Origin of the sequence: Nocardia sp. NPDC050412, assembly GCF_044458825.1 — a bacterium.
Classification (GTDB): Bacteria; Actinomycetota; Actinomycetes; order Mycobacteriales; family Mycobacteriaceae; genus Nocardia.
This window is the reverse complement of sequence record NZ_JBITIJ010000001.1, coordinates 739155-796825: the sequence shown is the minus strand read 5'-3', so window position 1 is coordinate 796825 and position 57671 is coordinate 739155. Positions and strand designations below refer to the sequence as shown.

Below are 57671 nucleotides of genomic sequence, written 5' to 3'. Positions count from 1 at the left end.
TTTCGTCTATCGCGGTTCGCAGCGAGTCGGTGGATACGCTCTTCAGCAGCGTCTGTGTTTGGTCGAGCACTCGCGCGGTGGGTATCGGCACACTGGTCTTCGACCGCGGGATGGCGCTGCCGTCCCGGAGGTAAGGGCCTTTGTCGTCGGAAGGAATCAGATCCACATACTGTTCACCGATCGCCGACATGCTCTTGATGGCTGCTCCCGCCGAGGCCGGGATTCGGTAGTCGTTGCGCAGTTGCATGCGCACACGCACGAGATCGCCCTCGAGATCTATTCCGGCGACGCGGCCGACCTCCACCCCGCGATAGGTGACCGCACCGGATTCGTACACCCCGCTCCCGTTCTCGAAATCCGCTGTCACCGTGTATGTTCCGAGTCCGGTGAGCCGCTGGATGCCCACGTAGTTGACCAGGCCGTAGAGCAGACTCACCACGGCGAGCAGCGTGAAAGCCATGAGCTGGCCCTTGACGAGACGGGTCTTCATCGCGGTCCCCCATTCGGGTCGGCTGCCGGCGCCATCCCATCGGCAGACGCCGGCAGGGTCGGTGCGATGAGCGGATTCACGGCGCGATTGGACATGGGGACCAGGCGGTTGAACGGAATACTGCCGAGGACCTTGTTCTGGATGCCTTCAACGGTGAGGTCGAGGGTGAGGAACAGGTTGAGGTAGTCGCCCTTGATGGCCCGCTCGGCCACCGTGACCGGGAACGGGAAGCTGAGGGCGAGCAGCAGTGCCCCGCTGAGATCGGAACCGGCAGCGGCGAGCTGGGTCAGTGTGGGCTGCAAGTTGTGCAGGTCGGCGCTGAGGTTGTCGCGGCTGTCGTGCAGCACCGCCGCGGCTTGCGCGCCGAATTTCCCGGTACTGTCGAGCATGGTCGTGAGCTGTGCCTTCTGCTCGTCGAGCACGGCCAACGCCGGTTGGATCTGCTCGATGCCGGTGCCGAGTGTGTCCGTCTGCGCGGCAAGCTCTTTCGCCAGCGCGTCGAGGCTGTCGATGGCGCGCACGATATTGTCGCGCTGAGTGTCCAGCCCGTTGGCGAAGGTCGCGAGCCGTTCGAAGGATCGGTTGATCGCCTCCTCCCGGCCGCCGAATGCCTGGTTCAGTTCGGCCAGGATGGTCCGGATCTGTTCCAGCCCACTGCCATTGAGCACCAGCGACAGGGCCGCGAGTACGTTCTCGGTCGCCGGGTACTCCGAGGTCGCCGCCAGCGGAATCACGTCGCCGTCACGCAGCAACCGGTCCGACTTACTCTGCGACGGCGAGATCAGCTCGAGGTATTGGGCGCCGAGCACACTGGTCTGCGCCAGCCGGGCGGTGGTGTTCGCGGGTAGCCGAACGCTCTTGTCGATCTCGAGGGTGATCTCGGCGTGGTAGTCACGGACGGTGATCGCGGTGATGGTGCCGACGGTGACGTCGTCGGCCTTGACGAAGGAATTGGCGATCAGGTTCTGGGTATCGCGCAGTTGAACTTGAATGGTGTATGAGCCGTGATGAATCGTATTGCCCGGCAACGGGATCGAATTGGCGCCGTCGAAACGGCAGCCGGCGGTCAGCAGTGCCGCGATCAGCAGCACTCCACCGGCGCTCAGTCGTGCAGAAGCTTTCATCAGCGGGCTCCGGGGACTAGGAGATCGGACAGTCCGGGGATGACCGGCTGCGCGGACGGGCCGGGGGTGGGGACGGGTGATGAGCCCGCGCCCGTGGCGGCGCGTACGGCGGCGCCGAAGAGATCACCGAATTGCGCACTGGCGCGCGAACATTCGGCCGGTGGGGCGTCGACTGTGGTGAGCAGCGCGCAGATCAGCGACATCGGATCCGGGAAGTCCGGGATATTGGCGTTGGCGGTGGCCGATTTCGAGGACGGGTCGTAGATGTTGTAGAGGTCGTCGATGGTGGTCGGCGCGGCATGGAGGATCTGGGCGAGGTCGTCCTCACGGTCGATCAGCAGCGAGGTGATCCGGGTCAGTGAGGTGACATCGGATTTCAGTGCGTCGCGATTCTCGGCGACGAGGGTACGGATCTCGGGCAGCATCGCCTGAACCGCGTGCAGCGCCGCGTTGAGTTGAGTCCGGTTGTCGTTCAACAGATTCGACACTCCGGCCAGCTGGTCGACGAAAGTACGGACCTGTCCGTCGTTCGCGGCGAGCGCCGAGATCACGGTTTGCAGGTTCCGCACGGTAGCGAACAGGTCGGGGCCGCCATCGGCGAGCGTTTGCATCGCCTTGGACAGGTTGACCAGTGTGTCGTTCAGCGTTGCGCCATTGCCTCGTAGCGCGCTCGCGGTGGCGTCGGTGAATCGGGCCAGCGGGCCGATCGGGTCGCCGGATTCCGGTCCGAGCTGGGTGGCCAGGTCGGTGACCTGCTTCTTGATCTCGTCGAACGGTACCGGGACGGCGGTGCGTTCGAGTGGAATCACCGCGCCGTCTTGAAGTTCGGGCTCCGAACCGCGTTTCGGAATGAGCTGGATGTAGCGGCCCGATACCAGGGTGGGGGCCACGATCACGGCGTGGGTGTCGGCGCTCACCGGGTGTGCCGAGTCGAAATGCAGGGTGACACGGACGCGATCACCCGCGGGCGTGATGTCGTCGACCGCGCCGATCGGCACACCGCGCAGCGTGACGCGGTCTCCGGTATACAGACCGGCCGAGTTGCCGAAGTACGCGGTGACGCGGACGGTCGCGTTCCGAGTGAGCCCGAAGGTGACACCGGTACTGATCAGCGCCGCGACGAGCAGCGCGGCGAGAATCCGTCCGGGCGTGAGGATGCGGGACCAGCCCGCGCGCAGTGTGGTCATCATCGGCCTCCTCCCGGGCTGCCGGGCTGCTGTCCATTGAGGTTCGCGGGCGTGATGTTGTGCAGGAGCACACCGAAGAACGGTCCGCTGCCGACGACCTCACCCATTTGGGTCACGTACGGCCGCAAACCGGAGATCGCGGAGTTGATGTTGTCGTAGTTGGAGTTCAGCAGCGCAAGGACTCGATCGAGGTTGGCCAGCATGGGCGCGAGTGCCTGCTTGTTGTCCTGAGCCAGCCCATGCAGTTCGGTGCTGACATCGCGAACATCGACCAGCAGTGCGCGGATCGTGGCGGCACGGTCGTTGAGTGCCGCGAACAGTGAACCGCCATCGGTGACCAGAGTCGTGAGGTTCTGATTGCGTTGGGCGAGAATCCCGGTCACGCTGCCGGTGTGGTCGAGGAGATCGCGCAATGCGCCGTCGCGGGACGCGATCGTTTGCGATAGCCGCGACACCCCGTCCAGTGCGGGGCGCAGGTTCGCGGGCAACGCGGCGAGCACCTTCGAGACACTGTCCACGGCATCGGCCAGCTGGGCCTTGTCGGTGTCGGCCAACTTCGACGTGAGCTGATTCAGCGATTCGGTGAGGTCGTAGCCGGAGGTTGTGTGGTCCAACGGAATTCGATCACCGATGGTGCCGTCGCCGTCCGGCCGCAACTCGACATAGCGGCGGCCGAGCGCCGTTTCGACCTTGATCGCGGCGGTCGTGCGAGTACCCAGACGCTGATCATGGGTGTCCACGCGCAGGGCGATATCGACGTGGTCGCCGCCCAGCGTGATGCGGTCGACCGTACCTACCTTGATGCCCGAAATCTGCACGGCGTCACCGGCGTTCAGGCCGCCGGCATCGGCGAACTCGGCCACCATCGTCTGATGTCCCGGCAGCCCGGGGATGCGCTGGTAATTGAACGCGCCGACGAGCAGGGCAACGGCAATGCCAGTGCCCACCAAGCCCATTCGTACGGGGTTACGTTCGGAGAAGGGTTTCATTGCGGCGTCACTTGCACCTTTCGGCCGGGACGGTGAACGTCGGCGAGTCCTGGTAGCCGGAGCCACCGATCGCCGGGTACCGGATCGTGAGACCACAGAGAAAGAAATTGACGAAACTGCCGTAACTGCTGGCCCGCCCCGCCAGGCGATAGGTGATGGGCAGCTTCGCGAGCAACAGCGACAGCGAGTCGGAATTGGCATCGAGGTTGCCCGCCAGCTGTTGCAGCTGTGCGACGTCACCGGCGATGGCGGGGCGGTCGTCGCGCAGTAGTCCGGCGATTTCGGCGGTGCCCGAGTCGATGCCGGTCAGACCTGCGGTTATGGTGTCCCGATCCGCGTTGAGACCGCTGACGACCTGTTGCAAGTCGACGACCAGTGTGTCGAATTGCTTGCCGCGCTGATCGATTACCGCAAGCGCCGCGCCGAGATTGTCGATCGTCGATCCGATGACCTGGTCGCGATCGGCCAGCGTATTGGCCAGTGAGCCGATCTGCTCCACGAACGCGGCGATATTCTGCTCCTGGCCGTTGAGCACCGCGATCAACGATCCCGACAGCCTGTTGGCCTGGTCCGGGTCCAATCCCTGTAGGAGCGGCTTGAAACCATTGACGAGACTGTCGATGTCGAGCGCCGGAGCAGTCTGGGTAACGGGAATGGGATCCTGCTCGGAACGCACGCCTGAACCGTCGGGTTCGACGGTCAACTCCAGGTAGCGATCGCCGACCAGATTCTTGTATCTGATCGCGGCACGCGAACTGATATGGACTTCGATGTCCCGGTCGACGGTGAAGGCCACCTGCACGAGCCGATCGTGAGCGAATTCGACGGATTTCACCTTGCCGACCGGCACTCCGGCGAGCTTGACGTCATCGCCGGATTTCATGCCCGAGGCCGAGGTGAACAGCGCACGGTAGGTGTGGGTCGGCACGAAACGCAATTCGCCGACGACCACGACGAGCATGGCCGAGATGACCGTAGTGATCACCAGGAAGATAATCAGCTTGAGTCCGGCGTGGCGGGCGATCATCGTGTCAGTCCATATATCAGTGCGGCGAACGGGTTACCCAGCAGATCCTCCGGACCGCGAATCGGCCCGTATACCGTTGTGCCGGTGTCGAAGTCGATATGGCCCGCAGCTGGGCTCTCCTTCGTGTAGGGGTATCCATAACAGGAGGGAGCGCCGTTGGCACCGTTCACGGGCAGATCCTTGTCATAGCGGTAGGGCGCGTCACCCAGCAAGAGGCTGCTCAGGATGTTCAAACCGGGCCGCCCACCGCCGAGCGCGTTCTCGAGGAACCCGCGATCGTGATCGAGAGCCGACAGCAAGCAGGTGAACGACGGAGACTGTTCCGCGAGCACCCCGGTGGTCGGTTCCAGTGCGTCGGCGGCACCGATCAACGGCGCGGACGAAGCGCTCGTGAATGCGGCTCCGGTATTGCCGAATTGGGTGAACGAGAGCAGGAAGGCGCTCAGGCTCGCCTGCTTCTCGACGAGGGTGGTGCTGGTCGTCGACAGATTCTTCAGCGTGGCCATGACATCCGGTGTGACCGCTGCCAAGGTGTCGAGATTGTCGGCCAGCAGTGGCACGTCGCGCCGCAATGTCGGTATCGCCTCGTTGAACTGCCCGAGGTAGCGATCGGTGGACACCAGTAGGTCGCCGAACCGCGCGCCGTGCCCGTCCAGGGCGGTGCCGAGCGCGGCCAGTGTCGCGTTAACCTTTTGCGGCTCAACGGTTTTCAGTAGGGCGAGCAGTGTGTCGAACACGTCGTTCACTTCGACGCTGACCTTCGACCCATCGATCGTCGAGCCCGCACCGAGTGTCGTCGCCGCCGGTTGATCCGGCCAGACCAGGGTGACGAATTTGCGCCCGAACAGGGTGGTCGGGGCGATCTCGGCGCCGACGTTCGCCGGAATCCGCCGCGCCTGGCCGGGATTCAGGTCCAAGGTCAGCTTCGCCCGATCGTTGTCGACTTCGACGGCGCTGACCCGCCCGATGACCACGCCGCGCACCTTCACATCGGATCCGGGCCCCATCAGCAGCCCGGCCCGGTCGGCGAGCAGGTAGACGCGAGTGCTGGCGACGAATTCGCCACTGCAGGAGGCGATTGCGCCGGTCCAGGCAAGTACGAAGGCGGCGATGGCGCTGATGCCGAGCAGCAGGGCGCGGCGCCGGGAGACTTCCAGGGTCATCCGGACACCCGAACGGTCGAGTGGACGCCGCCGTAGACGGCGACTCCGATGATCAGGTCGATGATCATGATCGCGATCAACGAGGTGCGCACCGCCCGGCCCACCGCCACCCCGACACCCGCGGGGCCGCCCGCGGCGTGATAGCCGTGATAGCAGTGCACCGACATGATGACCACCGAGAACACGATGACTTTCAACAGCGACCACAGCACGTCGGTCGGCACGAGGAAGAGATTGAAGTAGTGGTCGTAGGTGCCCGGTGACTGTCCGGACAGCACGATGCTGACAAATTGGGTCGAGGCGTAGCCCATGAACAGCGCGATGCCATAGAGCGGGATAATCGCGAGCAGCCCGGCCAGGATGCGGGTCGTCACCAGATACGGAACCGAGGGAATCGACATCACCTCGAGTGCGTCGATCTCCTCGCTCACCCGCATCGCACCCAACTGCGCGGTGAACCCAGCGCCCACGGTCGCGGTCAACGCGACACCGGCCACCACCGGAATGGCCTCACGCGTATTGAAGAATGCGGAAATGAATCCGGACATCGCTTCGACGCCGACGCGCCCGAGCGAGGTGGCTCCCTGCTGGCCGACCTCGTAACCGGCGGCGGCGGTGAGGAATCCGATGACAACAACGGTGCCGCCGATCACCGCGAGCGCACCGGATCCCAGACTGACCTCGGCGATCAAGCGGACCACCTCACCGCGATAGCGGCGCAGTGTGCGTGGAATCCAACCGATTCCGTGCAAGTGAAACGACAGTTGGTGGCCGAGGCCGCCGACGGCGTCGCCGGGGCGCGCAGCGGCGGCGGTTACGCTGCGCCCCCACGACTTCCGTCGTAGCAGCTCGGCCGCGGACGGCTGTTGGCTGGTGATGGTCATATCGGTCCGTTCATTGCAGCCACAGGGTGGTGATGATGGAGTTGGCCAGGAATAACAAGACGAAGCTGAAAACGACGGTCTGATTGACGGCGTCCCCGACCCCTTTCGGGCCGCCCTTCGCATGTAGACCCAGATGGCATGCGACCAGCGCGGCCAACAGCCCGAATATCCCGGCTTTGAGCTCGCTGACCAGCAGATCCGGTATCCCGGTCAAAAGCGGAATCGCGGTAATGAACTGGCCGGGTGTCGCGCCCTGGAGATAGACCGCGTAGAGGTAGCCACCGGCCAGGCCGACTGCGGTGACCAGTCCGTTCAAGAACAGCGCGACGACCGTGGAGGCGAGCACCCGAGGCACGACGAGCCGATGTATCGGGTCGATGCCCAGCACCCGCATCGCGTCGATCTCCTCGCGGATGGTCCGTGCGCCCAAGTCCGCACAGATCGCCGTCGCGCCTGCACCGGCCACCACCAAAACGGTTGCTACCGGACCGATCTCGCGAATCACGGCGATTCCGGCGCCAGCGCCGGACAGGTCGATGGCTCCGATCTCGTTGAGCAGCACATTGATCTGAAAGATCACCATGACGCAGAACGGGATCGCGATCAGCAAGGTCGGCATAATCGATACACTGGCGATGAACCAGGCCTGATGAACGAACTCCCGAAATTGGAAGGGCCGCCGGGGCAGCGTCCGCAGGGTATCCAGCGTGGTGCCGAAAAACTCTCCCACCGCACGTGGGACGACCTCCGCGGCGGACCGTGTTCTGTCCCAGCGGGCAGGCGAGGAGATCTCGCCGGATTCCACCATCGTTGAACCTTTCAGAAATCTGAAACCGATTAACCGGCCCGCGATCACACCGCGCTGAAGTCGCTGTCCATATCCGCCCGCCGCGAACCGCAGCGGCCGGGTCGCCGCACCGGACAACTCACCGAACCGATGACCCAGAAAACCGCTGATTCAGCGGCCTCCTAGAAGATCTTTCGTAGGATCTGCAGCGCCCGTTTGCCGTACGGGGATAGATCAGCTGCAGATCCGGCGTCGAGGTCGCCCTCCTCGAATTCGGTGGGCCGGATTTTCAACATCGAAGATCTATTTCTGTCCGCACGGCACGGACGGTCTCAGCGGCCCGGTCGGTGATCGCAGCGGCGGATCGAAGCGACGTCCTCACCGGTGAATCTCCTTGTCGGAACATGCAGTCCAGTTCGATGGCCGGGCCGGGCTGTCGTCCAGTACCGGCCCTGGTCGGCCCTGCAGCTTCCTACCGGAATTGCTAGTGGTGGCGGCACCGAACGCTGCATCCGGCCAGTCGGCCCGACCATCGGTGTCTCCGTTGGTGATGCCGACGATGGGCAGCCGGAGGGCGGCCGGCGCGGCCGGCGGCACTACCGGGTGCGCGGGCGCGATCGGCGCGACCCGCTGGTACGCCGCACCCGGTGCGGGGCGCGGATCGGCGTGACCGCGGTTGGGCCATAACGACATCGCACGTTCAGCCAGTGCGGTAATGGTGAGCGAGGGGTTCACGCCCAGATTCGCCGAGATGGTCGATCCGTCGACGACGTGCAGGCCGGGATAACCGAACAGCCGGTGGTAGGGGTCGACGACGCCGGTCTCTGCGCTGTCGCCGATAGCGCAGCCGCCGATGAAGTGCCCGGTCATCGGAATGTTGAAGACGCTGCTGCTGGTGGCCGCCGCGGGGACACCGTCGATCTTCTCGGCCAGCCGCCGCGCGACCTCGTGGCCGGCCGGGATCCAGGCCGGATTCGGTTGTCCCTCACCCTGTTTGGTGGTCATGCGTCGGCCGAACAGGCCGCGCCGGGTGTAGGAGGTGAGCGAGTTGTCCGCCGACTGCATCACCAGCAGGCCGATCGTCTGTTCCGACCAGCGACGCGGATTGTGGATCCGGACCAGATCCCGGCGGCTCCGGCCGAGTTCACGCAGCCAGTCCAGTCCGCGCGGGCCGTCGCCGCTGACCATCACGGTGGTCAACAGTGATATGACGTTGCTGCCCTTGCCGTATCGCAACGGTTCCACGTGCGTGTCCGGATCCGGGTGGACGGAGGAGGTGATCGCGATGCCCTTGGAGAAGTCGCGGGACTTGTCTCGGCTGCGAACCGCCAGCAGCTCCTCGGAATTGGTCCGGGTCAAATACCCGAGCCGGGCGGACAGGTCGGGGAGCGAGCCCCGGTCGCGCAGCCGGTGCAGCAGCTGCTGCGTGCCCAGCGCAGCGGCGGCGAACACGACCTGCTCGGCGGTGAATCGCTGCCGCCGCTTGCGCATCCACCGGCCGGTGCGGGCCGTGGTGACCTGGTAACCGCCGTCCGGCAGTGGGCGGACATCGGTCACTGTCGTCAGCGGATGCACGGTGGCGCCGGCCTGCTCGGCCAGATAGAGGTAGTTCTTCACCAGTGTGTTCTTGGCGTTGTGCCGGCAGCCGGTCATACATTCGCCGCAGTGGGTGCAGGCGCGCCGGTCCGGCCCGGCGCCGCCGAAGAACGGGTCGGGAACATCCTCGCCCGGCCGGCGCCCGGGCCCGCCGAAGAACACACCCACCGGTGTGCGCTGGTAGGTGTCGGCGATTCCCATGTCCTGCGCGACCTCCGCGATGACGCGGTCCGCAGGCGTGATCGCCGGATTGACAGTGACACCCAGCATGCGCTTCGCCTGGTCGTAATGCGCGGCCAGCTCGGCCTTCCAGTCGGTAATACGCGCCCACTGGCCGTCGGCAAAGAAGGTATCCGGCGGCTCGTACAGGGTGTTTGCGTATACCAGGGAGCCGCCGCCCACCCCGGCTCCGGCCAGCACAAAAGTGTCCTTGAGTAGCGTCATCCGCTGAATTCCGTAGCATCCCAGCGCCGGTGCCCATAGGTAGCGCCGGATACGCCACGAGGTTTGCGGGAACTCGTCGTCGGCGAACCGGCGGCCGGCCTCGAAAACACCGACGCGGTAACCTTTCTCGGTCAGGCGCAGCGCGCTCACGCTGCCACCGAAGCCCGAGCCGACGACTATGACGTCGTAATCGAAAGTCATGGGCACTTTACCTTTCAGGATCGCGTTCAGGCGAGGCGAGGTCATCCGGAAGTCGGAGGGATTCGAACCGCTGGTCTCGCGACGGTAGGCGGTCACGGTTCTTTCACTTGTAGCCTGTCCCGCCCACACCCAGCGATTTCTACCGCTGTGGGTATCAGGAGCGGGGACAGGATCAGCCCGAACAGCGGCACGAGGATTGTCGGTTTGGGTTCCGGTCATCGGCGGGAGTCTTCGGAATCTCAGAGATCCCTTCGCAGGGCGAATTTTCGGGGGCAAGTAGCTAGAAGATCTTTCGTAGGATTTGCAGCGCCCGTTTGCTGTACGGGGGATAGATCAGCTGCAGATCCGGGTGGAAGGTCTTGCGCAACACCGATTTCCGGTGACTGAGTGCTTCGAACCCCCAGCGGCCGTGGTAGGCGCCCATGCCACTGGCGCCGACACCTCCGAACGGAAGCTGCGGCACCAGGCAGTGCATGGCAACATGGTTGATCACCGCACCGCCGGACGGGATCTCGTCCACCAGGCGCTCGCCCACCGCCGCCGATTTCGTGAAGTAGTACCCGGCAAGCGGTTTCGGCCGGGAGTTCACGAACGAGATCGCATCGTCGAGGCTTTCGTACGACAGCACCGGCAGGATAGGTCCGAAGATCTCCTCCTGCATGACCGCATCGTCGGGATCCGGGTCGACGATCACGGTCGGCTCGATCGACAACGACGCCTCGGTGACCCGCCCGCCCAGCGCGATCGTGCCGCGCGTCCGCGCGAGATAGGTAGCCAGTCGGGCGAATTGGCGCTCGTTGACGATCCGGCGGCCGACTGCGCCCCCCTCCCCCTCGAATTGCTCGATCGCCGCTACGATCTCGTCCACCAGCCGATCCCGGATACGGTGATCGGCCAGCACGTAGTCCGGCGCGATGCAGGTCTGTCCCGAGTTCACGCACTTGACCCAGGCGATCCGGCGGGCCGCGATAGCGAGGTCGGCGTCGGCGGTCACGATTACCGGGCTTTTACCGCCGAGCTCCAAGGTCACCGGAGTCAGCGTCGCCGCGGCCGCGGCCATGATCTTCCTTCCGATTTGGTCGCCGCCGGTGAACAGTACGTGGTCGAAACCCTGCGCCAGCAGCTCCTGGGTGACCGGGGCGTCGCCCTCGACCACGACGACCGCCTCGGAGTCCAGGTATTCCGGAACCAGCCGAGCCAGTAGGGCCGAGGTGGCCGGCGCCAACTCGGACGGCTTGAGCACCGCGCAGTTCCCCGCGGCGAGCGCGGCCACCAGCGGCGAAAGAGTCAGGTACACCGGGTAATTCCACGGGCCGATGACCAGAACGACGCCGAGCGGCTCGTACTGCACCCAGGCCGAACCCGGATACTGCACCAGCGACAGCGGCTGCCGCCGCCGACGCATCCACCGGCGCAGGTGTTTCAGGGCGAACACGGCCTCACCCCTGGTGGACGATATATCGCCCAACCAGGCTTCGGCCCGGCTGCGTCCAAGATCACTAGCCAGCGCGGCTACGATCTGATCCTCCTGCTCATCAAGCAGCCGGATCACGTTCCGCAACTGCTCCGCACGCCAAGTGCGGTCTCGGGTCCGGCCCGAGGCGAACTCGCGGCGAACCCGTGCCATCGCATCGGGGATGTCGGGCAAATTGGAGACCGCTGTTGCGGTAGTCGGTATAGACATCTTCGTTACCTCTGAGGAGTTCCGTCACGCCTTCGGCGACGGAATCAGGCCGTGTTCGAGAAGTAGTTCCGTGCCCGCGACGCTGGCACGAAAGTGTTTGTCGTGCAGGGTGCGTCGTTGACCGGAATGAGTGAGGTCCCTCAGCTGTCGTAGTCGACTGCGACCGTTGGGGTGGTGGGATGAGATTGACAGGTCAGTACGAAGCCGGCGTCGACCTCGGCTGGGGTAAGCGCAAAATTTTGCTCCATCGATACCGCTCCTGTTGTGATTCTGGCTTTGCACGTGCCACACGCGCCGCCAAGACAGGCATACGGCGCATCGATATTGTTTTTCAGCGCGGATTCGAGGACGGTCTCGCCCGCGGCGAGTTCCACGGTGTGATGCGCGCCGGACAGAGTGATGGTCACTTCGGACTCGCGGAAGGCATCGACGTGTGTGGATCGGTTCGTGCCGCGGAACAGTTCGAGGTGTATCCGCTCGGTCGGCACTCCTTCGGATGCGAGGTCCTCGCGCATTGTCGTGACGAGATCGTTCGGGCCGCACAGGTACCACCGGTCGATCGAAGTGACGTCGGTGGCGAGCAACTGTTGAACCATCGCCAGGTCGATACGGCCACGAACAGCGGCGGGGTGGTGCGCCTCGCCTGAGCGGATGTGGAATATGCGTAACCGGTCTGCATATCGAGATTCGAGCTCATCGAGTTCGGAGGCGAACATGGTCGACTCTGCGGTTCTGTTGCCGTAGAAGAGGATGAAGCGACTCTCGGTCTCGATCTCCATCGTGGTGCGCATGATGGACAGGATGGGCGTGATGCCGCTCCCTGCCGCCACCGCGACATAGTCGCGCCGAGCGAGTGGATCAAGGGGTGCGCCGAAGCTACCCGTGGGCGTCATCAGCTCCAGGACGTCACCGACTCGCAGCGTTTCGACCGCGAAGGTCGAGAACATCCCGCCCGCGATGTGCCGTACTCCGATCGCCAGTTCTCCCGATGTGGCCGAGGTGCAGATCGAGTAGTTTCGCCGCAGCTCCCGCCCACCGATGCGGTGTCGAACGGTCAGGTGTTGGCCCGCCTGGAATTGGAACTGGTCGCGCAGGTGATCGGGAACGTCGAAAGTGACTTTGACGCTGTCCGGAGTCAGGGGCTCGACGCTTGTGACGGGGATCGGGTGGGCGCTGGCATGGCGTGCCGCGGAGGAACGCGGCATTCGGACCGGGAGCAGTGCGGCTAGTTTGCCGTTGAGGCGTTTCCACTCGCGGTACTGCGTGGCGTCGAGCTGCTGCCCGAAGACGGTGCCTATTGCCGAGTCGCGCTCGAGGTAGGCGGCCTCATTGCGTCGCCAGACCGCGACGTAGCGGTAGAAGGGAATGGAGGGATGCAAGTGGTGGACCAGGTGGTAGTTCTGCGACAAGAGCAGGGGAGTCAGGATCCACTCCGAGCCGACGCGGTTTCGGGTCGCGCGATAGCGGTTCTCGCGCTGAGTGTCTTCCAGGTCGTGGTGGGGTAGCCAGTCGAACCACCACGCGAGCACGAACATCGCCACCCGCCCGGGAATCAGGCAGATCACCGCGAGCGTCCACAGCTGTCCGGCGAAAGCCGCCGCCACGATCACCGTCACCGAAAAGGTCATCAACGCCGCCGTTTCCAGGACCTCGGCGCGTGGGCGCCGGCGCAGGTGACGCACCAAGAAACCGATATACGGCAGGTCCATTGCCGGGAAACGGATCGGCAGCTGCCACCAGGGCGCCGCGCTGACGAAGTGATCGGGATCGAACTCACCGTCATTGGTATTGCGGTGGTGCTCGATATGGATGAACGCGAACGACTTGAATGAGATCAGCGGCGAGACGAAGAACATTGCCACGCGACCGAAGGCGACGTTGACCCAGCGATGGGAGCTGATCGAGTAATGCGAGGCGTCGTGCAACACGGTGAACAGGACGAAGATTGCCGCGGAGCTCGCGGCGATGGTGGCGATCGCAGGCAAAGCGTCGGTGAGCGCGGCCCAGGTCGAGGCGCCGAAGAGCGCAAGCGCACATGTGAAGATGCCGACTATCGGCCAGGACAGCGTAGGAACTTGCTCGCCCGGATCAGGCAAAGCGTGCTGCGAGGCGGCTGCTGGGGGTTGGGGGTGTCGAGTCGTAGTCGACATCTGACTCCTCCTTCGCGCTTCGGGATGAGATGCCTCACAACGTACAAACGGCTGGTATTGGTCAACAAGGCCATCTCAGCCCTCTCCGGTGTGCTGCGAGCACATCCCGACGCACTCGGGCTTCCGTCAGTACGGCTATGACTCCCGCAAAACCGAGGCCCCCAGCACGTCGCAGACGAGGAGGGCGGCGTGCAGTTCGGCGATCTTGACAGTTGCGGGCCGGCCCCTGCGCTCTTCGGCACGACGCACCCTCTGCAGGACCGTGTTCCGGTGGATTCCCAAGGTGCGTGCCGCGATCACCAGACTCCCTTGCGCGTCGAGCACAGCCAGGAGTGCGGCGCGCTCGCCGCGCTCTTTCGCGTCGTCGCGTGCGAGAGCGCCGAGCTGAGCGGCGACGAAGGCTCGCGCCGCATCCAGGTCACGCGAGATGGCATCCACCAACGCGACATCGCTGAACTGAGTAATCGATGGCGCCACGCGACCGGACAGTTCGATGACCCGGCGAGTGCGTAGAGCCTCCAGGTGGGAGGTACGGAAGCCGGCAGCCCCCGGATAGGGCGAGCCCACCGCGATGTGAACGTTTTTACTTTCGCCGGGAAACTCCGTCGCCATGCCCGTGAGCGAAGTCCTCACCTCCCCCGTGATCGATGCCCATCCCCACACCGCGAGTGGACCGTCCGCCATGACGAGCGAGTGACCCGCCCCAAGGAACCTTCCAACCTGCCGAGCGAATCCCTCGAGGTCGACGCCACGGTCGTCGACCCAGCACACGAAGGCGATCTGCCGACCGGTGAGCCGGTGGCCGAGCACACGTTCGGCCCGGGCGATGTCGACACGTTCCCCAGCGAGCAAGGCGCGCACGACATCGGCGCGCTCGGCCCTTGCCTGGTTCTGGCGTCGGTCGAGCTCGGCGACGTACTCGTCAGCCACAAGAGTGGAGATGCGGTCGATGTATCGAAACCCGTACCGCTCGAGATCGACAAACGTCCGCAACGCGATGGCGGGGTCGTCGATCCGTTCAGTGAGCGATTCGGAAAGCTTCTCGGTGAAGTACTCATGTCCCAACCGATAGAACCGCAGCATCACATCGACGCTGTGCCCCCGTGATGCCATTGCTCGCGCGTGTTCGAGCGCCGTTACCGGCGCCTCCGCCGCCGCTACATCGATCCCATGGCGAACCATCGAAAGTACCGCTTCGAGATTCGACGAGCACGATCCCAAGGTCAGGCCGCGAAGCTCAGCATCCCCAGCGACCTCCGGTATCCGCTCGACTATGTACCTCTGCATGTCGTCGGCCAGGCTGGACACATTCGCCAGCAAATACGCAGCAATACCCCTTCCAGCCTCCACACCGTGAGCCGGCTCCAGCGCCTCCATATCTGCACACTAACCTCGACCGAACTGCTACAGCCGACCGTTCACGATCGACCCAGCAACGGAGTTGTTGCGTGGCTGAGACGCGAGGACCTGTCTGCTGGTCCGGCCGGAACCCCTCATCAATAAGGTTTCATGGGTGAGGGAGAATCAGCACGCGGGTTGCGCAGTCAGGCAACCGCATGCTTACAGTAACCCCAGTCCCATTCTCCCCACCACTGTCCCGAAGCCGAAACGCGATACGCCAGTTGGACAGTCACCACCCACTATCGGCAACAAGCGGGCACGTCAGCAGCGAGCAACCGCTGACCGACAACGCCGAGGACGGCCACGAGTGGACCGCCGAAGAACCGGCCTACCTCGACAAGATCCAAGAACAACTGGCTGCGCCCCTTACGGAACGACAACTCGCCATACTTCGCCGCTGCTGGCACGGAAGCTACACATCAGACCAATGAGCGCCTGTGCCGACTGTGCCCGCTCCGCCACAACGATGATCCTCCATGCCCCTCCGGACCATCACCTCGACACCATTGTCCACCGCAGCTCACCCAACGAGCCTCCCGCTACCCCGCGGCAGCATGATATTGCTCGCGATGCTCGATCCAAGGCCGTTGGCGCTCTTCCTCACTCATCGCCAACAACTCACGCAACTTCCCCCACGCCACCTCATCGACCGGGGTATAGATCTGCATCCACGCATGCGGAAGCGAGGGCAGAGACATGCTCGTCAAGAACATCTCCAACTCCCCCACCGCCAAATTACGGATCTGCTTCGTCCGACTCGCCGGAACCGCCACATCATTACGAGCCCACAACGACGCGAAAGCCTCACTCTCAGCACACAACTCAGAGATGAAACCCTCCCACCCCGGATCACCGAGATTCTTCGCATACGAACCCCGCAGGTAACCGACCATGCGCCGCAAGTCATCCCAATTATGGTGATAGGTGTTGCAACACTCCGGGGTCAGAAACACCCGACGGGCCACATTACGCTCGCCCTTGACGAAACCCGGGCACAGCGCCTCATACGACTTATTGTGCGCCAGCACGTCATAACGCGGGCTGAGCACCACACCTGGCAAAGGTTCCAGATGATCGAGAATCACCTGAAGTTCTTCTGGCAGAGCGGTGCCCGCGTGCGCGGTCGGCACCGTCGGCACATCCGCAAGTCGATAAAGATGCGCCTTCTCCGCCGCATCCAACGACAACGTCCGCGCAACCGAATTCAACACCTGAACACTGACATTGATCTCGCGACCTTGTTCTAGCCAGGTGTACCAAGTGATGCCTATTCCGGCGAGTTGTGCGACTTCCTCGCGGCGCAGGCCAGGGGTTCGGCGGCGGGGGCCGGGTGGCAGGCCGACGTCGTCGGGGGTGATCCGGGCGCGGCGCGACTTCAGGAAGGCGCCCAATTCGGCGCGGCGCGCCTTGCGTATCGCACGAACGTCGACAACATCAGCCATAGAGTGATCATCCCGGATCCCGCTAGCGGTATCCAGGTGCTGCCAGTAATAGTTTCAGTGTGAGCGCATGTCGCGCAGGGCGTCCCGTGCTCGGTCGAATACGGCCAGCGGCGGGCTCGTGACGAGGTTCGCCAAGCCGCTCTCGCCGGCATGCGGATGCGGCCGGGTCGGGGCGAGCCGCTCGGCGGTGCGCACCATTCCCGCCCAGCGTTCGAGCTGGTTCACCGAGAACTGCTTGAGCAGGAAGGGGAATTCCTCGATCTCCTCGTGTGCGGCATGTTCGGTGACCTTATCGGCGAACGCGGCGAGCTTGGCATCGAAATCGGGATGGTCGATGCCCATGTCGTACAGTTCGGCCAGTGCGCGCTTCACCGCGTTTTCCTCGGCCAATCTGGGCCCGATAATGTCGTCGGCGCCGAAGGCCGCGCGCCGCGCCACCGCGTGCACGACCTCCTCCTCGGCGGTTTCGTGTACCGCGAGTAGGCGCACCAGCTCGGTGAACAGTTCCCGCTTATCGTCCTGGCCCGATTTCAGCTTCTCGAGCAGGCGCCGGATCTGCTCGTGCTGGGCAGTCAGCAGATCGATCACGTTCTGATCCAGCTTTCCCATCGTGCACCTCATTTCTGCGGCGGGGTATTACACATCTTCCTCCGAAGGCCGGCCAGCGCGCCACGGGCAAACTCACCACCGAGCCGTTTGCTACCTGCGCCGCTGGGTAGGTCGGCCATATGGATCATGCCGTAGCTCCTTTACTCGATGCCCTTGCTGAATACCGTGAGCTGGGACGATACGGTTTTACCCCGCCCGGCCACCGACAGGGCCGCGGCGCTGACGAGCGCGTGCGGCGCATCCTCGGCGCCGATACCTTCGGTTCGGATGTCCTTGGCAACAGCGGGCTCGACGACCGCAAGGCAAGTGGTGGCTATCTGGCGCGGGCCGAGGAGTTGATGGCCGACGCGGTCGGCGCCGATTACGCGTTCTTCTCGACCTGTGGCAGTTCACTGTCGGTCAAGGCGGCGATGATGGCGGTCGCGGGCGGCTCACCGGGCCTGTTGGTGGCGCGCGACAGCCACAAGTCGATCGTCGCCGGTTTGATCTTCTCGGGTGTGCAACCGCGCTGGGTCACCCCGCGCTGGGATGCCGAGCAGCACCTGTCCCATCCGCCGTCACCCGAGCAGATCCGCGAAACCTGGGAGCGCTATCCGGATGCGGCGGGGGCGTTGATCGTCAGCCCGAGTCCGTACGGGACCTGCGCCGATATCCGGGGTATCGCCGAGGTGTGCCATGAGCGCGGCAAACCGCTCATCGTCGATGAGGCGTGGGGTGCACATCTGCCGTTCCATGAGGAATTGCCAACGTGGGCAATGGATGCCGGTGCGGATGTCTGTGTGGTCAGCGTGCACAAGATGGGCAGTGGATTCGAGCAGGGTTCGGTCTTCCATATGCAGGGCGACCTCGTCGAGCGCGAGCGCCTCTCGGCATGCGCAGATCTGTTGATGACCACCAGCCCGAATGTCATGGTGTATGCGGCGTTGGACGGTTGGCGACGCCAGATGGTCGAGCACGGTCACGAATTGCTCGGCGCCGCACTGAAATTGGCCCGGCAGTTGCGTGCGGATATCGAGGATATTCCGGGATTGCACGTACTGGAAGACGAACTGCTCGGCGCCGAAGCCTCGCACGACCTGGACCGCATGCAGGTCCTCATCGATGTCAGCGAACTCGGATTGTCCGGCTATCAGTGCGCCGACTGGCTGCGCGAGAACGCGCGCATCGACGTCGGACTCAGCGATCATCGCCGCATCATGGCGACACTGTCGATGGCCGATGACGAGTCCACCACCAGGCGGTTGCTCGACGCGCTGCTGTCGCTGAGCGCGGCGGCATCGGAAATCCGAGCGCCGGAACAGATTCGACTCCCCGCTCCGCAAGAACTCGAACTCGACACCACAATGCTTCCACGCGACGCGTTCTTCGGATCGGTCGATACGATCGAGATGAAGTCGGCCGCCGGACGGATTGTCGCCGAGCAGCTCACGCCGTATCCGCCCGGTATTCCGGTCGCGGTGCCCGGTGAGCGGCTGAACGAGGCGGTGATCGACTACCTGGTCACCGGTGTGCACGCCGGAATGGTGGTGCCGGATGCCGCCGACAGTTCGATGCGGACGGTTCGCGTGGTCGCCGAGTGACGCGCGGCATCAATTCGGCTCTGCCCGGCGCAACAGCGTGAGCGTCGCAGGACGGCTGGTGAAGGTGAAGTCGTCGCCGCGGTAGTCGACCTCGCCATCGGCGGCAAGGGCGACCGGGCCGTCCTCGACGCGCACGGTCAGCCGGTCGGCGTGGCGGTTGACGTAGGTCGCGGAACGGTCGAGGGTGCCGGTGAGGGTCGCCCAGATCAGTCGGGTTCGGGAAAATGGCAGGTCCGCGCGCAGATAGCGGATATCGAGGGTGCCGTGGCGCAATGCGGGGCGCGACATCGGGATCTGGTGAGCGGGGTGGTAGTGGCCGTTGCCGACGAACAGCATCCAGATGGCTGTGCGGGTGCCGTCGATGGTCGTCGGCAGCGGCTGGGCCCGCAGCAGTACCCGCAGCATGGCGATTCCCGCGGCGGGCCATTTGCCGAGCCGCGGCTCCCAGTGTTCACGGAAGCGGACGAAGTCGGGATAGCCGCCGAGACTGGCGGTATTGACGAAGGTTCGTGGCTCGAGTCCGTCGGATCGCACTTCGGCGGTATCGGTTCGGACCGCGTCGCCCGATTCCAACGCCGCCACCGTGTCCTCGAGGCATTCCACCCCGGTATCGCGGGCGAAATGGTTGAGGGTGCCACCGGCGAATACCGCCAGTGGCAGCCGATGCTGGACCGCTGCGGCGGCGACGGCCGAAACCGTTCCGTCGCCACCGAATACGCCGAGTGCGGCGATATTGTCGCGGCCGACTCGTTTGTCGAGCTGGGTGGTGAGATCATCGGTGACCGTCAAAACCTCCGCGGCGGGCAGGCTTTCGTGTAGTAACCGCAGTTGTTCGGAGCCGGCGCCAACACCCGCACCCGGATTGATCACCAGCAGAAGCCCGAATCCGTTGCGCATCGGGGTGATTCGTTCATGCGCGCCCAGTTCGGCGGGTTCATCGTCGCGCTGCGCCCACCAGCGCCGGGTGCCGAGTGCGATCGCAGCGCCCAATGCCCCGCCTGCGATCACATCGGAGGGCCAATGGACACCGATGTGCACGCGCGAATAGCCGACGGCCACTGCTATCGGCGCGATAATGACCGCGGCAGTGGGAGATTCGAGGGCAACGCCGGTTGCGAAGGCCGCCGCGGAGGCGGAGTGACCGGAGGGGAACGAGGAGGACACCGGCGGTTTCACCAGCCGTCGCACGAAGGGCACCGATTCATCCGGTGGTCGGCGGCGCGGAAACAGCGGCTTCGCGATGCCGTTCGCCACCGAGCTGGCCAGCGCGATCGAGACCAGCCCGCGCACGGCCGCCCGTCGCGGTGCTCGACCACTCATCGACATCAGCGCCGCCACCGCCAGCCACAACCGACTGTGGTCGGCGCTCATACTCAGCGTCCGCAGGAACCGATCGGCGGCGGTCGGGCGTACCCGCGCACTGCGCGCCACGAGCCACGCGTCCACGTGGCTCGCGGCCTTCGGTGACTGCCTACGCATCTCCACAGGCTATCCGTCCACACGCGGTCCGCTTCGGCACCCGGGCGATGCGATCCAGAGCTGACCCGTTGACCTGCGATAACACCGCTCAGCCTTGACACCCGGAGCAAAGTAGAGGAATCATCTGATTCCATTGGAATCGACCGATTCCCATGAGCTCGGGCGCGTACTCGTCCGGAGGAGTGCAAGATGGATCAGCCGACGACACCACCCGACCACGTGCCGATCGTTGTGATCGGGGCCGGGTTCGCCGGTATCGGGTTGGCGGTGAAGCTGCGTGAGGCCGGGTTCCGCGACTTCGTCATCCTCGAACGCGGCTCCGATCTCGGCGGTACCTGGAGCGCCAACACCTACCCGGGCTGTGCGTGCGACGTGCCTTCGATGCTGTATTCGTATTCCTTCGCCCCGAACCCGAATTGGTCCCGCCGCTACGGCACCCAGCCGGAGATCCTCGACTATTTGCGCGGCGTCGCAATCGAATACGCTGTGCCACAACACGTTCGATACGACACAGAAGTACTCGACGCGATTTGGGACGAAGGTGCTGGAAGGTGGCGCATCCGCACCGGACAGGGGACATTGACCGCCGATGTGCTGGTCTCGGCGATCGGACCGTTCAGCGAGGCACAGATCCCCAGTCTGCCCGGTATGCCGAATTTCACCGGCACCCAATTCCATTCCCTGCACTGGGATCACGACCACGATCTGACCGGTGAGCGGGTCGCGGTCATCGGCACCGGCGCGTCCGCGGTGCAGTTCATTCCGGAGATCCAGCCCATCGTGGATCGACTGACGGTGTTCCAGCGTTCGGCGCCGTGGATCGTGCCGCGCATGGATTGGGCGACCAGCACCGTCGAGCGCCTGCTCTTGCGCCGGATGCCCATGCTGGGCAAGACGATCCGCGCCGCGTACTTCACCGGCATCGAGGGGTTCGGCCTGGTCGGGTTCGTGGACAAACGGTTCCGTCATCCGTTCGAAGCACTGGGTCGATTGCAGCTGCGTCGGCAGGTTCCCGATCCGCGACTGCGCCGCAAGCTCACGCCCGACTACATGATCGGCTGCAAACGCGCGATCTTCTCCGACGCCTACTACCCCGCGCTGTCCAAGCCCAATGTCGAGGTGGAGACCGCCGGAATCGCCGAGATCCGGCCGCGATCGATCGTCACCGTGGACGGCACCGAACACCAGGTCGACACGATCATCTGGGGCACCGGATTCGGTGTGCCACCACGGATATTCGAGGCCATCCACGACACCGCGGGGCGCACACTCGCACAGCTGTATCGCGAACGTCCACGCAGCTATCTCGGTACCAGCGTCACCGGATTTCCGAACTTCTTCACCACCCTCGGGCCGTTCGGCGCGGCCGGGAACCAGTCGGCGATCTTCATGATCGAGGCCCAGATCCGCTATATCGTGGACGCGGTAAAGAATATGCGCGACAACGGACTTCGCCGCATCGAGGTCCGACCGCAGGTGCAGCGGGACTTCGTCGAGGAGATGGAGCAGCGCAGCCGCGATACGGTGTGGGTCACCGGCGGCTGCCGTAGCTACTACCAGACCGCCGACGGCCATCACAATGCCGGGTTGTATCCGAACTGGAGTTTCGAATATGCCAGGCGCACCAAGCGATTCGATTCCGACGACTACCTGATCGAGGCATCATGAACCTGCTGCGGCTGTTGCCGACCAATGACACCTTCGACATTGCCGACAAGGTCGTGGTGATCACCGGCGCCGGACGCGGCATCGGTGCCGAACTGGCGCAGATCCTGCACCGCCGCCGCGCGCGGGTCGTCATGCTCGACCTGGACGAGGCCAAGGTCGGCATTGTCGCATCGCGATTGGGGTCACGGGCGATCCCGCTGCGCGCCGATGTCGCCGACCGCGACAGTATGATCGCCGCCATGACCACGGTCCGTGATCGTTTCGGCCGCATCGATCTCGTGATCGCCAATGCCGGTATAACCCCGACGCCCGCCACACTGCGCACGATGGATCCCGCCGATTTCGACCGCGTCATCGGCGTCAATCTGACCGGCGTGTTCAACACCGTCCGACCCGCCCTCGACGATATCGTCGCCACCCGCGGCCACGTCGTGGTGGTCTCCTCCTGTGCGGCATTCGCGCCCGGTATGGGCGGGTCCGCGTACATGATCAGCAAGGCCGGTGTGGAACAGTTGGGTCGCGCGCTGCGGGTCGAACTCGCCGCCTCCGGCGCCACCGCCGGGGTCGCCTATTTCGGCATCGTCGACACCGCCATGACCCACCACACGCTCGACGACGACGAATTCGGCCGCGCGGCCGATGCCATGCTGCCCTGGCCGCTCAACCAGCGCATCAGCGCCGCTCAGGCCGCTTTGGCCGTCGCCGACGGCATTGCCCACCGAGCCCCGCGCACCATCGCACCCCGCGTCTGGGAGCCCTATTCCCTGCTGCGTGGTGCGATCAACGTGCTGATGGACCAGTACCTCAGCACCGACGAACAGTTGCGGATCCTGCTCCGCAAGCTGGAACAACGCGAGTCCAGCGACGCATGACATGATCCAACCCGTGAGTTCGTCAGCATCTACCTGGCGCGGCAGCACCATGGCCAGCCGCGCCGCCGAGCGCCGCGAACAACTCGTGCGCGCGGGTTACGCGCTGCTCGGCGGCGAGGGCGCGGGGGCGACCACCATGCGGGCGGTGTGTCGTGAGGCGGGCCTGAGCCTGCGCTATTTCTACGAGAACTTCGCTGATCGCGAAGCCCTGCTGATCGAGATCTACGACCAGACCGCACATGGGCTCGTCGATGCCGTCACAACCCGGCTGGTCGACGCGCCTTTCGACGAAACTGCCCGCGCCCGAGCGGCTTTCGACGCGGCGGCACAGTATTTCGCGGACGATCCACGCCGCGGACGGATCATGTTCCGCGAAACCCTCGCCGATGACACGCTGCGCGCCCACGGCGCCGACGCACTCCCCGCCTTCGTCACGCTCGTCGCCACCCAACTCGCACCGGAGCAGGCCGCGCGTCTGACCTCCGCCCCGGGCCGGATTCCGCTGCCGGTCAGCGCGATATCCGGCGCGCTCGTCGCGCTGTTCCTCGATTGGCTCGACGGCGACGTCGAGGCCAATCGCGACGAGGTCGTCGACTACGCCACCCGGCTCACCATCACCATTCTCGGGCTTACCTGATTACAGCAGTCCACGCAATCGCAGATCGCTGACGTACTTGTCGATGAGCCGGGGCGTCAGATGCGGAATATCGTGGTCGGCACCGACTTTCGCGGCTTGCACGGCAGCGGTGAAACCTTTTGCCGGGATGGCGGCACCATGGACCGGCCGACCGGGTCGGCTATAGGCGTGCAGCAGCGGTAGCAGCGAGGCCTGCCGCTGTTTCTCGGGAAGACCGCGCAGCGCGGTTTCGAATCGGCTCAACCATTCCTGATAGTCATCGATCCGCCGGATCGGGTGGCCGGATTCGATGAGCCATTCCACGAATTCGTCGAGCGAGATGCCGTCGTCGTGTGGATTGAGGACGTCGAAGGTGTGGAAATCGGTGCGCGCCCGGGCGCCGATGGTGGCGATCGCTTCGGCGGTGAAGTCGACGGGCAGGCCGTCGTAGTGGGCGCGTTGGCGCTTGCCGTCGGCATCGGTTTCGTAGAAGGAGTACGGGGCGATGCCGGTGGCCACCAGGCTCAGCAGCAGTCGGGTGAACATGTCCGGAACGTTGAGCTGGCCGTCGAATCGGCTGTGCGCCAGGATCATATCGGAGCGGAAGACCGCGACCGGAAGTCCGCACAGATCGTGCGCTTCGCGCAGCAGGACCTCCCCCGCCCATTTGCTGTTGCCGTAGCCGTTGGCGTAGCTGTCGTCGATGGCACGCGTGGGGCTGATTTCGCGGATATCGCCGTCCTCCACGAAGGACAACGGCTGTACCTGGGCGGCGACGGCCACGGTGGACAGATAGGTGACGGGCTTGATCCGCGAGGTGATGGCCAGGCGGATGAGTTCGGCGGTGCCGACGACATTGGGACCGAACAGCTGGTCGTAGGGCAGAACATGGTTGACCAGCGCGGCCGGGTGCACGATCAGGTCGACGGTGTCGGCCAGCCGATGCCACGTCGCGTCATCCAGGCCGAGATTCGGCTCGCCGATATCACCGGGCAGCACTTCGAGGCGGCGGCCGGCCAGCTCGCGGTAGTGCCGCAGCAGCTCCGGATCACCGCTGTCGAAGGCCTCGTCGAGCCGTTTCCGCGCTGCCGCAGCGTCTTTGCCGCGAATGATGCAGATGAGTGCGCCGTCCGTCTTGTCCAGTCGCTCCAGCCATTCCAGGCACAGGAAGCGGCCGAGATAGCCGTTGGCACCTGTCAGCAACACCGTCTGCGTCTCGGTCGTATGTGGGAGATTCGTTCCTGCGGACAGTGTTTGCGCATCGATGAACTTGTCCAGCGTCAGTTCATCGGCACGCGCGAGGCCGCCGTGCGGGTGAACCGCGGCAAAGGTGGGACGGATCGAGCCGGACCTCTGCGCCGATTCGACATACTCCGCCAACTCGCGCAAACCGTTGGCCGGGCTGACGATAACGCCCACCGGCACCTCGACGGCGAAGATATCGCGGAGCAGATTCGAAAACGACAGCGCGGACAGGGAATCGCCACCCAAATCGGTGAATTGCGCATCCGGGTGCAGATCGGTTGTCGCACAACCGAGCAATGCCCGCGCGGCTCGGCTCACGGTTTCCAGAACCGGCAGGTCGGCGGCTTCGCGGCGCAGTACGTGCAGTTCGTTCGCCTGACCTTCGGCCAGTTCGGCATAGAGCTGCCGCAGCCGCTCGCCGTAGCGCTCGATCAGTTTGGGACGCAATAATTTACCGATACCGGAGAGCAGACCGTTTTCGGTGGTGAAGGGTTCGGTTTCGATGAGGAAATCGCGCGGGATCTCATACGATTCGAGATCTGCCGCCTTTGCGATGCGCTGCAGTGAATCACTCAGTGCCGCTTTGGGATCAGCGCTGCGCAGCGTCTCCTCGGTCGGGACGATCACCGCGAGCAGGTAGGCGCGTTCACTGCTGCCGTAGACGAAGATCTGCTCGAGCAGCGGGCTGCTGGCATATACGGATTCCAGGTGTGCGACCGCGACGAATTCGCCCTGGGAAAGCTTCAGTACATTATTGCGACGGTCGAGGTAGACGAGTTCATCGGGTCCGAGTTCGGCCACGATGTCACCGGTCCGGTAGAAACCGTCCGCATCGAAGATCTCCGCGGTGACCTCGGGACGCTTGTAGTAACCGGGAATCATGGTGGTGGTCTTCAGCAGCAGCTCACCGCGCGGATGCGGCTGGTCGGTACCGAAATATCCCAGCTCCGGCACATCCACCAGCTTGTAGTCGAGCACCGGTGGGCGGTGGATCACATTGTCGACCATGATGGCGCCGCCCGCCTCGGTCGAACCGTAGCCATCGTGCAGATCCATATCGATGACCGATTCCATGAATGTCTTCATCTCGGCGGCCAGCGGCGCACTGCCGACGATGGGCGATAGGAATCGGCCGCCCAGGAAGTCCTCGCGCAGTTCGGTTTTCACCGCACGGTCCAGTTCAGCGCGGTCGATGCCCGGTTCGGCGCGACGTTCCATTTCGCTCTGATAGCGCTGGAAAACCATATCGCACACGCGTGGCACAAAGAACATCTCGGTCGGCCGGACGAGGCCGATATCCTCGAAAAGCGTCGATATATCGCTCTTGGCCGTGAAATACGCGGTGCCGCCGCGAGCCAGCACGCCGTAGAGCGACATGCGTCCGGCCATATGGCTCATCGGCATATAGTTCAGGCCGATCCCGGCGACCTCCGGCTGGGCCAACCACATCGCGGTTACCAACCGGCTGGTGTACATTGCGCCCTTGGGGGTTCCGGTACTGCCGGAGGTGTAGATCAGCAGTTCCAAAGCGTCGTCGTCGGGTACGAACAGGGGCGCGGGCGGCAGGGTACGGCCGCGTTCGAGTACCGACTCCAGCGATTCCACCACTATCGGAGTGTTCGCCAGGCGATCGCAGGCGGATTCGAATGCGCCGCGCTGATTATCGTCCTCGGGGTGGTAATCGAAGACCACAAGGCGTTCCGGCGTCGGGCCCGCCAGCACGCATTCCACTGCGGTAGTGAGGGTTTCGACGGCCGCGGCGAGGATACGTGGTTCGGTCTCGGCAATGATCGCCGACAATTGCCTCGGCGCCGCACCGGCCTGCAACGGCACGGCAATCGCGCCGAGATACAGACAGGCCAGATCGAGCGTGGTGTAGTCGCTGCTGGTGAAGCCTAGCGTGGCAATGAAGTCGCCTGCTTCGATGGGGTTGTCGGGATTGTGATGCCAGGCTGCGGCGATCGCACCGACGCGCGCCCACAACTCGCCGTAAGTGATGGTGCCGAATTCGGGCAGCGGTCGCAGCGTGCATCGCCCGGACTCGTCCGTGGTGAGTTCGAGGACCCGGTGCCCGAGCGCGGGGCGATCGGCGTAGGCCGCCATGACCGTCGCCACGATCTGTGATGGCCGCATTCCGGGTTCTCGGATCGCGGCGAAAGTGTCCGGCATCGGTCGCGCGTTGCGAATGTCCGGATAGGTGGCATACAGGTCGGCGATGCGATTCATGACCTGTTCCATCCGCGTATCAATAATCATGGCCAGCCTCCTTCGGTCGCATGCCGACCGTCGGTTGTTCTGTTCAGATTGAAGACGCCTGTATCCAGTAACACGTTAGCCTGGCTAAATATTCCAGGGCGGTCCATATTCGGCAACGGGCCTGGCCATATCATTGCGCCGCGCGGCGCTTTGCGATGCTGAAACCATGACGATCCCGCTTCCCGATCTTGTCGAGACGCTGCTCGGTGGTCCACTCTCCATTGTTACCGCAGGCGATCCGGTGCTGCGAACGCCCGCCGCACGCTACGCCGGCCAGCTGACGCAGACCCAATTGGATCGCTTGGTGCGGGCTATGCGGGAGACGATGCATGCCGCCCCTGGTGTCGGACTGGCCGCCCCGCAGGTCGGGATACCGCTGCGGCTGGCCGTGCTGGAGGATCCGGCCGAAGTGACCGACGATGTGCGCGCGGTCCGCGGACGGGTCCCGCTACCGTTCCGAGTTCTGGTCAACCCGACCTACGAACCCATCGGCGACGCCCGCGCCGCATTCTTCGAGGGGTGCCTGAGCGTTCCGGGCTGGCAGGCCGTCGTCGCGCGCCACGCCCACGTGCGCCTGCGCGGACAGGACGAGCGCGGCCGCGAACTGGACGAGGAAGTCTCCGGCTGGCCCGCCCGTATCGTCCAACACGAAACCGACCACCTCGACGGCACCCTCTACATCGATCGCGCCATCACCCGCTCCCTTACCTCCACCCAAACCCTCACCGACCGCTGGTCCCAGCCGACCCCCGCCGCCGCAGCCGACGCCCTGGGCTTCGACCTCCCCTGAACTCGGCTCGTCGACGGGGTCATCCCTCGTAGCGCGGCGGGAGTCGCATGAGCTGCACGGGCCGCTCGCCGAGCGAGCGCTGGCGCAGCGGCGGCTGCCCGGCCGAGCTGGAGCGAGCCGTGCCTGCTGATCCAGACCGCCGACGGACCGCACGAGCCGATACCGTGACGTCCAGTCCCGCCACACGAAAACTATTGCGCTGGTAAATCTCCGGGCCGATGAAACGGCGCAGGCCGGTCTCGGTCGTTCGGCTCATCGGGGACCACACGATCGATCTCGGCTGTCACTGGAACCGCCCGCCAGTGCCTCAGACCGCTGCCAATTGCCGACTCGGGTGATGATCACAGCCGCGCAGGCCCCGGCAACCACCATCAACAGCGCCACGACAGCGGCCCGCACCGGCGATAGAAAGTCGGAATCGACTGGCCAGAAAAGCACGGTCCATGTGGCCAGCCACGCCGACCACCACACGCCGACCAACAACCCGCCCGGACGCCCGCGGAGGTCCGGCGCATCCTTCGGTGTCCGCGGATCACTGGCGCGCAGGACGTCGGTCAGGATCGTCGCGGGAAACCACAGGTTGACCACGGGGCAGAACCAGCCGCCGACCACCCACCCGATCGGTAGCCGATGGCGCGCCGCACACAGCGCATCGGCGTTGCTCCTGGCCTGCCGCAGCCACACCAGGAACACGATCCCCGTGCCGAGCAAAGCCACGAACATGATGATCACGGCCGGACCGACGATCATGGACCAGTCATGAAACTCAGTGCGGGCCTGGATATTCGGGTACTCCCCGTGATATCTGTCGAGTGCACGATGGCCCATCGCCTCGGTGTTCACGAAGACGAGCAGTGCAGCTGTGGTGCAGCCGATCAAACCGATCGACCAACGCCCGAGCGCGTCGATCGGCCGGACAGCTCGCAGCGGGCCGCGCACTGCACCGGGGGTGGCCGACGGAGACACCCGGCTCTGATTCTGCTCGAGTGCGGTCTGGAGGCTCGCCGAGTTCCGTGAGTCGTCGCAATCGAGCCACCGCGTCGTGGCGGTGGCGACGGTCAATCCGATCGTGATGACCGGGAAGATGACCCCGACCGTCACCAGCACCGGACTGCCGATCGAGATCAGATCGTCGTTACTCGCGGCGACCGCCTTAACGATCGCGAATTCGATTATCCCGTAAGCAATGTCGGCCACGCATGCGGCGACGACGAACGCACGGCCCAGCCGACTCCTGCGGAGCAGCTGAATGCCGCCGAGGAGCAGCAGCGCGCCGATCACCAGGAAGATCGGGGCTGAGATCAGCATGGTCGTCCGCATCGGGCGATCCGCCTCGCGAAGCAGCTCACTGCCGGTGTCGAGGAACATGTACAGGCCGACCGCAAGCACTGCGCTCAGCAGCCGATGAGCCGCGCCGAGCAAGGCGAGCACACCCGCCGCGATCGCGGTCCCGCCATTTGGTCGGTCTCCGTGATGGAGATTCGGGCTGCTATCGGGTTGCGGCTGAAATATCATCTTTCGTCCGTCCCAAGAGGCGGGGGATTGTCGAAGCCCTGCGGAGGTGTTGCGGGATACGGTTTCATGCATCCCTCAACCTGGTGACGGGGCAAACGGTTGCCCACGTTTCGTGCCCAACTTTTTCGGGCACCGACCTGTTGTAGTTCGGTAAGGACACAGAAAGGCGGTTCGGATGAGCACGACAGACAACGGCGATTGGGTTCGTGACGTTGCGCTCATCTCGCTGCTCGGCGCGGTGCTGCAGGACTGTGCGCGGGAACCGCTGTTATTGCTCGCCAGCGCTCCTGAGACGTCGGTGATTCGGATTGGGCGTGGCGGCGCCGATTCGGCGCGGGCGTTCGACGACTTGCTGATCGAGGCGTACGAATCGACCAAGGACAGGCTGCTGGCCTCGGTCACGAAACAGGTCGGTAGCCGCACCGACGCGGAAGATATCGTCCAGACCGCGTTCATGCGCGTCTACGCCGCGCGCCCCGACATCACCGACGCCGAGGAATTGCGCCGCTACATCTGGACCGCCGCGAAGAACCTGACCCGCGATACCTGGCGGCGGGCCGCCAACGATCGCGACCGCCTCGATCCCGACGGCGAGACGCGGATCGCACAGCTCGCAGACGGCGCCGGACTCGCCTTCGACGATGTGATCGCGTTGCGGCACATGCTGGTTGCCGCGCTCAACGCCGTCCCCGCCCGCGAGCGCGAGGCAGTAGTGGTACGCGCGTTCGAGGGAAACACCTATGCCGAAACAGCCGCGATCATGGGCGTGGGCGACGGGACTGTGAAGGCTTACGTACACGCCGCGCTCAAACGGCTCCGCGCGAACATCGAAGCCGCCTGATACACAATCGAATTCAACGCTCGAGCATCAGCCGCGGGCACATGGCGGCTTGCTGTCGACGCCGCGCGGGAGCTTGTCGCGTTCGGCATCGATGTAGTCACGATTGCTGATCAGGCACAGCCGTTTCTGAATATCGTTGCGGTCGAGATTGATTCGGATCAATCCGACGTCCGACAGACCGATGAGCGTCGTTCCGACGAGCTTCCAAACCGTGATGGATCCAGGCACGGTGAATTTCGTGCTGGTGCCTGCTCGGGTGTCCCAGACCTCGACTTCGGACTTGTTGCCGAGCACGACAAGACCGTCTGGTGACCAGCCGGCGACAACGGAGTCGTGCGGTACCGGCGGCATGTCCATCTTCGCCGTTTCACCAGTGGCGGTATTCCAGCGGAACAGCGCTCCTGAGTCATCCTGAACCAGCACCTCGGTGTTCCCGGGATTCATATGGACATTCGCCACACCTACACCCGGCAGTTCGAACGAGCGAACCAGTGCGCCGCTGTCGAGATTCCACAGCTGCAGCGACTTGCCGGCGATATTGACAACTACCGAGTCTGTCGACGCGTAACCGACGAGGGTCGCCGCTTTTGCGGTAGTCCGCAAATCGTCGAGATTCTGGCTGAGCAAGACCTGACCTCCGATCTGTCGACCGTCGCCGATGTGCCAGCGCGTGATGGCTCCCGCGTGCAGCGCGGCCGCTTCGTCGTCGTTGCGGATGGCGAAGGTGACGAACGATAGATCCGCCGAATTCAAGCCCGATGGCGTCGGGAGTGGTATTCGACCTATCTCGTCGAAGGCCGGCATCAGCACCACGGCAACCCGCGAAGTGCCGGTCCACATCAGGGCGTGCCGCCCATCTGGAGTGAAGGCGAGCATCGCGTGTGGCCAGACACGAAGCGTGAAACCAGGCAGGCTGAAGAGGAGACGCATCGACTGCATGTCGATGACTTCGAAGGTTTCGCCACGAGAGCCAGCGACATAGCGGCCGTTGGGACTCCACAAGGCCGTGACGTCGTCGGGCGTGATCTCGGCCCAATCAGAATTGGACTCCGCCGCCGCCCCGTATCGCTCGATGCCGTTACTCGCCGCATAGATCAACACCGGACCAGCCGAGGTGAGGTGTACCGCAGGAGCGATCGCGTCGGAGCTGTGTCGAACCTGGACCTGATAAACACGTCCAGTCGCTATGTGGACGAGCTTCGCGATCTCGAACGCATCCCTGTTCTCGCCGGAATATTCGATCGCGAATTGTCCTGTGCTGTCGAGTCGCAACGATCCGCAGGTGCCGAGACCGACCCGGCGAAGTTCGGCACCATCGGCGCCGCGAATAATCAGCGTCTTCGAGTCATCCGCGCATTCGACGGTCAGCCCGTCCGGTGTGACGTCACGCCCCGGCCAATCACGAACTGGCCGACCGCTTTTCAGGTCGTAAATGACCTGGTGAACTTTGAGATCGACATCCGTTTCCGAAAGCCACAGGGTCTCGTTCGCGGAGTCGACCCGTGCGATGGTCCGGGTCGGCATGCCATCGGCAGGAATGTCGGGCAACCGATGAGGCGGTCCGGACAGGTCATATCGTTCGATCACATCGGGATCGCCGAGATAGGTCCCATGGCCCCGCTTCGGGTCGACAGAAATGAACAGTTGCCTGCCATCCTGGGAGAACTTTGCGACGAGCGCCGTTCTTCCCACGACATCCGCACCGTCGGGACGAACGGTGACGGGACCGGATCGAGTCGACACGTCCCACAGCGCAATGCCGCCACGATTGTTCAGGATCGCCAGTTTGCCGCCCTCGGGGCTCAGGCGTGCGCCGACAACATTCGGCACCGTCGCCACCCGCCACGGCGACGGCGGTCCGGTGAGAAATCCTGTCCAGACTGTGATCTGGCCATTCGATTGGGCAGTTGCCAACACCGACGCATCCGCGCTGAAGCCGGCTGTCAGCACATCGGACCAAAGATCGTTGTACGCGGCCTCTAATGCGCCGAGCCGAATCTGCGCGAGCAGCTGCTCCGCTCGCACATCCGCATTGTTCGGAGCGAATCTTCCTGCGGCTTGGGCGAGTTGGAGAGCCGTCGACGGATCGGTATTGCCGAGCGCCTCCGATTGCTGGGCGAGGTTTATTCCCGCCTGCTCGCGTAACTGTGCTGTCCGGGCCTGACTGGTGCGGTAGGCGACGATCGCGGTGCCGGAGGCGACCAGGGCGAGTACGGTGACAACCGCAGTGACGGTCCACAAGCGCCGCACCTCGCGGCGGCGGAGTCGACGAGAAGCCGCGATGTATAGCCGATGGGCCGCAGGGACTTCGGGTTTGCGCCTATCGACCCATTCGAGCGCATCCTCCAGCGCCCTACCGTGTAGCAAGGCGCCGTTGTCGTGCTCGGACAGCTCCCATTTCTGGCGGTCCTGCTCGAGTTGCTGCTGCCAGGCGCGGAAGTCGCGGTCTTCCTGCAGCCAGGTGCGCAGCCGCGACCAGTTGTCGATGAGGGCCTGGTGGGCCAGTTCGACGGTGTCGGTTCCATGTGCGTCTCGGCCCACGACGACCAGCCGATCGCGCGCCAATCGTCCAGCGACACTGCGCAGTTCAGGGAAATCACCCATCGACACCACGGACCGGACGAAACCGCCTCCGCTCGAAGCGGGAGCGGCGAGCAACTTCAGCAAGCGCTGCACGCCGAACGCTTCGATCGGATCGGTGAACTGGGCCAGCACACGGTCGGCGCGGTCGGTGAAGAAACCTATTGCGCGGCCCGCTCTTTCGTAGTCATCGACGGTGATCGAAGCAGCGGCCCGTCGATCCCACAGTTGCGTCAGAGTCGACTCGAGCAGCGGCAGCGCGCCCGGCTCGCCCACCGTGTCATCCACGAGACGCTCGACGAGGGCCGGGTGTAGATCGGCTCCGGGCGCACGGGCGGCGGGCCGCTGGATGGCGTCGCGGAGTTGGTCACGACCCATCGGTGCCACCGCCACCGTGGCTCCGTCGAGAAAGCTGGCGAGGTCCGCGTCGATCAGGTTGTTCAGCGCATCCCACCGCAACGTGAGCAGAATTCGGATGCGTCCCTCGGTATCGGCGCGGGCGAGCTCCATCAGCCATTGCAGCACCGCACGCGCCCGCTCCGGCGCGGTCGCAGCCAGATCCTCGAACTGATCCGCGAACAGCACCAAGCCCTCCGGCGGCACGCGTTCGAGCAGGCGCGCCACCGAATCATCGACAGTCCCCGGCTCAGGCGCCGCCTGCTGCGCCAGCAGTGTCGAAAGCTGGCCGCCGTCCGGAAAATCGAATCGTGGAGTCATCGCTCGGACGACCGGCGTGGCCGCATCGCCCGGCGACACCTCGCCGGCAAGCCGGAAGGTCGCGATCTGGCGCCCCTGTGCGCGGAGCCGGGGGATCACCCCCGCGCGGATGAGCGACGATTTGCCGATGCCCGACGGTCCGGCCACCGCGACGAGCGGTCGCTTCCGCAGCGCCGCCAACGCGCGATCGATGTCGTCGTCTCGACCGTAGAAGTAGTCCGCGTGTTCCTCGTCGAACGGCTCCAGCCCACGATAGGGGTTGGGGACGAACGAGGGGTCCATGCCGAGTATTTCGGCGATCGGGATCATGAACGCGGTTCCGGTGTACCCACGCGGGTCGGCGACTGCCGCCATCCCCACTACCGCGTCTGTTCCGCTGTCCCACACCGGCGCACCGCTGAACCCCCGCGTGATCGGCTGACCGCCGACTCGCTGCAGTTGCAACCAACCGGTGCCCTGCCGTTCCCGGAACTCGCCCGACGCCCAGACACCGTCGGGCAACTCCGCCGGAAAGCCGAACATCCGGAACTCGCGCCCCCACGGGTCATTGGCACGCCAAAACGGCGGCGGCACAACCGGATCGCCCACGGCGTCGTCCAGTTCCAGAATCGCGATATCACCCCGACCGTCCCCCGCGATCGGGGTCCACCGGCGCACCCGCGCACGCCACGTCCCGACCGACGGCAGCAACGGAAACTCAACCGCCACAACGGAATCCGGCGGCTGCACAGCATTTGGATCGGTACCGGCCGCGAACGCGATCACGTGCGCGCACGTCGCGACGATGTTCGGGCCGACCAGGAATCCTGCGCCGACGACCTGACCTGTGGTCGTGCAGATCCGCGCATGCGCCGAGCCGAACCGAGCGACAGCGCTCGAACCACCTGCAGTCATGGTCCCTCTCCCTGTGTACCCGACCGAACATATCGCGGCACAACGGGGCTCGAGATCGAAAGGCGATATCGTAGGTGATCATCTGGCCGCGGTTCCACGGCACTCGCCGCGTCCACCGGTCGGTATCCAGGTGTTGCCAGTACCAGTGTTATCGGACTCCTGTTACTGGTGTCGGATCGGTTGCAAGCTCATCACATGACTCAGACCTTGCAGCCGGGAACCGCTGCGGCCACGTCGGCCGCTGCGGAGCCGGCAGTTCAACCCGCCGAGTTCGGTGCGCGGCGGACCATCGCGGTGCTCGCGGTATTGCTCACGGGGCAGTTCATGGCGGTGCTCGATGCCTCGATCGTGAATGTCGCCATTCCTTCTATTCGTACTTCGTTGCATACCAGTGGATCCGCGTTGCAGTTGATCGTCGCGGGGTATGTGATCGCCTATGCCGTATTGCTCGTGACCGGTGCCCGGTTGGGTGATCGGTTCACACAGCGCCGCACCTTCATTACCGGGCTCGCGGTGTTCACCGTTGCCTCGCTGGCCTGCGGTTTGGCGTGGAATGAGTTCTCGCTCATCGTATTCCGGTTCCTGCAGGGTGCCGGTGCCGCGGCGATGATTCCACAGATCATGACCATGATCCAGCGGAATTTCACCGGCAATGCCAGGGCCAAGGCGCTCAGCGCGTACTCGGCGATTATTTCCGGCGGTATGGTCGTCGGCCAGGTGGCGGGTGGATTGATCGTCAACGCCGACCTGTTCGGCAGCAGCTGGCGCGGTGTATTCCTGGTGAATGTGCCGATCGGTGCGGTGCTGCTGCTGATTGCGCCGCGGGTATTGCCCACGGCCACCGCACGATTCGATCGGAAGCTGGATCTCGCGGGTCTGACCATGCTCACCATCTCGGTACTGCTGCTTGTGCTGCCGCTGGTATTGGGACATGAGCAGGACTGGCCGCTGTGGACGTGGATCACTCTGGGCGCCAGCGTGATAGGTGTCGGATTGTTCGTTGCGATCGAGCGGGCCGTTGCGGCTCGCGACGGTGAACCGCTGTTCGCACAGCGGGTACTGAAGTCACCGGGTCTGGCGCTCACCGCGGGCACACTGTTCACGATCATGGCGACCTTCGGCGGCTGGATGTTCGTCATGGCGATACACCTGCAGAGCACTCTCGGCTACACCGCACTGCACGCGGGTCTGCTGTTCATTCCGATGGGCGTGACGTTCGCGCTGGCCAGTTTGAACTGGGAGCGCATCCCACATCGCCTGCACGCCACCATGATTCCGTTCGGCCTGACGGTCGGCGCGACCACAATGGTGACGCTGGGCATGATGCTCCGTAACGGCGCCGACTTCGGGCCGCTGCCGCTGGCCGTCTTCGGTATCCAGGGCATCGGCTTCGGCCTCGCCTTCAGCCCGCTGATGACCCGTACCCTGGCCAGGATTCCGATGGCCCTCGCCGCCGATGCCAGTGGCATTCTGGTGACCAGTGTGCAGCTCGGTGTCGTAGTCGGGATCGCGTGCTTCGGGTCGGTTTTCCTCGGGCTCGCGGGCAGTACAGTGCTGTCGGCCGCACATGCGCTGGGCGGCACCGCGATTGCGGAGGGCGTAACGGTATTGGTTGCGGCGGCACTGTCCGCGCGCGCCGCACGGTAGGTGCGACAACCGATCCCGGATTCGCTTGTTGGCGCATCCGGGATCACCGGACTCTCGGCGGGTTCGGATCATCGCGAGGCAAATAATGGCGGAGCCGGACAAGTTTGACGATCGTCATACCAATGAGCGGAAATGCCTTCGCGGTGGGCATCGAATTGGATGGCGAGGGATACCACCCGGCCGCGTGGCGGCGGGCCGCACATGCGCCCGATCAGTTGCTCACCGGCAATACGCTGCGCAAACGCGTGAGCGCGGCCGAGAATGCTGGTTTCACGCTCGCCACCTTCGACGATTCGATCCTGCCGCCCGCCCAGCATCCAGCCGGGCGGATCGACGGGGTGACGCGGGCTTCGTTCGTCGCGGCGACAACCAGCACCATCGGGCTGGTTGCCACGGTCGCGACCACCTACGCGGAGCCGTTCCATACCTCGTCACAACTGGCCACGCTCGATTACGCCTCGCGTGGCCGCGGCGGGTGGATCGCGACGACCGATCCCGCGGCCGCCACGGCCTGGGGACGGCCGCCGCGCATTACCGACGCGGAACTCGCACGCGAACAACGGGATTCGATCGAGGTCGCGCGTCGGCTGTGGGATTCCTGGGAAGACGATGCCGTGGTGCGCGACTATGCGGCGAGCCGATTCCTCGATCGAGACAAGCTGCACTACATCGACTTCAGCGGCGAAACGTTCTCGGTGAAGGGTCCGGCCATCGTGCCTCGACCGCCGCAGGGGCAGGTGGTCGTCTTCGCGTACGACGCCGGCGATGCTGACGTCATCCTGGTCACCGGAAGCGATCTCGCTCAGACGCTCGCCGCCGCCGACCGGGCGCGGGCCAGCGGTGCACTGGTGTTCGTCGAACTCGATGTCGCCCTGGATATTCCGGATGCCACGGCCGCCGAGCGCCTCGCCGAACTAGATGCATACACGACCGCGAATCGTACTGAGCGCCTGACGTTCTCAGGTTCCCCCACCGAACTCGTGCGCCTCATCACCCAACTCGCTGACCACGTCGAAGGCGTACGTCTGCATCCGGCCGTCATCGACGAAGATCTCCCGGCGCTGGCGCGCTACGTCCTGCCCGCACTGTTGCGCGCCGGTGTAACCCACCGTCCGGTGCCGGGTTCGACCCTGCGCGCCAATCTCGGCCTGCAGCGGCCGATCAACCGTTATGCGAAGGATCAGCACTGATGTCCGAGGTTCCGTTCCCCGACGCACAGGTCCATTTCGGCGTTTTCTTCCAGGGCGTCAACCACAGCACCATTTGGTCGGATCCGAGCAGCGGCTCGCAGATCGACTTCGAAACCTTCCGGCATATCGTCACCACCGCCGAACGTGGACTGTTCGACGCATTCTTCCTCGGTGAGGGCCTTCGCCTGCGCGAGCAGAACGGACAGCTGCTCGATACCGACATCGCCGGACGTCCCGACGCCGTTGCCCAGCTGGCGGCGCTGGCCGGGATCACCAGCCGGATCGGTCTGGTCGCCACCCAGAACACCACCTATAACGAACCGGCCGATCTCGCCCGGCGGCTCGCGGGTCTGGATCTGCTGTCCGGTGGACGCGCGGGCTGGAATGCGGTCACCACCGATAATGCCTGGACCGGTGCGAATTTCCGGCGCGGCGGCTTCCTCGACCACGCGCAGCGCTACGAGCGCGCGGGCGAATTCATCCGCACGGCCCGCGAGATCTGGGATGCCTGGTCCGACAATGCGATCGCGACCTCGCGCCGCGATATAGATTGGGCCGCATCGGATTCGGTGCGGCTGGTAACTCGCGACAACGAGCACTTCCGAGTCTCGATTACGCCGACCCTGCCGCGCAGCGCCCAGGGACATCCGGTGATCTTCCAAGCGGGTGATTCACCCGCGGGCCGCGATTTCGCTGCGACCCACGCCGAGGTCATCTTCTCCAGGCACGGAACACATTTCGACGCCGCGCTCGACTTCGCGAACGATATTCGGACACGCCTGGAACGCGCGGGCCGACCGGCCGATGACATCAAGATCCTGCCCGGTACCCAGATCGTATTGGCGGAGCGGGAATCCGAGGTCGAGGAGAAGGCGCGCTGGGTGCTGGAGGGTCAATTCACCGGTCAGACCGCACTGTCCCTGGTCGGGCAGGTGTGGGGTCGTGACCTGTCGGATCTCGATCCGGACGGTCCGCTGCCGGCGGATGATCCACAGCCCCGAGTGATTTCGGGTGAGCGCGGCGCACAGCGCGACGGTCAGGATCCGGTGGCGATCGCCCGGGAGTGGCGGGCGCTGGCCGAGGCCAAGAATCTGTCGCTGCGCCAAGTCGCCATCGAGACCTCGCAGCGGTCCGGATTCGCCGGGACACCGAGCCAGGTCGCCGACGAACTGACCCGCTGGGTCCGCCACGGCGCGACCCACGGGTTCAATATCTCGCCGTATCTGGCGCCCACCGGACTCGACGAGATCGTCGACTGGCTGGTTCCGGAATTGCAGGAGCGCGGCTCGTACCGCACCCAGTACACCGGCACCACTCTGCGCGAACACCTCGGACTGCGACCGCCGCTGACCAGGCGCTGAAAACCAGGTCCGATCCGCGAAAGATGGCCGGTTTGCCTGGAAACCGAGCCCGAGACCGCGTCTTACTCGTATGTTTGCCATACGCAGTGCAGATCGGAGTGGGACAGTGCAAGCAGGGGTTAGCGCGGATTATGTGATCGTCGGCTCCGGGTCGGCCGGCGCGGTCCTGGCCAACCGGCTCAGCGTCGATCCGAATGTGTCGGTGGTGGTGCTCGAGGCCGGAGGGCCGGATAAGAACAAGTTCGCCCATATTCCGGCGGCGTTCGCCAAGCTGTTCCGTTCGGAGGTGGATTGGGATTACCTCACCGAACCGCAACCCGAGCTGAAGAATCGGCAGATCTACTGGCCGCGCGGCAAAATGTTCGGCGGATCGTCATCGATGAACGCGATGATGTGGGTGCGCGGATTCCGTGCCGACTACGACGAGTGGGCATTGCTGGCCGGGGACGAATGGGGGTTCTCGGCGGCGGTCGAGCAGTTCCGCAAAATCGAGACCGTCGAGGATGCCTCGTATCCGGATGAGGGCGCGACCGGGCCGCTGCGTATTTCGCGGCAGCGCAGTCCGCGTGCGCTGACCGCGGCGTATCTGGCCGCGGTCAAGGAATCCGGATTCACTGTGGAGCCGCCGAACCGGCCCCAGCCGGAGGGGTTCAGCGAGACCATGGTCACTCAGCATGGCGGCAAACGGTGGAGCACGGCCGACGGTTATCTGAAACCGGCGATGCGCCGTCCGAATCTCACCGTATACGCCGAGGCGCTCGCGTCGCGGATCATCTTCGCAACCTCGCCGAATGGACGACCGCGCGCTACCGGTGTGGAGTATTACAAGGACGGCATCACCCAGACGGTGGCAGCACGGCGCGAGGTGATCCTCTGCGGTGGGGCGATCAATAGCCCACAGTTGCTTATGCTCTCGGGTGTCGGCGATGAGGACGAACTGTCACGTCATCACATCCCGCTTGTGCACCATGCTCCGGAGGTGGGCGCCAATCTGCAGGACCACCTGGTGGCGGCGCTCGGCTACGGCGTCGAATCCGATTCGCTGTTCACCGCGGAAAAGCCGCGTCAGCTGCTCGATTATCTGATCCGGCACCGCGGCATGCTCACCTCCAATGTCGGTGAGGCCTATGGCTTCATCCGCAGCCGGTCCGATCTCGAATTGCCGGATCTGGAGCTGATTTTCGCGCCTGCGCCGTTCTTTTACGAGGGTCTCGAGGATCCCACGGAGCACGGGGTCGTGCTGGCGACGGTGCTGTTGCGGCCGCACAGTCGCGGTCGGATCTCGCTTGGTTCTGCTGATCCCGCGGCCAAACCGGTCATCGACCCGCGGTACCTCTCCGATAGCGGCGGTGCGGACCGAACTGCGATCATGTCCGGTCTGCGGATATGCGCCGAGCTGGCCGCAGCTCCGGCTTTGAAGGCCGTACTCGGGCCGCTGATCTACCCTCCGCAGGCTCCGGTCGATCTCGAGGGCGCGATCGAGTTGACGCTGAACGGCTATTCGCACACCCTGTATCACCCGGTCGGCACCTGCCGGATGGGCACCGACGCGAGCAGTGTTGTCACCCCGCGCCTGGAAGTGCGTGGGGTGCAAGGACTCCGTGTTGCGGACGCGTCGGTGATGCCGTTGCTGATCCGCGGGCACACACATGCGCCGAGTGTGTTCATCGGTGAGCAGGCGGCTCAGTTCATCCTGCGTGCTTAGTGCGCTGCAGTAGGCGAATGCTCGATCAGCCGCGTTGCCGGGCTGGATCCTCAGGACTCTGTGTCTCCACGGGAATGCGCCGGGCGGACAACGAAATCCGTGGTTCTGGGGATCTCCGTCGCGAATAGGGCTCGAAATGGCATGCAGTGCAATATCGCATTGCATGCATGTGCGCATAACGTGCTGTGCCGCATCGGATGTCAAAGCGCCCGGCCTGCCCGACCGGTGTGACGCCGCTGTGCTCGCCTCGTCGATGCGAATCATCTGGTCGCTGCCCAAAGGAGGTGCGTGGACACACCGAGTCACGCGTAGGCGAACAGGGCCAGGGAGCCTGCGGACAGGATCAGGTAGGGCATGGGATAAGCGATGTCGGCGTACCACTTGGCTCGGATAATGGTGATTTCCGCGCCGAGAAAGTAGAGGACCAGGCAGAGGGCGGCGATGAGGCCGAGTGGCGGGAACGCCAGGCCGATCAAGAGACCGAGGCCGCCGAGTGCTTTCAGGATGGCCAGTGGGTTGAGGGTCCATTGCGGGAGGCCGTAGCCGCGCATGGTCTCGCGCACCTGATCCGCCTTGACGATATCGAAGCCGGTGGCGCCGAAGGCGGCTACGGCGGCGAGGATGGTGACGACGACATATGCGATAGACATGGGACTACCCTCCGGGTATCTCGGTTCTGTGGGTCTGCGATCGTGGGTGGGACACCTGATCGCCTATTCACGTGACGGATGCCGACCGCGAAAGGTGACCGATGCACGCACAGGAATTGCTGGCGCGACGATTCGAGACGCACCGCGATCACCTGCACGCGGTCGCCTACCGGATGCTCGGATCGGCCAGCGAAGCCGAGGATGCGGTGCAGGAGGCGTGGCTACGGCTGGATCGCTCCGATACGAGCGATGTCGAGAATCTTGCGGGGTGGTTGACCACGGTGGTCTCCCGGATCTGCCTCGATATGCTGCGCTCGCGAACCGCCCGACGCGAGGATCCGATCGATCGGCTCGTCGAACTCGGCGATACCGCCTCTGACCGCGATCCGGAAAGCGAAGCGGTGCTGATCGATTCGGTCGGACGCGCGCTACTGGTGGTGCTGGATACGCTCGGTCCCGATGAGCGGGTGGCGTTCGTGCTGCACGATATGTTCGCCGTGCCCTTCGATCAGATCGCGCCGATCATCGGACGAACCAGCGCCGCCACCAAGAAGCTCGCCAGCCGGGCCCGTGCGCGGGCGCACGGCGACGCGACCGCATCCACTTCCGAACTCGCGCAGCAGCGGCATGTCGTGGATGCCTTCCTCGCCGCCGCCCGCAGCGGTGATCTCGACGCACTGCTCGCCGTACTGGCACCCGATGTGGTGCGTACGGCCGATCCGGCCGCACTGCCCTCGGGTATGGCGCAGGTCGCGCGCGGGGCACGGGCGGTGGCCCGCGAGACCGTCATCCTGCGCCGCCGCTCCCAGGTCGCCACGCTCGCGCTGGTCGATGGCGCGGTCGGAATCATTGTCGCGCCGCGCGGCAAACTGCTGCTCGCGCTCGCGGTTACGGTCCTGGACGACCGAATCGCGGCCTACGAGGTGATCGCCGATCCGACCCGACTGCGGCAACTCGACCTGGCCGTGCTCCCTGAATTGCCCTGAGCCAGAGGAGGTCCAGGCCGTCGAACATCAGCCGTCGCGCATGATAGGACTCCCCTCGGCGGTCTATCGGGCCATCAGCCAGCAGACTCTTACTTCAGTCGCAGACGGCACCGAACGATGCTGAGCCCACCAACTTCGAATACTTGGCGAGTACGCCGCGGGTGTAGCGCGGCGGCAGCGGTTTCCAGCCTTCACCGCGCCGGTCGAGTTCTTCCAGGTCGATGAGAAGGTCGAGGGTGCCCGCGGCGACGTCGAGGCGGATCTGGTCACCATCGTGGACGAAGGCGATCGGTCCGCCATCGACCGCCTCGGGGGCGACGTGGCCGACGCAGAGACCGGTGGTGCCGCCGGAGAAACGTCCGTCGGTGAGCAGCAGCACGTCCTTTCCGAGGCCCGCGCCCTTGATGGCCGCGGTGATCGCGAGCATCTCACGCATACCGGGACCGCCCTTGGGCCCCTCGTAGCGGATGACCACCACATCGCCCGCGGTGATCGTGCCGTCCTCGAGCGCGTCCATCGCTGCCCGTTCGCGGTCGAAAACCCGTGCCGTACCGGTGAATACATCGGAATCGAAGCCTGCCGACTTGACCACCGCACCGCCGGGTGCGAGCGATCCGGCGAGAATGGTGATGCCGCCGGTCGGGTGGATGGGAGATGCCATGGCCCGCACCACTTTTCCGTCCGGATCCGGCGGCGCGATGGTAGCCAGGTTTTCCGCGACCGTGCGTCCGGTGACGGTCAGGCAGTCGCCGTGCAGCAGCCCGGCATCCAGCAGCGCTTTCATCATCACCGGCACGCCCCCGATCCGGTCCACATCGGTCATCACATGTCGCCCGAAGGGTTTCACATCGGCGAGGTGCGGCACCCGGCGGCCGATGCGCGCGAAATCCTCGAGTGACAGATCGACCTTCGCGTCGTGGGCGATCGCCAACAGATGCAGTACCGCATTGGTGGAGCCGCCGAATGCCATCACCACCGCGATCGCGTTCTCGAAGGCCTCCTTGGTGAGAATGTCGGCCGTCGTGATTCCCCGACGCAGCAATTCCACCACCGCCTCACCGCTGCGCCGCGCGTAGCTGTCGCGACGTCGATCGGTCGCGGGCGGTGCCGCACTGCCGGGCAGCGACATACCCAATGCCTCGGCCGCGCTGGCCATGGTGTTGGCGGTGTACATGCCGCCGCAGGCACCCTCACCCGGACAGATGGCCCGTTCGATGGCATCCACATCCTCGCGGCTCATCAGACCGCGCGAGCAGGCGCCGACCGCCTCGAACGCATCGATGATCGTCACTTCGCGCTCGCTGCCGTCACTGAGTTTCGCGATACCGGGCAGGATCGAGCCCGCGTACAGAAACACACTCGCCAGGTTCAGCCGCGCCGCCGCCATCAGCATGCCGGGTAAGGATTTATCGCATCCGGCCAGCAGCACAGAACCGTCGAGCCGCTCGGCCTGCATCACGGTTTCCACGCTGTCGGCGATCACCTCGCGCGATACCAGCGAGAAATGCATGCCCTCATGTCCCATGGAGATGCCGTCGGAGACCGAAATTGTCCCGAATTCCATCGGATACCCGCCGCCCGCGAACACTCCCTCCTTGCACGCCTTGGCGAGCCGGTCCAGCGACAGATTGCACGGCGTGATCTCATTCCACGAGGAGGCCACACCGATCTGCGACTTTCCCCAGTCGCCGTCGTCCATGCCGACCGCCCGGAGCATCCCGCGGGCGGCCGTCTTCTCCAGACCATCGGTGACATCGCGACTACGCGGCTTGATATCGGGACCGTTCGGATCATTCGCCATGGCCACATCATTCCCCGCCCGTATCTCCACCGCTGCCGACCACGCCGATCGGCCCGCGATTCGACCGCTGTCAGCAGGCTCAGTTGGCGGCCCAGCGTCTCGACGATCAACGATGGCGGCCCAGCCGAATGGGGCGCTACCCCCTGACGCTCGCGAATCCCATGGGCGGCGTGGGAGACGGGCCCGTGCGCAGCACCGGGCGGAAGTCGGGAAGTGCGGGCAGCACATCGGCATTGCGGGCGGCGTAGCAGCGCACGCGTGGGAGCGCTCGGGTGACCTCGGCTCGTTCCACCGGCTCGGCATCGATGAACCCGACGGTGTCCAGTTCCAAGCCGAGAGTGTGCGCGATCCGCAATAGCGACGCGGATTTGCGGCCCCAGCCGATCTCGATGGCCGAGAACATGTCGTAGAGCCCGTGTCGATAGAGCTTTTTGAGGGTGAGGTCGCGGTCACTACGGCTGGCTACGGCATGCCAGATGCCGCGCTCGCTCAGCTTCAGCAGCGTGCGCAGGGCGGCGGGGCGTGGTGCGCTGCTGGTTGCGTCGCAGACGACACCATCCCAGAGGGTGTTGTCCAATTCCCAGACAAGACATCTCAGAGCCGGTGCCATCGCCTGCCCCTATCGGTTGTTCATCGCTGCCTTTCCTGCCGTGTCGTCGGCAGATGTGCTACTGCAAAACCATCCAGCGAACGGCACGTGCCGGACAAGCCCCCGCTTTCTTGGGAGCCCGTGCGGCCGAGGCGATACTACCGGTACCGCCCGTGAATGCTCCTGTCAAAAGCCGTAGTAGCGGCGAACCAGCCGTTCATAGACCCGAGCGGGCGTGAATCGTCGGGTCCAGAACGAGAGCCGAACATCGCTGCCGCACAGGTAGGTTTGGCGTGGTTCGGGTGCTTCCAGGATTGCCCGCACCTTCCTGGCTACCGTCTCGGCGGACTGTCCGTGCTGCAGATATCCGGTGACGCGCGCCAGCACCGAAGTCCGATCGGCCGTGTATGCCTCGATCGGAACGGCAACGCGCGCAGCGGAATCGATGATCGGGGTGACCGTCCATCCCGGCGCGAGCACCGATACGTGGATGCCGAAGCCAGCGGTCTCCATCCGCATCGCCTCGCCGAGACGTTCGATGGCGGCCTTGGTAGCCGAGTACCAGCCGCCATAGGGTTCGGCGATGGCGCCCGCACCGGAGCTCACCACGATTACCCGCCCGCGGCCCTGCGCACGCATGATCGGCAGCACTTCGCGCAGCACGCGGTGGGTGCCGATCACGTTGGTATCGATGAGCGCCGCGGCCTCGTCCGGATCGGTCTCCTCCACCGAACCGACAATGCCGTAGGCGGCGAAGGTGACCACAGCATCGATGCGGCCGTGTCGTGCGTGCGCGGATTTCACCCAACTCCGCACCGCCTCGGTATCGCTGACATCGACCGCGCTCACACCGTCCCGCCCGACTTTGTCGCTGCCCTCGACCGTATAGCCGACGCGCGCGAGGTATTCGACGGTCGCCGCACCCATACCGTTGGCAGCGCCGGTCACCAGAACAACGGTCACAGCGCACACACCTGCAACACACGCGGCAGCACCTCTAACCGCGCCGATTCGACAATCGTGATCTCACCGTCCAATTCGAGCGGCGCGGGTGCGGCGGGCCGCAGTTCCACCGCGGTATCGCGACGGCAGGTGGCCAGTGCGCGACCCCTGAACTTGCCGCGGTAGAGACCTGCGATGAGCCGCAGTATTCGTGCCCGTCCCGCGGCTTTCCAGATATTCACATCGAACATGCCGTCCGCGCTGGTTACCGGTGTGTCGTAGTACATGCCACCGGCGAAGTGCACGCTCTTGAGCACACCGACATTCGTGATCGGTGCGGTGTGCACCCAGTCGGATCCGCGCAGTTGGATGGCGAGTGGCTTGTGGGTGGCGATATTGCTCAGTGCGGTGGCGAGTACGGCCGCCTCGACATTGCGGGATTTCAGCCAGCCGATCAGCCCGCGCGCCTGATTGAACGAATGATTGCCCGCCGCTACGAGTCCCATGCTCGCATTGAGCAGGAAGTAGCGGACCGTTCGGGTGCCGTCCGGGAGGAGCATCGTGGCCTTGCCGACATCGACGAGTTCGGGTGCGCCGAGCCGGACCGGGACGTCGGCGATGCTGGTTCGCCCCGGTTTGTGGAAGTCGTTGGAACTGCCCAGACCTATCGCGCCCAAAGCGATCGCTTCCGCCCCCTGCCGCGGGCGATCGGTCGCCGAGTCCATGATCGCGTTGAGGACCAGGTTGACCGTGCCGTCGCCGCCCGCCGCGACGATCACCTCGGGCGGATCCGACTCGAGAGCGGCCCGCACCAGTTTCGTGGCTTGTTCCGCGTCACTGGGCATTTCGATGGTCAGAGCGGCATTCCGTTCGCGCAGAACGCTTTCTACCGGGCGCCACCGCTGCAGCGCCGTCCCGGCATTGGACTGTGGATTCAGGACGACGAGCATGATTCCTCCTCGATTCCCAGCCACTCGCGTAGCCGAGGCCAATCCCCCGTACGTACCAGCCCCGAATATCCCTGCGGGACAGCAGGTTCCGGCACGTTCACCAGGAAGACGGGGATCCCGATTCGCGCCGCCGGTGCATCATTGACGGCGTCGTTGCCGATCATCACGCACTCCCCCGGTTCCGCGCCGAGCCGGTCGAGGAGTTCTCGATAGAACTCGATGCGTGGTTTCGAGCGGCGCATATTCTCGCCGCTGGTTCGGAAGGCGAACGCGGACGGGTCGTAGCCGCCCCAGTCGAGCCGGGTGGTAACCGTGCTGTCCGGCCACAGCGGGTTGGTCGCAACCACTTGTACCGTGCCCGCTTCGTGGAGCCGGGTCACGGTATCCAGTGCCGACGGCACCGGCGGAAAACAGCGACGCAGGCGCGGAAAGCCCGTCTCCGCCAGGCTCTTCAATTGGGTCGCCACCGCATCGGGTGCAAGGTCCAGCCGGTCGGCGAGCAACCGGACCATGAGCTCGGTGTTGGTGTGCTCGGTGTCGTTGGCCCGCACCTGCTTCAGCACGCCCGACAGGACACCCAGAAACCGATGCGGCGGGGCCAACTCGCGAAATGCCTGCGCGGCCGCCAGCGGCATCAGTGTCTTGAACCGGCGTCGATGCAACCGCACCAAGGTGCCGTCCAGGTCCCACAGCACTGTGCGGTTCATTCCTGGCTGTCCAGTACCGCTTGTAGATCGGCGCGGGTCAGGCCCAGCCGCGCCGCGTATTCGTCGATGCCGGGACGCTCGGTTGCACTCGTACTGATTCCGGCCCGGCTTGCCAGTTCCGAACCATATGCGGCACCGAGATCGAAGACTGTCTTGGCCAGAGCCGCTGGGAACAGCCAGCGGCCCAGATCGCGCTGGAACACCCGCGTCAGCCGGTAGGGAGCGGAGATTCGCGCGCCGAGATCGGATAGCGGCGCCGGGTCGCGCAGTGAACTCATCTTGCGCGCCTCCGCACCGGGCACCAGCAGTAGGTCCGACCACAGGCGACCGAAACGATCGCGCTTCTCGCTCGCGACGGCGGTCATATTGAATTCGGTATATGCCTTTTCGATGCGTGAGGTGTGGGTGGAGCGGCTGCGCAGCAGGGCATGGATATCTGCGGTCTTGCGCGCGGTGTCGTAGCGGGTGAAGCGGTTGATCTTCGGCGCGATCCAGCCGATCAATGCGGCGAAATCCGGGACGGGAACCAGTCGATCGGCCAGCGAAAGGGCGTGGTACATCAAGCTTTCGCTGCCTGCCTTGGCGATTTCACCGGCCAGCAGATCGTAGTCGAGGTCATCGGCGTTGCGGGCCAGGTTCCAGATGTCGGCGAGCTCGCGCACACCGGTCTTGTAGTACGGCAGGTGGATGCCGAGGTGGTGCAGGTTGTCCTCGTGCGACATGGCCCAGGCCGGCACACCGTAGAAGTCGATGCGCCGCACGCGCTTCCAGATCGCGGTGTAGTCGACGGTGTACGGGGCCAGCGGCGTGATCAGGCCCCAGTGCGTTCCGACGATAAGTGATCCGTCATGGGAGACGAACGACGGCAGGTGGTGCGAGCGTTCGGCACGGACCTTCGGCGCCTTGCCCAGCAGTTCGGACGTGGCGAAAAGGCCCAGCTCCCGGTAGATGTCGATAACGGTGTCGACCTGGTCGAGTTCGACGAGGATATCCAGGTCGTTCATCCGCTTGTAGCGCGGGTCGTGGTAGATCTGCGCCGAGAACAACATGCCCTTGAGCACCACGCAGCGCACACCGCGTTCGTCGAAACGGCGCAACAGTTCACGGGCACCGGCCAGGCGTCGATCGTTCACGGCGGCAATGTGATCGGTCACGCTGGCGAAATGTGCTCGCACCAGTTCGGGAACGAGGTCGTAGAGTTCCTCGGATTCCAAGCGGCGCTGCACCAGTGGGACGGTCGCATTGAGCTCGGCGAGTTCGAAAACCTCTGACCAGTCGGTGATCTCGTGGGCGAGCTGAGCCAATGCGGCGCGCTCGTCCTGATTCGGTTCGGCCAGTGCCGCATGCACCAGCAGGCGTTCGGAAGCCGTGCCGCCCGCGGCGATTTCGGTTCCGGTCATATCAGCGGATTCCTTCTTCGGTGGGACCGATTTGTTCGGGGTGGAAGGCGAAGCGGCGGGCCACGGCCGAGATCTTCTCCAGCGCGAAATCCAGCTGAGCGCGGCTGAGCGTGGCCATCATGCTGACCCGTAGTCGCTGCTGTTCGCGTGGCACGGCCGGGAACTCGACGCCGTTGACGAACACGCCCTCGGCATGCAATGCCGCGACGACCTCGGCTACGGCGAGGCGCTGCGGCACCAGGATCGGGATGATCGCGGTCTGCGGATCGACCGCGAAACCCATTCGGCGCAGTTCCCGCACGAAGTAGTCGACATTGTCGTGCAATTGGCGGATCCGCTCCGGATGTGTGTCGATGAAATCGATAGCGGCGAGTACCGAGGCGACGACCGCAGGTGCGAGCGATGCCGAGAACATGTACGAGCGCGCGAAGAACCGCAGCGTGTCCACCAGATCCTTCGAACCGGCGACGAAACCGCCGGTGGTGGCGAACACCTTCGAGAACGTGCCCATGTACAGCTCGACCGATCCGGCCCCCATACCGAAATGTTCCGCGGTGCCATGGCCGTTCGCGCCGAGCACACCGGTGCCGTGCGCGTCGTCGATGGCCAGCCAGGCCCCGAACGAATCGCACAGCGCCCGAATCTCCGGCAGCGGTGCGATATCGCCGTCCATCGAATACACGCCCTCGACGGCGACCACGATGTTGGCGCCCGGATTGCGCCAGCGGATCTGCATGAGCCGGTGTCGCAGATGTCGAAGGTCGTTGTGCTCGAAGGCCATCGAGCGGACCCGGCCGAGTTGGATGCCGTCGTAGAGGCTGGCATGGCTCTGCTCGTCGTAGAGCAGGATGTCGCCCTTGCGCAGCAGACCGGTCACCCAGCCCACATTGGCGGCGTAGCCGGAGGAGAATACCAGCGCGGATTCGCAGCCCTTGGTCTCGGCGAGGCGTTCCTCCAGCCGCCGGTGCACCGAGGTGGTGCCGTTGAGTAGTGGCGGCCCGCCGTGGCCGACACCGAATTCGCGCACGGCGCGGACAGCGGCCTCGACGATCTCCGGTTCGTTGCCGAGGCCGAGATAGTTGTTCGAACCCAACATGATCAGGTCGCGGACCGCGCCACCATCGGGATCGCGGACCCGCACGACCGGACCCGCCGGTCCGGTGATCTCTCGGAGGACGAATCCGGTGCCGCGTGCGTTGGCGACATAGGGCCGGAACTCCTCGAAGCGCTGTTCGAAGGTGTGCGCGGCGGGATCGAGGTAATGCTCGAGGCTGAAGTTCTCGCCGTGTGCGGTGTCGTGCGGTGCGGCTGCCGTAGATGTCATGAGCTGTGTTCCTGAACGATGGTTGCGGTTCCGGCCTTACCGTCGAGAATCAGCACATCCCCGCTGGCGACCAACCGGGTGACACCGGGAACGCCGACGACGGTGGGGATGCCGAGTTCGCGGCCGATGATGGCGGTGTGGGAGAGCGGGCTGCCCTTTTCGCTGACCAATCCCCCGGCGGCCACCATCAGGAAGACCCAACCGGGATCGGTGCTGGATGCGACGAGGATCTGACCATCGACGACCACATCCGGTTCCGGATTGGTCAACACCAGTGCCGGGGCTTCGACTCGGCCTGGCGCACAACCGATTCCGTGCAACACACTGCCGGAATCGCCGGTAGGAGCGGGATGGTCGAAGGTCGGATCGTTGATGCCGACGGCCGCGATTCCTGCCGTGACGATTCGGGACGGCAGCTGCTCGGTGCGCCACCGCTCGTGATCACTCTTGCGTGTGGCGACCGTACGCGACGCATCTGTATCGACCGCGGTGCCACGTGTGAGGGCCGCTATCTCCTCATAGGTGAGCCAGAAGATATCACGCGGATCCTCGAGTAATCCGGCGGCGTGCAGCTGCCTGCCGTATTCCCGGAAGACCCGCTTGACCAGGCCGAAGGAGCGGCTGCGGCCCAGCCGCATATTCTCGCGCTGTTTCACGTGCTCGCGTGCGCGGCCGAGTGCGAACCGGAATGCCAACCGTTGCGGGAGCTTGCCACGGAACAGTTTCGCAGCGGTGCGCTCCGCGTCGCGCCGGATCCGCTTCTCGCGGGCCGCCATTTCGTCGATGTTCTGACCGCCACGCAGGTAGTTGCGCAGCATGGGGACCAGTCGATCCGGATGTTCGCCCAGCGGATCGGTTTCCAGCTTCAGCTCGTCGACAGTGCGGTCGCCGAACAGGGCGATGTGCCGCAGACATGCACTGCGGAAATCGGCGAATTCGCGCTGTGCCAAGGCTTTCCATACCTCATGCGGTTCCAGCGGTCCTTCGAACAGCTCACGCAGTGCGGTATCCGCCCGGACCGTTGCCGTCAGGGCGAGCGCCGAGCGAACCGGGTCGACGCTGTCGACTCCCTCTTCGCCGCAGAACAATTCATTGCGCAAGGTGATGGCGGCTGTTTCGGTGAGGCCTTCGCGTTCCAGCAGCAGACCGACGACGTGGAACATCTGCTGGGCCAGAAAGTCATTGAAGATCTGTACCGCGTAGGCCGGTACGAGTTCGTGCAAACAACGTTCCATCCACTCGAGCAGGGCTTCCGGATCTCTTTCCCGCTCCGGCGTTTCCGGGTCCAGCCGGTGGTCCAGTTCTGCGGTGAAGTTCTGGAGTTCGGTGAAGAACGCGCGCAGCCGCCGCGGAAGCCGCAACCAGCCAACGGTGATGACGACGGCGATACGTAGCCGCAGCAGATACATGTTCGCCCTGGCCAGACCGCGTTTCGGCGCGGCCCGGCGCTGGTAGCGGTTCTCGATATTGAGTGCCGCCTCCCAGCCTTCGATGGCGAACTCCATGCCCGGTATCTGCAGGAATAGCCGGTACCAGTTGCTGATGTTGTAGTAGATGCGGCCGTGTGCGGTGCCGACCAGATAGGGGTAGAGGCTCGCTGCGTTGCGTTCGACGATGGCGTCGGTGGCGCCGAAATCCTTGTGGCAGGCCCGGAATACCTGCTCATAGGCATTCCGCAGGATCGAGAAGGTCAGTGGGCTGGACAGACCGGGATATGACTCGGCGACATTCACATTGTCGAAAATTGTTTCGCGGGCACCGGTCGCGGTGATCGGCCGGGCTTGGAGCAGGTACAGCACGCCCTCGGCGTCATAGGCCCATTCGATATCCTGTGGCGCGCCGAAGGATTCGGCCAATCCCATTGCGGTATCGACGAGTTCGACCACCTGCGCGTCGGTGAGTGCCGGTTCGGTGACGGCGGCGATCTGTTCGATGACGGTGCCGGAACCGTCGGCCGCAACCACGACCCGGCTCTGCTTCTCGGCCACCGAGCGGGACACGATCGTGCCCGCGGCGGTGTCGACGAAATAGGTATCGCATTCCACGGTCCCAGCTACCACACCTTCGCCGAGACCCAGAGCTGCCGAGACGACGGCCTCGCCCGGGTCGCCGGTCTGCGGGTTGCAGCTGAAGGCGACGCCGGAGACCGCGCTGTCGATCAGCACCTGAACCAGGACGGCGCAGTCGATCTCGGTGTTGTCCAGTCCACGATGTACTCGATAGAACAGCGATCGCTCCGAGTAGGCGGAAGCGAGCACTTCCAGCACGGCCGCCGATACGTTCGCCGGGGCGACATTCAGCAAGGTGTCGAGTTGGCCCGCGAAGGAGTCCGTCGCCGAATCCTCACCGCTCACCGAGGACCGTACCGCCAGCCGAACCTCGGGTTGCGGTGTGCGGTCCACGATTTCGCGCACATTAGCGCCCAGTTCGGTATTGATCGCCGCCGGGATTTCCTGAGCCAGGATGATCGTGCGTATCTCTCCCGACACCGCACGCAACGACACAGTGTCGGTGTGATCGAGCGAATCCAGCGCCTCGGCAATGGCTGCACGGATCGGTTCGAGGATGCGCGCACACGCGGCGGCGCTCAGCACCACGAACGGTGGTACGCGATGGCCCGCCGCCACCAGCCTGCCGAGATTCGCAGCCTTGGCGCCCACTTGCGCCGCCATCGTCGCATCAGCGGCCAGTGCGAAATCGCTGACGGTTGTTCCGGTCATTGCGCGGCCTCCTGCATGGTCGTGGCCGTCGGCACCGCGGGCGCACGCCGGGTGAGCCGCACGAGTACCGGATCGGGGGTATTGGAGATCTCCGGGTTTTCCCGAACCCGCATCCCGTTGACGAGTTGGATGTCGTAGCGGGCCAATAGCATTGCGATGCCGACACGCACCTCCGTCAGCGCCATATGTTGGCCGACGCACAGATGTGCGCCCCAGCCGAAGGGAAAGTAGCGGAAGGGTGGGCGGGCCTTGGTCTGCTCCTTGGTGAACCGGTCCGGGTCGAAGGTCAGTGGTGAATCCCAGAATTCGGGGAAGCGGTGGTTGACGAACGGGCTGATCACCACGATCGCGCCCGGTTGCAGATCGAAGCGGTCGAAGCTGTCCGGTTCGATAGCGGTGCGGCTGAATGCCCACGCGGGCGGATGCAGGCGCATCGCCTCGTCGATCGCGCGTCCCGTCAGCTCCAGCGCGGGTAGCGCCCAATCGACGCCATCGGTCAACGCGAGCGCCATATCGATCTCGTCGCGCACCCGCGCGAACACCGCTGGATTGCGGGCCAGTTCGTAGATGGTCCACGCCATCGCGCCGCCGGTAGTCTCGTGTCCCGCGAGCAGGAAGGTGAGCACCTCATGACGCAGCTGCGCGTCATCCATGGCGTGCCCGGCATCATCGCGGGCCGCGAGGAGTCGAGCCAGCAGGGACGTCGTTTCGGCATCGGCGTCCCGGTGTCGCTGAATGACGCTGTCCACCACGCGATGTAGTCGTTCGCGAACACCGTGGAAGCGGCGATTAGCTGGCGTCGGCACATTCGGCGGCACTTGAATGGGCGCGGCCATATGCCGCATCACCCACGAAACACCCTCGCGCACATCGTCTTCGATCTGGGGCAGCACACCGTCGATATCGGAGCCCATGACCGCGCGACAAACCACATCCGCCGCGAAGCCCATCACCTCGGGGACCAGGTCGAAAACCGCGCCCGTCGCCGCGTACGCATCGAGACGATCGAGCATGCGCTGTCCACACTCGACCATGAGCGGAATCTCGGTGTCGACGTGGCGGCGGGAGAATGCGGGTTTGATCAGCGCGCGCTGGCGTTTCCAGAGTTCGCCGCCGCTGGTCAGCAGTCCGGGTCCGAGCAGGTAGTTCAGACTCTGATAGCTGATGCCCTTCTCGTACTTGGCCGCATTGGCGACCAGGACCTGATTGATGTGCTCCGGCTCGACGAGCAGATGCAGCTGCTGATGCACCAGGCGCAGCCGGACGCTGCCGCGGTGTGCGACAGCCTGTTCATAGAACAGCGCGAGCGGGTCGGCGCGGTACTCCGGATACGCACCGAGCGGATGTCGCAGTACCGGACCGCCGAGCCGTCGGCCGCCGAACTTCGGCTGCACGCTCATGACTGCGCCTCGCTGGCGCTCGGCTCCGTCATGACCGTGATCACGGCTGTGTTGATTGTTCGCTCACTGCGTTCGCTCATGACTGCGCCTCGCTCACGATCGGCTCCATCATGACCGTGATCACGGCTGTGTTGATTGTTCGCTCACTGCGCTCGCTCATGACTGCGCCTCGCTCACGATCGGCTCCATCATGACCGTGATCACGGCTGTGTTGATTGTTCGCTCACTGCGCTCGCTCATGCCGCGCCCCCGGCACCGACCAGATCGTCCGCGACCAGGAACAGCCGCCGGGCCTCCGCGCGTTGCACCTTGCCGCTCGTGGTCTTCGGAATGCTGCGCGGCGGCACCACCCGAACCCCGGCGGGCAGCACACCGGTGCGCTTGCTCACCGCGACGCGCACCGCTCGGCGCAAAGCGTCGTGTTCGGTTGCCTCCGCACCGGATTCGACGATGAGATGCAATTCCTCCGAAAGCCCTCGGATATCGGAGTGACCAACGGCCGCGACACCACCTAGCCGCACACCAGCGACTTCCTGTGCGGCGAGCTCGAAATCGGTGGGCAGGTAGTTCGCGCCGCGGATGATGATCAGGTCTTTGTGCCTGCCGGTGATGCGCAGCCGACCGTCGCGGAGGTAGCCGATATCGCCGGTGTCCCACCAGCCGTCCCGAGTGGCCGCTGCGGTCTCTTCGGGCAGCCGGAAATAGCCGATGGTCATCGACGGGCCGCGGAATTGGATGCGACCGACGACGTCCGCACCGCACACCACGCCGTCCGCGTCGACGATGCGCACCTCGGTACCGGGCAGCGGTGCGCCGCAGTCGACGATATTCATCGCATCGACGTCGTCTTCCGAAATATCCAGGGCCACACCGTTTCCGGTCAGCGCGCGACGTGACACCGAGTCGTAGGCAACCGGCGCGTGCGGGCGGTTCACGGTGACCGCAAGGGATGCCTCGGCCATGCCGTAGCAGGGCACCAGCGCGTCTTTCGGCAGTCCCCAAGCCGCGAACCGGTCTACGAAGCTCTGCACGGTCGGCGGATGGATCGGCTCGGCGCCGCAGAACAGGAACCGCCAACTCGACAGATCCACGCCCTCGAGTTCGGCGTCGGCAACCCGGGCCGCCGCATATCCGTACGCGAAATTCGGTGCCGCCGTGAATGTCCCGCGATACCGGCCGACCGCACGCAGCCAGTCCCCCGGACTGCGCAGGAATCGGCTCGGTGGCATGAGCACCGCATCGATGCCGCGGAATACCGGCGTCAGGAATCCGCCGATCAGGCCCATATCGTGATGCAGCGGTAGCCAGCCGACCCACGTGTCACCCGCACCCATCGCGGCTGCCTGTGCGATCTGTTCGCAGTTGGCCGCCAGATTCGCGTGGGTGATCTGCACGCCCTTCGGTGTTCCCGTCGAACCGGAGGTCGCCTGGATGAATGCCAGATCCTCCGGTTCGGGGAGTCTGGGTGCCAGCGTCGGCGCGTCGGGTGAACAAGCCCAGGCGTGCAGTACATCGCCATCGATGGCGGCCACGGCGTCCGGCAGTTCTCCCCCTGCGAGTACCGACCGGGTCGCGACCACCGCCGCTGGTTCCAGATAACTGAGTAGCCGAGTGAACTTGTCGCGGAAAATATCCGCCGAACCGAACCCGCCCGGCGTCGCCACCGCGGTCGGCACCGCACCGAGCAGCAGCGCACCGAAGAACGCCGTGACGAACTCCGGGGAGGTGGGCAGACACAGCATCACCCGATCCCCCGGCTCGACACCCTCGGCGGCCAACGCCGCCGCGGTCCTGCCTGCTGCGGACGCGAGATCATCATGCCGCCAGGCAATTTCACCGTCCGAGTCGCCGCGCTCCGGTACGAAAATCGTCGACGGTGCCAACGCTGCACTCCCGGCATTGGCCAGTAGCGCATGCACGATCGTCGGGTGCTGAGGAACCAATGCCGTCACTGCTCACCTCGCACGTAACGCACGATCTCGCCGACGGTATTCAACTGTGCCGCAGCATCTTCCGGAATGACGATGCCGAATGCCTGCTCCAGCTGAATGGTCAGCTCGATCGCGGTCGGCGAATCCAGTCCGTAGTCGATCAATTGCGCGGACGCGTCGATCTCGTCCGCCGAAACCCACAGCACCTCACCGACAATGGCGCGCACCCGCGCCTCGATCTCGGTGGCCGGGGTACTTGCCTGTGTACTCACCCGAGTAACTTCCCTTCGGTCACGCAGGCGCGGACCGACTCCTCGAGATCGACGCCGTCGCCGGTGTCGATGCGGTGGAATCCCACTTCGGGGAAGGCCACCGCGAGGGTGTCGCGCACCTGTAGATATCCCTCACGCAGGGCTCCGAGCCGCTCTGCTGTTTCATGGGCCTCTTTCGGCCCGTTTCCCGAACGTTGCGCGCACCGTGCCGCGGCCTGTACCGGTGGTGCGTCCAGCCACAGCACGGCGTCGGGCAGTGTGGTGCGAAAGCGTTCGGCGAAGCCGGGGACGGTTTCGGTAATGTCGCGGCGCACCAGATCCGCGATCTCCGACAGCAGGTCCCAGATATTCGGGGAGCTGCCGAGCCGGGTGGATTCCGACCGCTGCCAAGCGAGGATGTCGTCGAAGGTGCCCGGCCGGTGGCACTCCAACACGGCCGCGATCTCCTCGGCGCGATCGAGACCGTTCCATTCCGGGCGAGCCAGCGCGACATACAGCGGGCCGTAGACCAGCAATTCGATCAGCGGATGCCGCTCGAATACCAGCACATCCGGCGACCAGGTGGTCAGGAAATGCCGCTCGACCGGACCGAACAGCGTCATCTGCAGATACATCGCGGTGGCCTTCATTTCCAGGCTGCCGATTTCATCGCATCCGATGCTGAAGGCCTTGAGCTGCTCGGAAAGATCCGTCAACGGCACATTCCTGGTGTTGTGGAAGTCCGGGCAGGTCATCGAGGCGAAAGAGCCGGTACCCGGGGCCAATTCGCGCAGCCGCGCCATGACCGAGGATTTGCCCGAACCATCGATGCCGACGATCGCGACGCGGCGGGTCACCGGTCGTCCTCCCGCAGTTGAGCGAGAACGGCCTTGGTGATGTCGGCGGGGGTGTCGGTACCGTCCAGGCGGATCCACCCGAATTCCTCCGACAAGGCCTCCAGCGCATCGTGACTGCGCCGCTGGAAGGTCAGGAAGGTCTCCTCATCGCCGTAGCCGCTCTCGTAGTCGCTGCGCAACTGCTTGCGCCCCAATGCGTCCTGTGGACTCACCGCGAGATAGAAGGTGCGATCGGGTTCCGGGAATCCAGCCGCCAGCTTGCGCAGCACCGCCGGATCGCCGCCGTGCGCGACTTCGGTGGCGAAGTACTTGTACCAGTAGGCATTTGCCAACAGGATGTCCGAACCGCGTTCGGCGGCGAGGTCGAAGGACAACTGCATGGCGTGGAACAGGAAGTGCGCGCGACTCAGCGGGGACAGCAGTTTCAGGTAGCCGTAGATCTCGGCCGGACTGCGCCACGGCAGCTTCGAGGAGACCTTCGGATCGAGGAATGCGTCCCAAATGGTCACGGCGGCAACGCTTTGGCCCTGCGCCTCGAATTCCGCGGCGATGCGGGCCACTTGGGTGGTCTTGCCCGATCCGTCGGCACCGGCGATGCAGATCAGGCGTTTGCGTGCGGTCAGTGGTTCATCCGTTCTGGTGGCCGCCGGGCGTGGGCGCTCCGGGGGCTGGGGTTGTTGCTTGGGCTCAGTTGGCAGTCTCGGCACCGCACGCACAGGCGCGGCGGGCTCACCCGGTTCGGGTGCCTGCGGCACGTCGGGGACCGGGCGCGGACGCTCCCGCGCCTGCTGCGGTTCCGCGCTGACATCGAAAGTTTGCGCGTGGTTGCCTCGACCGGACGGCGGCGCAACCGGCTCGGACGAAGCCTCCAGCACGCTGATGACCCCCACACCGCCGTCGACTCGGATCCGCTGACCAGAGCGGATTGCGGTTGTCGCACCCGCGACATTCAGCACCGCCGGTATTCCGTATTCGCGCCCGATTACCGCCGCGTGCGAGAGCATGCCGCCCACTTCGGTCACCACGGCG

General features: G+C 64.8%; 44 protein-coding genes (2 of these 44 cut by a window edge). 11 read left to right on the top strand and 33 right to left on the bottom strand.

All coding sequences use genetic code 11. The features are described 5' to 3' along the window. The 14 genes from ACIBI6_RS03680 to ACIBI6_RS03615 all read right to left on the bottom strand — a co-directional run. On the bottom strand, positions 1 to 490 hold the 5' end (the start) of the coding sequence (locus ACIBI6_RS03680) for an MCE family protein (RefSeq protein ID WP_396955185.1). 962 nt of this gene lie to the left of the window's left edge; only the first 490 of its 1452 coding nucleotides appear in the window; the start codon lies at positions 488 to 490; its stop codon lies off the left edge, out of view. Then, positions 487 to 1614: an MCE family protein gene (locus ACIBI6_RS03675; protein ID WP_396955184.1), complete on the bottom strand. Its 1128-nt coding sequence runs from the start codon at positions 1612 to 1614 to the stop codon at positions 487 to 489. Before ACIBI6_RS03675 ends, ACIBI6_RS03680 begins: the two co-directional genes overlap by 4 nt. Next, on the bottom strand, positions 1614 to 2801 hold the full coding sequence (locus tag ACIBI6_RS03670; RefSeq protein ID WP_396955183.1) for an MCE family protein: 1188 nt from the start codon (positions 2799 to 2801) through the stop codon (positions 1614 to 1616). Before ACIBI6_RS03670 ends, ACIBI6_RS03675 begins: the two co-directional genes overlap by 1 nt. Next, positions 2801 to 3757, bottom strand: a complete 957-nt coding sequence (locus ACIBI6_RS03665) for an MCE family protein (RefSeq protein ID WP_396955264.1) — start codon at positions 3755 to 3757, stop codon at positions 2801 to 2803. The genes ACIBI6_RS03670 and ACIBI6_RS03665 overlap by 1 nt, the downstream gene beginning before the upstream one ends. A gap of 40 nt (positions 3758 to 3797) precedes the next feature. Continuing rightward, the gene (locus ACIBI6_RS03660) at positions 3798 to 4817 is read right to left on the bottom strand and encodes an MCE family protein (protein ID WP_396955182.1); all 1020 of its coding nucleotides are present in this window, start codon (positions 4815 to 4817) and stop codon (positions 3798 to 3800) included. Next, positions 4814 to 5980, bottom strand: coding sequence for an MCE family protein (locus tag ACIBI6_RS03655; protein WP_364359502.1), 1167 nt, complete (start codon positions 5978 to 5980; stop codon positions 4814 to 4816). Before ACIBI6_RS03655 ends, ACIBI6_RS03660 begins: the two co-directional genes overlap by 4 nt. Further along, positions 5977 to 6864 carry an ABC transporter permease gene (locus tag ACIBI6_RS03650; RefSeq protein ID WP_364359499.1) on the bottom strand — a complete coding sequence of 296 codons (888 nt, stop codon included), beginning with the start codon at positions 6862 to 6864 and terminating at the stop codon, positions 5977 to 5979. Before ACIBI6_RS03650 ends, ACIBI6_RS03655 begins: the two co-directional genes overlap by 4 nt. Positions 6865 to 6874: 10 nt before the next feature. Continuing rightward, positions 6875 to 7672, bottom strand: coding sequence for an ABC transporter permease (locus tag ACIBI6_RS03645; RefSeq protein WP_364359496.1), 798 nt, complete (start codon positions 7670 to 7672; stop codon positions 6875 to 6877). A 357-nt stretch (positions 7673 to 8029) separates the two neighbouring features. Then, positions 8030 to 9892, bottom strand: coding sequence for a GMC family oxidoreductase (locus ACIBI6_RS03640; RefSeq protein ID WP_364359493.1), 1863 nt, complete (start codon positions 9890 to 9892; stop codon positions 8030 to 8032). Positions 9893 to 10172: 280 nt separating this feature from the next. Then, positions 10173 to 11519: an aldehyde dehydrogenase family protein gene (locus tag ACIBI6_RS03635; RefSeq protein WP_396955263.1), complete on the bottom strand. Its 1347-nt coding sequence runs from the start codon at positions 11517 to 11519 to the stop codon at positions 10173 to 10175. Positions 11520 to 11716: 197 nt separating this feature from the next. After that, a complete protein-coding gene (locus tag ACIBI6_RS03630) occupies positions 11717 to 13726 on the bottom strand; it encodes a fatty acid desaturase (protein ID WP_364359487.1) in 2010 nt (669 codons plus the stop codon). 135 nt (positions 13727 to 13861) lie between these two features. Continuing rightward, positions 13862 to 15103, bottom strand: coding sequence for a helix-turn-helix domain-containing protein (locus ACIBI6_RS03625; protein ID WP_364359483.1), 1242 nt, complete (start codon positions 15101 to 15103; stop codon positions 13862 to 13864). Between the two features lie 563 nt (positions 15104 to 15666). Next, positions 15667 to 16569: a helix-turn-helix transcriptional regulator gene (locus tag ACIBI6_RS03620; RefSeq protein WP_396955181.1), complete on the bottom strand. Its 903-nt coding sequence runs from the start codon at positions 16567 to 16569 to the stop codon at positions 15667 to 15669. A 54-nt stretch (positions 16570 to 16623) separates the two neighbouring features. Then, on the bottom strand, positions 16624 to 17178 hold the full coding sequence (locus tag ACIBI6_RS03615) for a hemerythrin domain-containing protein (RefSeq protein ID WP_364340684.1): 555 nt from the start codon (positions 17176 to 17178) through the stop codon (positions 16624 to 16626). 119 nt (positions 17179 to 17297) lie between these two features. Here ACIBI6_RS03615 and ACIBI6_RS03610 point away from each other — a divergent pair, with 119 nt between their 5' ends. After that, complete coding sequence (locus ACIBI6_RS03610; RefSeq protein ID WP_364340682.1) at positions 17298 to 18758, top strand: ornithine decarboxylase; 1461 nt, start codon at positions 17298 to 17300, stop codon at positions 18756 to 18758. A gap of 9 nt (positions 18759 to 18767) precedes the next feature. Here ACIBI6_RS03610 and ACIBI6_RS03605 read toward each other — a convergent pair whose 3' ends face one another. Then, positions 18768 to 20237 (bottom strand): bifunctional phosphatase PAP2/diacylglycerol kinase family protein, encoded by a 1470-nt coding sequence (locus tag ACIBI6_RS03605; RefSeq protein WP_396955180.1) that lies wholly within the window; start codon positions 20235 to 20237, stop codon positions 18768 to 18770. A 189-nt stretch (positions 20238 to 20426) separates the two neighbouring features. Here ACIBI6_RS03605 and ACIBI6_RS03600 point away from each other — a divergent pair, with 189 nt between their 5' ends. Genes ACIBI6_RS03600 through ACIBI6_RS03590 form a run of 3 tightly spaced genes read left to right on the top strand, consistent with a single transcriptional unit; the run spans position 20427 to position 23414 of the window. Then, positions 20427 to 21905 (top strand): flavin-containing monooxygenase, encoded by a 1479-nt coding sequence (locus ACIBI6_RS03600; RefSeq protein ID WP_396955179.1) that lies wholly within the window; start codon positions 20427 to 20429, stop codon positions 21903 to 21905. Further along, a complete protein-coding gene (locus ACIBI6_RS03595; protein ID WP_396955178.1) occupies positions 21902 to 22777 on the top strand; it encodes an SDR family oxidoreductase in 876 nt (291 codons plus the stop codon). Before ACIBI6_RS03600 ends, ACIBI6_RS03595 begins: the two co-directional genes overlap by 4 nt. 13 nt (positions 22778 to 22790) lie before the next feature. Beyond that, a complete protein-coding gene (locus ACIBI6_RS03590; protein ID WP_396955177.1) occupies positions 22791 to 23414 on the top strand; it encodes a TetR/AcrR family transcriptional regulator in 624 nt (207 codons plus the stop codon). Here ACIBI6_RS03590 and car read toward each other — a convergent pair whose 3' ends face one another. Next, on the bottom strand, positions 23415 to 26894 hold the full coding sequence (gene car, locus ACIBI6_RS03585) for a carboxylic acid reductase (protein WP_396955176.1): 3480 nt from the start codon (positions 26892 to 26894) through the stop codon (positions 23415 to 23417). A 166-nt stretch (positions 26895 to 27060) separates the two neighbouring features. Here car and def point away from each other — a divergent pair, with 166 nt between their 5' ends. Then, positions 27061 to 27684, top strand: coding sequence for a peptide deformylase (gene def / locus ACIBI6_RS03580; RefSeq protein WP_364340670.1), 624 nt, complete (start codon positions 27061 to 27063; stop codon positions 27682 to 27684). Positions 27685 to 27703: 19 nt separating this feature from the next. Here the strand turns inward: def and ACIBI6_RS03575 are convergent, their stop codons facing one another. Continuing rightward, the gene (locus tag ACIBI6_RS03575) at positions 27704 to 27940 is read right to left on the bottom strand and encodes a hypothetical protein (RefSeq protein WP_396955174.1); all 237 of its coding nucleotides are present in this window, start codon (positions 27938 to 27940) and stop codon (positions 27704 to 27706) included. Beyond that, on the bottom strand, positions 27937 to 29199 hold the full coding sequence (locus ACIBI6_RS03570; protein WP_396955173.1) for a DUF4328 domain-containing protein: 1263 nt from the start codon (positions 29197 to 29199) through the stop codon (positions 27937 to 27939). Before ACIBI6_RS03570 ends, ACIBI6_RS03575 begins: the two co-directional genes overlap by 4 nt. A 175-nt stretch (positions 29200 to 29374) precedes the next feature. Here ACIBI6_RS03570 and ACIBI6_RS03565 point away from each other — a divergent pair, with 175 nt between their 5' ends. After that, on the top strand, positions 29375 to 30040 hold the full coding sequence (locus ACIBI6_RS03565) for an RNA polymerase sigma factor (RefSeq protein ID WP_396955172.1): 666 nt from the start codon (positions 29375 to 29377) through the stop codon (positions 30038 to 30040). 27 nt (positions 30041 to 30067) lie between these two features. On the opposite strand, the gene ACIBI6_RS03560 is transcribed toward ACIBI6_RS03565, so the two are convergent. Continuing rightward, positions 30068 to 34231: a trypsin-like peptidase domain-containing protein gene (locus ACIBI6_RS03560; RefSeq protein ID WP_396955171.1), complete on the bottom strand. Its 4164-nt coding sequence runs from the start codon at positions 34229 to 34231 to the stop codon at positions 30068 to 30070. Between the two features lie 195 nt (positions 34232 to 34426). On the opposite strand from ACIBI6_RS03560, the gene ACIBI6_RS03555 reads away from it, so the two are divergent. The 4 genes from ACIBI6_RS03555 (at position 34427) to ACIBI6_RS03540 (ending at position 40134) form a co-directional block, all read left to right on the top strand. Beyond that, entirely contained in the window at positions 34427 to 35878 is a 1452-nt protein-coding gene (locus ACIBI6_RS03555) for an MFS transporter (protein ID WP_396955170.1), read from the top strand. Positions 35879 to 36000: 122 nt separating this feature from the next. Continuing rightward, positions 36001 to 37068 (top strand): LLM class flavin-dependent oxidoreductase, encoded by a 1068-nt coding sequence (locus ACIBI6_RS03550; protein ID WP_396955169.1) that lies wholly within the window; start codon positions 36001 to 36003, stop codon positions 37066 to 37068. Further along, positions 37068 to 38429: an NtaA/DmoA family FMN-dependent monooxygenase gene (locus ACIBI6_RS03545; RefSeq protein WP_396955168.1), complete on the top strand. Its 1362-nt coding sequence runs from the start codon at positions 37068 to 37070 to the stop codon at positions 38427 to 38429. The genes ACIBI6_RS03550 and ACIBI6_RS03545 overlap by 1 nt, the downstream gene beginning before the upstream one ends. A 106-nt stretch (positions 38430 to 38535) precedes the next feature. Further along, positions 38536 to 40134 carry a GMC family oxidoreductase gene (locus tag ACIBI6_RS03540; RefSeq protein WP_396955167.1) on the top strand — a complete coding sequence of 533 codons (1599 nt, stop codon included), beginning with the start codon at positions 38536 to 38538 and terminating at the stop codon, positions 40132 to 40134. A 302-nt stretch (positions 40135 to 40436) separates the two neighbouring features. On the opposite strand, the gene ACIBI6_RS03535 is transcribed toward ACIBI6_RS03540, so the two are convergent. Continuing rightward, the gene (locus tag ACIBI6_RS03535; protein ID WP_396955166.1) at positions 40437 to 40784 is read right to left on the bottom strand and encodes a DoxX family protein; all 348 of its coding nucleotides are present in this window, start codon (positions 40782 to 40784) and stop codon (positions 40437 to 40439) included. A 101-nt stretch (positions 40785 to 40885) separates the two neighbouring features. On the opposite strand from ACIBI6_RS03535, the gene ACIBI6_RS03530 reads away from it, so the two are divergent. Then, the gene (locus ACIBI6_RS03530; protein ID WP_396955165.1) at positions 40886 to 41770 is read left to right on the top strand and encodes a sigma-70 family RNA polymerase sigma factor; all 885 of its coding nucleotides are present in this window, start codon (positions 40886 to 40888) and stop codon (positions 41768 to 41770) included. A gap of 94 nt (positions 41771 to 41864) precedes the next feature. Here the strand turns inward: ACIBI6_RS03530 and ilvD are convergent, their stop codons facing one another. The 13 genes from ilvD to ACIBI6_RS03465 form a co-directional block, all read right to left on the bottom strand. Next, a complete protein-coding gene (gene ilvD, locus ACIBI6_RS03525; protein WP_364340650.1) occupies positions 41865 to 43571 on the bottom strand; it encodes a dihydroxy-acid dehydratase in 1707 nt (568 codons plus the stop codon). Positions 43572 to 43707: 136 nt separating this feature from the next. Beyond that, positions 43708 to 44181, bottom strand: coding sequence for an HAD-IIIC family phosphatase (locus ACIBI6_RS03520; RefSeq protein ID WP_364340648.1), 474 nt, complete (start codon positions 44179 to 44181; stop codon positions 43708 to 43710). Between the two features lie 165 nt (positions 44182 to 44346). After that, the gene (locus tag ACIBI6_RS03515) at positions 44347 to 45123 is read right to left on the bottom strand and encodes an SDR family NAD(P)-dependent oxidoreductase (RefSeq protein ID WP_396955163.1); all 777 of its coding nucleotides are present in this window, start codon (positions 45121 to 45123) and stop codon (positions 44347 to 44349) included. After that, a complete protein-coding gene (locus tag ACIBI6_RS03510) occupies positions 45120 to 46052 on the bottom strand; it encodes a diacylglycerol/lipid kinase family protein (RefSeq protein ID WP_396955162.1) in 933 nt (310 codons plus the stop codon). The genes ACIBI6_RS03515 and ACIBI6_RS03510 overlap by 4 nt, the downstream gene beginning before the upstream one ends. Further along, positions 46037 to 46759 carry an HAD family hydrolase gene (locus ACIBI6_RS03505; protein ID WP_396955161.1) on the bottom strand — a complete coding sequence of 241 codons (723 nt, stop codon included), beginning with the start codon at positions 46757 to 46759 and terminating at the stop codon, positions 46037 to 46039. The genes ACIBI6_RS03510 and ACIBI6_RS03505 overlap by 16 nt, the downstream gene beginning before the upstream one ends. Continuing rightward, a complete protein-coding gene (locus ACIBI6_RS03500) occupies positions 46756 to 48159 on the bottom strand; it encodes a nucleotidyltransferase family protein (protein WP_364340640.1) in 1404 nt (467 codons plus the stop codon). The genes ACIBI6_RS03505 and ACIBI6_RS03500 overlap by 4 nt, the downstream gene beginning before the upstream one ends. 1 nt (position 48160) lies before the next feature. Beyond that, a complete protein-coding gene (locus tag ACIBI6_RS03495; RefSeq protein WP_364340638.1) occupies positions 48161 to 49483 on the bottom strand; it encodes a pyridoxal phosphate-dependent aminotransferase family protein in 1323 nt (440 codons plus the stop codon). After that, positions 49480 to 52203, bottom strand: a complete 2724-nt coding sequence (locus tag ACIBI6_RS03490; RefSeq protein ID WP_396955160.1) for a PEP/pyruvate-binding domain-containing protein — start codon at positions 52201 to 52203, stop codon at positions 49480 to 49482. The genes ACIBI6_RS03495 and ACIBI6_RS03490 overlap by 4 nt, the downstream gene beginning before the upstream one ends. Next, a complete protein-coding gene (locus ACIBI6_RS03485) occupies positions 52200 to 53603 on the bottom strand; it encodes a cytochrome P450 (RefSeq protein ID WP_396955159.1) in 1404 nt (467 codons plus the stop codon). Before ACIBI6_RS03485 ends, ACIBI6_RS03490 begins: the two co-directional genes overlap by 4 nt. A gap of 236 nt (positions 53604 to 53839) precedes the next feature. Further along, the gene (locus ACIBI6_RS03480) at positions 53840 to 55555 is read right to left on the bottom strand and encodes a fatty acyl-AMP ligase (RefSeq protein WP_364340632.1); all 1716 of its coding nucleotides are present in this window, start codon (positions 55553 to 55555) and stop codon (positions 53840 to 53842) included. Further along, positions 55552 to 55806, bottom strand: a complete 255-nt coding sequence (locus tag ACIBI6_RS03475; RefSeq protein WP_364340630.1) for an acyl carrier protein — start codon at positions 55804 to 55806, stop codon at positions 55552 to 55554. The genes ACIBI6_RS03480 and ACIBI6_RS03475 overlap by 4 nt, the downstream gene beginning before the upstream one ends. Next, complete coding sequence (locus ACIBI6_RS03470) at positions 55803 to 56642, bottom strand: hypothetical protein (RefSeq protein ID WP_364340628.1); 840 nt, start codon at positions 56640 to 56642, stop codon at positions 55803 to 55805. Before ACIBI6_RS03470 ends, ACIBI6_RS03475 begins: the two co-directional genes overlap by 4 nt. Further along, positions 56639 to 57671: the final stretch of an aminotransferase class III-fold pyridoxal phosphate-dependent enzyme gene (locus tag ACIBI6_RS03465; RefSeq protein ID WP_364340626.1), read on the bottom strand. 4967 nt of this gene lie beyond the right edge of the window; the window shows 1033 of its 6000 coding nt (coding positions 4968-6000); the start codon falls outside the window, past its right edge; the stop codon is at positions 56639 to 56641. The genes ACIBI6_RS03470 and ACIBI6_RS03465 overlap by 4 nt, the downstream gene beginning before the upstream one ends.

Coding starts and splice junctions, on each gene's coding strand:
- ACIBI6_RS03675 (WP_396955184.1), bottom strand. CDS start 1,614: ATGAAAGCTTCTGCACGACTGAGCGCCGGTGGAGTGCTGCTGATCGCG.
- ACIBI6_RS03670 (WP_396955183.1), bottom strand. CDS start 2,801: ATGACCACACTGCGCGCGGGCTGGTCCCGCATCCTCACGCCCGGACGG.
- ACIBI6_RS03665 (WP_396955264.1), bottom strand. CDS start 3,757: ATGGGCTTGGTGGGCACTGGCATTGCCGTTGCCCTGCTCGTCGGCGCG.
- ACIBI6_RS03660 (WP_396955182.1), bottom strand. CDS start 4,817: ATGATCGCCCGCCACGCCGGACTCAAGCTGATTATCTTCCTGGTGATC.
- ACIBI6_RS03655 (WP_364359502.1), bottom strand. CDS start 5,980: ATGACCCTGGAAGTCTCCCGGCGCCGCGCCCTGCTGCTCGGCATCAGC.
- ACIBI6_RS03650 (WP_364359499.1), bottom strand. CDS start 6,864: ATGACCATCACCAGCCAACAGCCGTCCGCGGCCGAGCTGCTACGACGG.
- ACIBI6_RS03645 (WP_364359496.1), bottom strand. CDS start 7,672: ATGGTGGAATCCGGCGAGATCTCCTCGCCTGCCCGCTGGGACAGAACA.
- ACIBI6_RS03640 (WP_364359493.1), bottom strand. CDS start 9,892: ATGACTTTCGATTACGACGTCATAGTCGTCGGCTCGGGCTTCGGTGGC.
- ACIBI6_RS03635 (WP_396955263.1), bottom strand. CDS start 11,519: ATGGCACGGGTTCGCCGCGAGTTCGCCTCGGGCCGGACCCGAGACCGC.
- ACIBI6_RS03630 (WP_364359487.1), bottom strand. CDS start 13,726: ATGTCGACTACGACTCGACACCCCCAACCCCCAGCAGCCGCCTCGCAG.
- ACIBI6_RS03625 (WP_364359483.1), bottom strand. CDS start 15,103: ATGGAGGCGCTGGAGCCGGCTCACGGTGTGGAGGCTGGAAGGGGTATT.
- ACIBI6_RS03620 (WP_396955181.1), bottom strand. CDS start 16,569: ATGGCTGATGTTGTCGACGTTCGTGCGATACGCAAGGCGCGCCGCGCC.
- ACIBI6_RS03615 (WP_364340684.1), bottom strand. CDS start 17,178: ATGGGAAAGCTGGATCAGAACGTGATCGATCTGCTGACTGCCCAGCAC.
- ACIBI6_RS03610 (WP_364340682.1), top strand. CDS start 17,298: ATGGATCATGCCGTAGCTCCTTTACTCGATGCCCTTGCTGAATACCGT.
- ACIBI6_RS03605 (WP_396955180.1), bottom strand. CDS start 20,237: ATGCGTAGGCAGTCACCGAAGGCCGCGAGCCACGTGGACGCGTGGCTC.
- ACIBI6_RS03600 (WP_396955179.1), top strand. CDS start 20,427: ATGGATCAGCCGACGACACCACCCGACCACGTGCCGATCGTTGTGATC.
- ACIBI6_RS03595 (WP_396955178.1), top strand. CDS start 21,902: ATGAACCTGCTGCGGCTGTTGCCGACCAATGACACCTTCGACATTGCC.
- car (WP_396955176.1), bottom strand. CDS start 26,894: ATGATTATTGATACGCGGATGGAACAGGTCATGAATCGCATCGCCGAC.
- def (WP_364340670.1), top strand. CDS start 27,061: ATGACGATCCCGCTTCCCGATCTTGTCGAGACGCTGCTCGGTGGTCCA.
- ACIBI6_RS03575 (WP_396955174.1), bottom strand. CDS start 27,940: ATGAGCCGAACGACCGAGACCGGCCTGCGCCGTTTCATCGGCCCGGAG.
- ACIBI6_RS03570 (WP_396955173.1), bottom strand. CDS start 29,199: ATGATATTTCAGCCGCAACCCGATAGCAGCCCGAATCTCCATCACGGA.
- ACIBI6_RS03565 (WP_396955172.1), top strand. CDS start 29,375: ATGAGCACGACAGACAACGGCGATTGGGTTCGTGACGTTGCGCTCATC.
- ACIBI6_RS03560 (WP_396955171.1), bottom strand. CDS start 34,231: ATGACTGCAGGTGGTTCGAGCGCTGTCGCTCGGTTCGGCTCGGCGCAT.
- ACIBI6_RS03555 (WP_396955170.1), top strand. CDS start 34,427: ATGACTCAGACCTTGCAGCCGGGAACCGCTGCGGCCACGTCGGCCGCT.
- ACIBI6_RS03550 (WP_396955169.1), top strand. CDS start 36,001: ATGAGCGGAAATGCCTTCGCGGTGGGCATCGAATTGGATGGCGAGGGA.
- ACIBI6_RS03545 (WP_396955168.1), top strand. CDS start 37,068: ATGTCCGAGGTTCCGTTCCCCGACGCACAGGTCCATTTCGGCGTTTTC.
- ACIBI6_RS03535 (WP_396955166.1), bottom strand. CDS start 40,784: ATGTCTATCGCATATGTCGTCGTCACCATCCTCGCCGCCGTAGCCGCC.
- ACIBI6_RS03530 (WP_396955165.1), top strand. CDS start 40,886: ATGCACGCACAGGAATTGCTGGCGCGACGATTCGAGACGCACCGCGAT.
- ilvD (WP_364340650.1), bottom strand. CDS start 43,571: ATGGCGAATGATCCGAACGGTCCCGATATCAAGCCGCGTAGTCGCGAT.
- ACIBI6_RS03520 (WP_364340648.1), bottom strand. CDS start 44,181: ATGGCACCGGCTCTGAGATGTCTTGTCTGGGAATTGGACAACACCCTC.
- ACIBI6_RS03510 (WP_396955162.1), bottom strand. CDS start 46,052: ATGCTCGTCGTCCTGAATCCACAGTCCAATGCCGGGACGGCGCTGCAG.
- ACIBI6_RS03505 (WP_396955161.1), bottom strand. CDS start 46,759: ATGAACCGCACAGTGCTGTGGGACCTGGACGGCACCTTGGTGCGGTTG.
- ACIBI6_RS03500 (WP_364340640.1), bottom strand. CDS start 48,159: ATGACCGGAACCGAAATCGCCGCGGGCGGCACGGCTTCCGAACGCCTG.
- ACIBI6_RS03495 (WP_364340638.1), bottom strand. CDS start 49,483: ATGACATCTACGGCAGCCGCACCGCACGACACCGCACACGGCGAGAAC.
- ACIBI6_RS03490 (WP_396955160.1), bottom strand. CDS start 52,203: ATGACCGGAACAACCGTCAGCGATTTCGCACTGGCCGCTGATGCGACG.
- ACIBI6_RS03485 (WP_396955159.1), bottom strand. CDS start 53,603: ATGAGCGTGCAGCCGAAGTTCGGCGGCCGACGGCTCGGCGGTCCGGTA.